The organism is uncultured Luteimonas sp. (assembly GCF_947492465.1).
GTDB lineage: Bacteria > Pseudomonadota > Gammaproteobacteria > Xanthomonadales > Xanthomonadaceae > Luteimonas.
In genome coordinates this window covers 1-57,039 of sequence record NZ_CANLNF010000005.1, presented here as the reverse complement: position 1 = coordinate 57,039, position 57,039 = coordinate 1, and the positions used below count along the sequence as shown (strand labels likewise).

Below are 57,039 nucleotides of genomic sequence, written 5' to 3'. Positions count from 1 at the left end.
GACCGCGGTCGTGTAGGGCGCCGGATCGAAGCCGTACAGCCGCGCCAGCGGCACCCCCTCCTTGCGGCACCAGTCGTAGGTCTGCGGCTGGCCCGCGTAGTTGCCGTGGTCGATGTAGAAGTACGAGCACGGCGACAGGATCAGCGGATGCCCCTTCGCCACCGCAGGCGCGATGTCGTAGCCGTCGTTCCACAACTGCAGCAGCATGTCGGGGCCGGTGTCGGCGACCGAGCCTTCCTCCCATGCGATTGCGGTGCGCCCCATCGCGTCCACCATCGCAGCGACCCGCGCCACGAAGTCGGCGTACAGCGGATGCTTGATCTCGTCGCCGCCGATGTGGATCTCCTGCGACGGGAAGATCGCCAGCACTTCCTCCAGCACCTCGCGCACGAACGGATACACCACGTCCGGCTTGTCCAGGCACAGCACGCTGAAGCCGACCTCCAGCCCCGAGTACGGCGCCAGGTTGTCCTCGTCGTCGCAGGCCAGTTCGTTGTACGACGCCAGCGCCGCCTGCACGTGGCCCGGCATGTCGATTTCCGGAACGATGGTGATGCCGCGCGCCTGGGCGTAGGCCACCAGGTGGCGCAGTTCGTCCTGCGGATACCAGCCGCTACGCCCGCCCTGCACCGCGCTGGCACCGCCGATCTCCACCAGCTTCGGATAGCGCCTGATCTCGATGCGCCAGCCCTGGTCGTCGGTCAGGTGCAGGTGCAGGCGGTTCAACTTGAAGAAGGCCATGCGGTCGATCGTCTTCTCGACGTAGGCCAAGGGCAGGAAGCTCCTGGCCACGTCCAGCGACAGCCCGCGCCAGCGGTATACCGGCGCGTCGGCGATCTCCAGCCGGGCCAGCCGGTATTCCGGCTGCGCCTGCGCCGGCAGCAGCTGCCGCAGGGTCTGCACGGCGTGCAGCAGGCCGGTGTCGGTCTGCGCGCGCAGGCTGATGCCGTCGGCCACCGAGAGGCGATAGCCCTCCTCGCCGAGCGCAGCATCCTCGCCCATCTGCAGGCGGATGCGGACGGGCGCGGCGTCGCTGACGACGATGCCCAGGTCGTCCAGAGCCCGCCGCACGGCGCGCGCCGCGACCGGTGCGCTGGCGTCCGCGTCGAGGGCCACCGTGCCGGAGAACCGCAGTTCGCCCGGATGCGCATGGATCGACTGCGGCACCGGCACCAGATGCATCGCGTCTCGCGGGCCGTCTGCGGCCGCAACCGGAGCGATGCCCGCAAGGGCCAATGCGGTCGCCAACAGGAGCCTGAGCTTCATGGGATCCTCGTCTCGAGTGAGGCGGCAGGGCCGCGAAAGCCAGCGCGCACTTTCCCCGCAGGGCCTGCAAAAGTCCACCCTGCAAAACCGGTTGCGAAGGCTCCCTGCGAAGGGACGCGACAGGACATTCCGTGTCCGCCGCCGGGATGGACATGGACCTTCGCCAGCATGCCGGAGGACGGTTGAAGCGCCCGCTGCGTCGATGCAGTGGCCTGGTCGCGGCGTGTCCGGACGCCGACGGCGACGGACACCGGCTGACCGCACGCCGACCGCCCTGGCCTCCGGAACGTGCCGCCCTCCCCCGTTCCCGCGAGGCAGGCGCATACTTGGCCGGAGCACTGCAACCGCAGTCGGCGCAGCGCGCCAGGAGTACGCCATGAGCAAGGGTCTGAACCAGAAAAAGGAACAGAAGAAGAAGCCGGCCAAGACGATGAAGGAGAAGAAGGCGGAGAAACGCGAGAAGAACGCCACCAAGGCATTCGCGCCCACCTGAGACGTCCGCGAGTCCTCCCTGCCGGTCCTCCGGCGCGTATCCGGCGCCGCGCGCGGCAGGGGCAACCGGTTGCACGCCGGGTTCACCGGGTGACGGGCTAACGTGGCTGTCCGTCGCACACCGAGCCGCCATGCCCCGCGAGCCTGACGCCTTGACTTCGCGCGTGCCCACCCCGCGGACCGGACAACCCGATCCCAAGCTCACGCGCGAGGAGTTCGAACGGCGCTACCGCGCGAACTTCTTCGATCCCGCGTTCGACGCCCACGGCGACGCCATCGACCGGCTCGCCGCCGTCGCCTGGGAGGCGTACGACCAGGGACGCAAGGCGCCGCGAACGCAGCCGGCGGGCGCAGGCTTCCACGATCCGGCCTACCAGCTGTCCGACGAATGGCGCGCCGCCCGCGATGCCATCCGCGCCGCCGAAGCGCGCCGGCAGCGGCCCGACGCACCGCACCGCGTGTTGCTGGTGTGCGCGTCGCCGCGCAGCGAACACACCTGTCCCGGGGAGATGTCCAAGACCTGGCGCCTGCTCGAGGCCGCGCGCGAGGCCGCATGCGCAGCCGGCGCGGACTGCGACGTGCTCGAACTCAATCGGCTCACCTCCGAATACGGCCGCAACATCCATCCCTGCAAGGGCTGCGTGTCCACGGCGATGCCGCTGTGCCACTGGCCGTGCTCCTGCTATCCCAACCACGCCCTGGGGCAGCACCAGGACTGGATGAACGCCATCTACCCGCGCTGGGCCGAAGCGCACGGGGTGATGATCGTGACGCCGGTGCACTGGAACCACGCGACTTCGCCGCTGAAACTGATGATGGACCGGCTGGTGTGCGCGGACGGCGGCAATCCGGATCCCACCTCCACCGCAGGCAAGGACGCGGCCCGCGCCAAGCGCATCGAGCTGGACGGCTGGAACTACCCGCAGCATCTGGCAGGCCGCGCCTTCGCGGTGGTCGTGCATGGCGATGTCGAGGGTGCGCAGCCGGTCCGCCACGCGCTGTCGGACTGGCTGCGCGGCATGGGCCTGGTCGATGCCGGCGCGCTGTCGCAGGTGGACCGCTACGTCGGTTACTACGCGCCCTATGCCACCAGCCACGACGCGCTCGACGCGGACCAGGCGCTGCTCGAGGAGAGCCGCAATGCGGCACGCGCCCTGGTCGAACGCATTGCCCAGCTGCGCGCGGGCCAGGTCGAGGCCGGTTCGCAGCTGGAGCTGCCGCGGCAGAAGTGAAGCCCCGCGCGACCTGCGTTCAGTCCTGCAGCAGGCCGTGGCGCCGATGCCAGTCCTCCAGCGACTCGCCCGGCGTGCCGTCCAGTTGCACGTCGTGGGGACCGTCCGCCACCTGCACCCAGTTGGCCCTGGAGTCCAGCAGCATGTGCACGCGTTCGGGCGGGCGCGGCAACGGCGTGTCGATCGCCGAGGCGTGCGGATGCACCAGGTCCGGCCATTCCGGGTCGAACATCCACAGCGCGCTGCCGCAGGCGGTGCAGAAGTGCCGGCGCCCGGAACTGATGCGGCAGCCGCCCGCGTCGTCGCGGATCTTCGCGTTGTAGACGCCGAGGTGCTCGGGCCCCTCCACCTCCAGCGTGTCGGCACGCGCACCGAGGTTGACGGCGCTGCCGCCACCGCCCGCGGTCTTGCGGCAGATCGAGCAGTAGCAGTGCAGGAACGGCGCCGGCGCGTACGCCTCGCAGCGGAAGCGGACGTTGCCGCAATGGCAGGAACCTTCGATTCGCATCGGGACGCTCCGGCTGGGATGGTGATCGCGGACGGTAACGCTTCGGCCGCGAACCCGGCGTCAGCGGGCGCCCGCTCTGCAGCTGCAGGAGCCATCCGTGATGTTCGCGCAACCGGGAAAGCTGGCCGGCATACCGTTGCAAGACACATCGCTCGATGCCGCCGCTATCGGCCTGGGCAGCCCGTTCCCCCTCCCGTGCCGCGGGGCCTCTACTGCCGAGCCATCAGCGCCAGGAATTCCGGATCGTCGCGATAACCTGCGAAATCGCCGTCGCGCAGGAACTGTTCCGCCGGCTTGCCCAGGCGCAATGCCGCGGCCGCGTGCCGCAGCATCCGTGGCTTGTCGTCCTGCAACGCGTGGAAGCAGGCCAGGTTGTAGAGCAGCGTGCCGTTGGTGTGCGTGTCCGGATCGAACTTCTCGCCCACCAGCGTCGCCATCACCGCGTCGACCAGTGGACGATCCTGTGGACGGCGGATCCCGACCGCCAGCGCCTGGCTGGCGATCACGCTGGTGTTGTAGACCGTGGAGGGATCGTCCTGGTGCATCGACGTATGCGGGTGCACCTGCGCCAGGTAGTGCGCCACCAGCCGCAGGGATGCATCGGCGCGGCCGCTGCCATTGAGTTCGCCGACCAGGCGCGCATAGCCGGCGGTGACGAAGGGCGCCATCCTCGCCACGATGTCCGGGTCCTGCGCCAGCGTCTGCGCCTGCAGTTCGAACCGGTCCAGCGCGTGGTCGCTGCCGGCGAGTATGGCGTCGGCGCTCTGTCCCAGCTGTGCGGCACGGCTCGGCGGTGTCGGCTGGCCCTCGCGCGGATACCAGGGTCGGAAGGGGGGACGCCGCAGGTAGGCCAGCTGCGCGGATTCCAGCGCGACTTCCGCGCCATCGCGACGCAGCAGCAGCCGCATTCCGTCCACCTCGCCGAACAGGTCCGGCACCTGCAGCAGCAGCGAGACCGGCCCGTCGCCGCGCGGCAGGCGTGCGAAAGCGTCGCGGGTCTGCCGCGGATCGAGCCTGGCCTCGAGCACCGCATGCGCCTCCGCATCCCAGGGCGATCCCCAGGACACCCGCAGCACGGTCGGCAGCGCCGTGAGTGGCTCGCCATCGGCATCGAGGGGGAAGACCGGCGCGATCACCCGAGGCCCTGGAGGCCGTGCGCGCCACCAGCGGTGCACCGTGCGACCGTCCTCCAGTTCGACCTCGCCGCTGACCGCGTCGCGCGCCGTGACCGGGCCATCGAAAGCGGGCAGCCATGCCGGTACGGGCCGGGCGGCGACGGATGCGGCGTGCGCGCTCTGACGCGGCCGCACCGCGTACATCCCCAGGTCCTCGCGATACAGCGCCCACAGCGCGCCCTCGCCCGCGCGCTCCATGCCGTCGCGCATGCGCACGCGCAGCCACGGGCTCGCGCCCGCGATCACGCTGGACGGATCCCACCAGTCCACCGCGTGCAGGAACTCGTAGTCGCCCGCATCCCTGGCCACGACCACCTTGAACTGAAGCACCTCGTCGCCGAGCCGCATCCGGGTATGCGCATCGCCGACCCAGTAACGCTCCGGCGGGCCGCCGGGCAGATGCGGGGCGATGACCTTGGCCACGCCGCCGGCCACGGTTTCGAGCACGTTGGCGATCGCGCCGCCTTCCATGTGGTAGCGGCGGCGGTCGAAACCGACCACCTCCACGCTGCGCTTCCCGCCGGGATCCCCCTGCGCGAACGAGCGCGGAAGGATTTCCACCATGCCGGGGTCAGGCGCGGCCAGCCCCTCCAGGCAGGTATCGGCCCAACGCACATGGTCGTCGGTGGACGAGCGCGGCGTGCAGTAGGTATCCACCCGCTCGCGATGCCGGCTGATGTCCATCCGCCAGGCCCGGTCGCCGTCCCACAGCCAGGCCCAGGCGAACGTGTCGTCCTTGCCGTAGGCGACGATCCTGACGGCCGACAGCGCGGCTTCCAGCTGCGCCGGCTCCAGTCCGTTTCCGTCCACCGCCGGCGCATAAGGCTTGCGGTCGCGCACGCCGGTGTGAACCCAGTCGACGTAGCCGTCCTCGTCGAAGGCGATGCCGTTGCGATGCATCGCGCCGGGCATGTCGAGCGTATCGAGCAGGCGGCCGTCGGCGCTGAAGCGCCACAGATAGCCGCCGGCCACGACGATCAGCTCTTCGCGCGCCGGCAGGGCGAACATCGCCTCGATCTCGCCCTTGATCTGCCTGCGCACTTCCAGGCCGGACGACGCGGCCAGGTTCTCCGACAGGCGCGGGAAGTCCGGATCGCGCCGGGCGGCGAACAGCAGCGAATTCAGTCCCATGATCAGGAGTACGCCAGCGAGGAGCGCCGCAACGAGGCGGGCGGACAGGACGGTCTTGCGGTCGGCTTTGCCCATGGCGCCGGCAGGGTGCCGGAAACCGCGTCCGGCCACAACGCACGGTTGCGCCGGAAACCTGCGTCGGCAGCTCGCGTCGGCAGGCGCTATCGCCGCACCGAACGCTCCACCACGATCCGCTCGGCCAGCCACTCTCCGTTGCCGAGCCTCCGCGCCTGGATGCGCACCTGATCGCCGCGGTCCAGATCCTCGGGGCGATACAGGCGCCCCTGGTACTCCACGGTGGTGCGGCCGTCGTACCGCAGCTGCCGGTCGCGCCCGTATCCGTCGCCGCCAAGGCCGATCAGCCGCGCGCGCGTGTCGACGAAGGCGACCGTGCCGCGCGTGTCGTCGTAGGCATCGATACCTCCGCCACCGGGTCCGCGGTCGCGGACATCGCGCAGCACCTCGACCGAGCGCGCCAGCAGGTCGCGGCCCGACTGCGCGACATCGATCCGCACCACGTCGCCGCGCTCCAGGCCCTCCACCGCAGCCTCGCGCCCCTGATGGAACAGGCGGGTACGCTGGTCGTAATGCACCTCCATCCGACCTGCCCGCCCGCTGCGGGGATCGTCGACCACCAGCAGGATCCGGCCGTAGGACCGGTCCAGTCCCTCGACGGTGCCCTGCACATGATGGCCCCAGGACGACGGATACCCGCCCGGCGCCTGCCCGTATCCCCCCCGGGTGACCGCCATGGCCGCCGGGACTCACGCAGGCGGCCAGCAGCAGCACGCCGGACGCCAGCAATAGCCCGAGACCGCGCCTGATCCTCTCCATCGCCTGCTCCCGATCCGCCTGTCCGGTCGCCATCATCGCCCGTGGCCGTGAACCCGGGGTCGACTCCCGGCCGCGCCGGGTCGGACGTGTCGACTCAGAACACCGACAGCCCGGTCATCCGCGTGAACCGGTGCAGCGCATATCGCCCCAGCAGCGAATTGCCCTTGTCGTCCAGGCCGGGCGACCACACGCACAGGCCCATCACGCGCGGCACCACCGCGACGATGCCGCCGCCCACCCCGCTCTTGGCCGGCAGCCCCACGTAGAAGGCGAAATCCCCCGCCGCATCGTAGGTGCCCGCCGTCATCATCAGCGAATTGATGCGGGTGGCGCCCTCGGCGCTGGTCACCTGCCGGTCCGAGGACGGGCAGTGGCCGCCATCGGCGAGGTACTGGACGCTGCGCGCCAGGTCCACGCAATCCATGCGCAGGGAGCACTGCAGGTAGTAGAAGTCCAGCACGTCCTGCACCGGATTGCGCAGGTTGTCGTAGCTGCGGATGAAGTTGGCCAGCGCCACGTTGCGGTAACCGCTCTCGCGCTCGGATTTCGCCACGACCTCGTCGGTGCCCACCTCCGGGTTGCCGGACCGCGCACGCATGAACTCCAGCAGCGTGCCTTCCGGATCCTCATAGCCGGACAGGATGACGTCGGCCGACACCAGGGCGCCCGCATTCATGAAGGGATTGCGCGGAATGCCCTTCTCGTGCTCGAGCTGGATCAGCGAGTTGAACGGGTCGCCGGAAGGCTCGCGGTCCACCCGCGTCCACAGTCCGTCGCCGACCGCCTCCAGCGCCAGGGTCAGGGTGGACACCTTGGAGATGCTCTGGATCGAGAACGGTTCGCGCGCATGCCCCACCGAGTGGACCCGGCCGTCCAGCAACGCCAGCGCCATGCCGAAACGGTCCTTGGGCACATCGGCCAGCGAGGGGATGTAGTCGGCCACCTTGCCCTCGCCGAAGCGCTGTCGCACTTCCTCGTGGATGGTGCCGAGGATGTCGTCGAGATCGAGCCGCCCCAGGTCCTGGGGATTCGGCGGGAACTTGCGCATGCGGGGTCCGTCGGCTGCAGGAAGCGCCACTGTAGGAGCGCGCGGCGTGAAATCGCGTGAGGCCCTCGATGGACCGGTACCGCTCGCGCGGATCAGTCGCGCTGCTCCAGGTAGCGCCTGGCCTCTTCGACGTAGCCCTCGGAACCCGGTGCCAGGTGCGGCAGCAGCAGGCGCAGCCAGGCGCGGCTGGCCAGGCGCATCTCGCGCGGGCAGCCCCTGGCGCGCGCGGCGGTCAGGTCGCCCGACTCGACCATGCCGGCAAAACCGGCCGGATCCGTGCCGTAGATCAGGCACTGCAGGTTGAAGTAGCGCTGCTCGCCGAGCGCGTGCTCGGCGGCATAGGCGTCCAGGTTGTAGGCGCCGGTGCTGCGCGAAAGCATCCAGTTCGCGGCCATGCGCAGGTTGTCGATCACCTCGGCCGGTGATTCCTCCACGCTGGCGAAGCGCAGCATCAGGATCGCCGCCAGCTGGTCCACCGCGTCCTCCTGGCGGCCGGTGACGGGCAGGTCCAGCAGATGCACCAGCGCGTGGCCGGTTTCGTGCAGCACGATGAAGCGCACGTTCGCACGCACGTAGTGCAGCGGATGGCCATCGTCCAGTCCGAGCGCACGCTGGTGCGCCTGGCCGCGCTCGTAGAGCGTGCGCAGCGTCTCGTAGCACAGCACCACCTCGGCATCGGCCGGGCGGTAGAACGCGCCGAACTCGCCACATTCGGCGGTGACGTAGCGCAGCCGCCGCGGCAGCACGAACATCCCGTCGATCGCCTGCACCTCCGGCAGCTGCCGCAGCAGGTCGGCATCGCGCACGCGCAGGTGGATGCGCTGCAGTCCTGGGGAAACAGGCGGCGCATACGCGTATTCGAAGTGCGGCGCCGCCATCGGCGTCGCCCTGGCGGTCGCCGTGCGCTCCGTGGTTCCGGCCTGCGATCGCGCAGCGGCTGGCGGAATGCCGCAGGCCGCCGCCAGGCATACCAGCACGCTCGCGATGCGGCACAGCCGGAACATGGATACGCGTCGTCCTTGCTTCAGGAAGGAACCGGTCGGGACGCAGCGCGCCGGTGCGCCGTCCCCGCCACCCTACCGCCGCCAGGAGTGCCGCATCAAGGACGGCCCTGCTGCTGTCGGGGCCGGCGCAGCCGCGGCAGTCCGCACGTCCACGCCGATCGGGCGGGCGCAGGACAAAAAAAGGGCCGCCCGGAGGCGGCCCGTGTCACCGTGCCGGGGACGATCAGAAGCGGTATTCGCCGCCCACCGCGATCGTGTCGACGTCCAGGTCCACGCCCTCGATGTCGGCCTGGCGGCGGTCCCAGTTCAGGCTGAGGCCAAAGCGCGGGCTGAAGTCGTAGCCGGCGCTCACGCCGAAGTACGGCTTGATGTCGCTCTCGTCGTCGATCACGTCGAATTCGTCCTCGCGCACCTGCGCGGTCAGGCGCGCCACACCGGCGCGGCCGCCGACGAAGAAGCCGGTGTGCGGGCCACCGAAGCTCTTCTTGACCGCGACGCCGACGCCCATCGAGACCAGGTCCAGGTCGATGTCGTCTTCCAGTTCGGTGTTGTAGAGCGAACCGACGTGGCCTTCGAGCGCCACGAACTCGTTGAACCAGTAGCCGCCCGAGAAGACGGCGGAAGTGTCGTCCTCGCTGCCCGCATCGACCCCGCCGATTTCCAGGTCGATGTCGCTGCGCCCGATCTCGCCGCGGATGTAGCCGCCGGCGGCGTCCTGCGCGAGCGCGGTTCCGCTCAGCGAGGCGATGGCCAGGGAGACGGCGAGCGTCAGAATGTTCTTCATGATTCCTTCCTAGGTATTTGATTGTCGTGCCCAATGGGCACGCATATGCTGCAGCGCAGCGCCGCTGGCTTCAATATTTCCGCAAGAGGCGGTTTGGCCACGGTGCAGGTGCGCCGTGGCAGCGCAGCGCTAACCGGAAGCGGCGCGGTCCAGCCAGTCGCGCAGCGCGTCCGGGGCAAGCGGTGCGGCATACAGGTAGCCCTGCGCCAGGGCGCACCCTTCCGCGCGCAGGAAGTCGGCTTCGTGCGCGTGCTCGACGCCCTCGGCCAGCGTCTCCAGCTGCAGGCTGTGCGCCAGCGCGATCACGGTCCTGCAGATCTGTTCGTCGTTGGCATGCCGGCCGATGCCGCTGACGAACGAACGGTCGATCTTGAGCCGGGTCACCGGCAGCTGCTTCACGTACGCCAGGCTCGAGTGGCCGGTGCCGAAATCGTCGATGGCCAGGCGCACGCCCTGCGCCTTGAGTGCATGCAGCACGGCGATCGCGCGCTCGGGATCGCGCATCAGCATCGACTCGGTGATCTCCAGCTCCAGCCGCGAGGACGCCAGTCCGACCGCCGCGAGCACCGCGGCCACCTGCGCCGGCAGGCGGTCCGGATCGAGCTGGCGCACCGAGCAGTTCACCGACACCGCCGGCACGTCCAGCCCGGCGTCGTCCCAGGCGCGCAGCTGTCGCGTGGCCTCCATCAGCACCCACAGGCCGATTTCCGCGATCAGTCCGTTCTCCTCGGCGATGGCGATGAACTCGCACGGTGGCACCAGGCCCAGTTCGGGATGCTGCCAGCGCAACAGCGCTTCGACGCCGACCAGCCGGCCCTCGCGCAGCTCCACCTGCGGCTGGTAGTGCAGGCGGAACTGGCGCTGGGCCAGGGCCACGCGCAATCCGCTGTCGATCGCCATCCGCCGTTGCGCGCCTTCCGACAGCGAGGCGTCGAACTCCAGATACGCCTCGTGTGGATGCCGCTTGGCTTCGTGCAGGGCGAGCTCGGCGTGCTTGAGCAGGGTGGCGGCGTCGTCGCCGTGCTGCGGAAATCGTGCCGCGCCCACCGTCACCGACAGCACGGCCATGTACTCGGGCGCGAGCAGCGGCGTGGCGAAAGCGCGATGCACTTCATCGGCGAACGCGCCGATCGTCTCCCCGGCTGCGTCGTCCGGCGGCAGCAGGATGGCGAACTCGTCGCCGCCCAGGCGGGCGAGAAAGCCGTCCGCCGGCAGCAGCCGCGCCAGCCGGCGCGCGGCGACGCGCAGGGCCTGGTCGCCCATGGCGTGCCCGAGCGTGTCGTTGATCCCGCGCAGGCGGTTGATGTCCACCACCAGCAGCCAGCGTGCCCGGCCCTGCGCCACTGCATCCTCCAGCGCGACCTGCAGCCTCGTGCGGTTGGGCAGGCCGGTCAGTGCGTCGTGACGGGACATGTAGTCGAGTTCCTGCTCGTGCACGCGCGCCTCGGTCAGGTCGGTCCATGTGCCGATGACCTGGAGCGGCTTGCCGGACTCGCTGGTCATGGCCCGCAACTCCTCGCGCACGTGCCGCTGCGCGCCTCCGGCATCGATGATGCGGTACTCGCGCACCAGGGCCGGCTGTTCGCGCAGGTAGGGAACGGAAGGGACCAGGCGAGGCAGGTCGTCGGGATGCACGCGCCCGCTCCAGAACCCCGGCTGCGCCATCTCCGTGGCGGTGAACCCGAACAGCCGGACTGCGTTGGCGCTGACCCAGTCGGCCACCAGTTGCCCGTCGCGTTCGGTGGCCAGGGCGAGCACGACCGGGCTCGCGTCGAGGACATGGTCCAGGCGCGCAGCCGCACCGGTGGCCGCGGCCGTGGCGGCATGCACGCGCCAGCGCAGCACGAGGGCGAAGGCGGCCAACAGGACGATCAGCGCCGCGGCCACGCCAAGGGTGGGCACGAGCCAGCGCGGCGCCACGGTCGCCGGCGGCGGCGCGAGTGCGCGCCCCAGCGCCTTGAAATAGACCGAACCGGCATCGGCCTGCCAACGGCCGAGCCAGTGGTCGATGCGCGCCAGGACATCCCCGTGGCGGCCCTTGGGTGCGGCGTAGAACAGCGTCGCCGGGTTGAAGACGATGGTCGATTCGCTCAACCCGTAGCGGCGGGCCGTGCGCCAGCCGAAGTAGTTGTTGGCCACCGCGACATCGGCATGCCCATCGCGGACGGCGGCGAAGGCCTCGTCGTAGGTCGCCGTGGCCACCGGCGTCCACGGCACCCCGAGGCCGCCAAGCACGGTTTCGAGATCCCTGGTCTGCACGCTGGCCCGCAGAAGCGCGATCCGCTTCCCCGCCAGGTCGGGCATTCCCTGCACGCGGACATCCCGCGGGCGGAACACCTGCGACCACGCGTACGTCACCGGCGTCTGGTGGAAATCGAAGCGCGCCGCCCGATCGTGGGTCCACGCCACGTCGGGCATCAGGTCGAGTTCGCCGGCATCCAGGCGGCGCAAGCACGCCTCCCACTCGCAGCGCTCGTAGCGGATGCGCCAGCCTTCCTCGCGGGCGATCGCCTCCAGCAGGTCCACGAACAGCCCGGCGGGGTGGCCCCGCTCGTCGAGGTGGATCTTGGGCGGATTGTCGTAGAGCCCGACGCGCAGTTCACGCGTCCCGGCGCCGGCGTCCGGGCCGGTGCAGGCGGCCAGCAGCGCCAGCCACGCGACCGCCACGATGGCGGCGACCCGCTTCGCCTCGCGAATCCCCATGGGACCCCTCCCTGACGCGAACCGCGAGCATAGCCGAATGGATTGCGGACGACCGTCCCTGCATCTGGCCACCGCCGCCGCCACTGTCAGCGGCGCCGACGCCGATGCTGCAGCGCGACAGGCGCATGGCGCTTCGCGCGCCAGTTGCTCAGCCGCAACCTGCCCGCGGGGCCTCGTGCGCAAGCGCCGCCCAGGTCGAGTCGGCGACCGGCTCCAGCCGTTCCAGCGCAGGTCGACCGAACAGGTAGCCCTGGAACAGGTGGATACCCAGTTCCCGCAGGGCGTGATACTCGTCCGCGGTTTCCACGCCCTCGGCCAGGAGGGTCGAACCGATGCCGCGCGCGATGCCGGCCACGCCCGCCACGATGGTCCGCCGCACCGGATCGGTGTCGATGCCGCGCAGCAGGGCCATGTCCAGCTTGATCAGGTCCGGCTGGAACTCCACGAGCCTGGACAGGCCGGCATAGCCGGCGCCGAAATCGTCGATCGCGGTCTGGAAGCCGCGGCCGCGGTAGTCGCGGAAGATGCGGGAAACGTGCGACGGGTCGCTCACCTGCTCCGACTCGGCCGCCTCGAATACCAGGTTGGACGTCGGGAAACCCGTCATCTGTGCCGCCCGCAGGGTCAGGCGGATGCAGGTTTCCGGCTGGTAGACCGCGTTCGGGAAGAAATTGATGAACAGCCTCCGCTGCAACCCCAGCGCCGCGGCGGTGGCGATGGCCTTGACCCGGCAGGTCTGGTCGAAGCGGTAGAGCTGCCCGGGCTGGACGCGGGCCAGCACGTCCGCCGCGCTGCCACCCTCCATCGTGCGCACCAGGGCTTCGTAGCCATGGATCGACCGGTCGCGCGCATCGACGATCGGCTGGAACGCCATCCGCACGTCGAAATCCAGGCGCTGGTCGCCCTGGCATTCCGCGCAGGGGCGCGGCGTGGGACTGTTGCCGAAGAACTGGTGCAGGTACATGGGAGGTCCTGGGCGTGGCGCCGCTGGAGAGCACTTACGACCATCTCCATCGGCACGGCGGACGGAAAGTTGACGGGTGGGGACAGCGGTATCGCGTCGTGGCCCACGCCGTCGCCCGATTCCGGGCGGGACCGGCTGGCCAGGCAGGGAACCTGCCTTCCTCGACCCCGCGCCCACATCCGGGCGCTAGACTCCGGGCGGACCCCGATCCGGCCGAGGCTCGCATGCGCATCCTGATGACAGGCGCCACCGGACTGGTCGGCCAAGGCGTGCTCACGGAGGTGCTCGCACATCCGGGGGTGTCCCGGGTGGCGGTGCTCGGTCGCCGCGCACTCGGCCATCCCGATCCGCGCGTGGAAGACCTCGTGGTGGAACGGTTCGACGAGCTGGATGCGGTGCTCGACCGCATGGCGCCCTACGATGCCTGCTTCTACTGCGCAGGCGCGCCACCACTGGGGACGCCGGAGGACCGGTACCGGCAGGTCACCGTCGCACTCACGCTGCACGTGGCGCGCGCGTTCGCGCAGCGCAATCCCGGGGCGCGCCTGTTGTACATCTCCGGCGCCAAGTCCGACCCCGCCAGCCGCTTCATGCCCATGCGCGTGAAGGGAGAAGCCGAGGTCGCACTGCGCGCACTGCCCGTCGCCACGGTGATGCTGCGCCCCGGCGGCATCCAGCCCGCGCACGGCGAACGCAGCCCGCATGCATGGATGCGGCCCTTCTACGCCCTCGCCGCCCCGCTCATGGGATGGGGCGTGCGGCTGATGCCGGGGTTGATGACCAGCACCGCGCATCTCGGCCGCGCGATGCTGGCGCTCACGGCGATGCCGGAGCCGCCCGCGGTGGTGGAGAACGACGCGATCAACCGGCTGGCGGAAGGCTCCGGCGGCACTGCCCGCTGAGGTCGCAGGCACGGCGCCACGGATCCCGGCCAAGGCCGCGATAGCCACTCCTCTCGCCGTCGTGCCGGGATGCCGGTTTGCGGCTTCACGCAGCCACGGCCGCACCTGCGGATAGGCTGGGGGACCCTATCCCACGCAGATGCAGGAGCGCACGCATTGAAGATCCAGTTGAATACCGACAACCACATCGACGGCACCGATGCGCTGGAGTCGCGCGTCAACGCCATGCTGGAGCAGGCCCTGGGCAGGTTTTCCTCGCGCCTGACCCGGATCGAGGTATTCCTGTCGGACCACAACTCGACCAAGGGCGGCCCGAACGACAAGCGTTGCGCGCTGGAAGCGCGGCTGGAGAACGACGAGCCGCTGGGCGTCAGCCATGACGACGAGAACATGGAAAAGGCGATCCGCGGCGCCTGCGACAAGCTCAAGACCGTGCTCGATGCCCGGATCGAGAAGCGTCGCGGCTACTAGGCCGGTCCGCGCGCGCCGCCAGCCGCTCCTGCGCAAGCTGCAGGCTGGCCTGCCGCAGGAGTTCCCGCGACGGCTCCTGCGGATCGGGCACCCACACCATGGCGACCAGGTTGCGCACGATCTGCACCGGCGTCACCAGCACGCCCAGCGGCAGGCCCCACCATCCGAGCGCGGCGCTGGTGGCGAGGCCGCGCAGCTGCGACCTGAACCCGCAGCGGCGGCAGGAGATCCGGTGCCGCGTGCTCCAGTGGGTGAGCACCACCGCCGACCACACCCGGTAGGACGCCCTGACTTCCACCGGCCCCGGCCCCTCGCAGTGCGGGCAGCGGCCGCTGTGGATCTTCAGCGCCTTCAGGCGCACGTCGGCAGCGGGCAACTGCCGCGACAGCGGGAACACCGGACCGTCCTCGACGCAGACGTCGCAGCAGTACTCGTGGCCGCCTTCCTGGATGCCGCCCAGGGGAATCCAGAAGTTGCAGGCGTGGCAACGTCTCATGGCCGTCCGCGCAGGACGCGCGATGCCGGGTTCACGATGCGCAGCCATTGGGTGCGCCCGACCAGGGGCTGTTCGGTGACGACCGGCCTGCGCGCACTCGACCGGGAAGGCCGCGCTTGCCGAAGCATCCTCGATGGCATGGTCGCGCGCGTCCTCGCGAAAGACGAAGCGGACGCGAGTGGAACTCTTCTTCTGCTGGACATCCTTGGCCAAGCCCCCCGGGGTACCGATTCCCCGGCATGGTAATCGCGTCGCGCGGCCAGGTGCCCGGCACCGCCGTGTCCGCCACGCCGGATCATGACCTCCACCCTCCGGCCGGTGGGCGTGGAAGGACGCGCCTTGGCCGGGAACAGGAGGATGTCAGCGCCGCAGCTCCTGCCGGCAGAACTCTGTCAGTGCCGCCTCGTAGAACTCTTCCGGGGAGTTGATCGGCCATGGAGAAACCAGCAGGATGTTCCCGCGTGCGAGGAGCACGCCGCGGCGATCCAGGGTCCGGGATTCGAGCAGCGAGAACCGTGATGCGGCTTCCATGAAGCTCTCCGGGGTGTAGCGGAACTCCTCCTTCGCCCGGCGCTTGCAGATGGTCAGCGCATCGATCCCGACCATCCTGCGCGCGGCGTCGGCGGCGCCTCGCACGCTGTCGGCGGCGAAATCCTCGTAGGAGACGCCGAAGGCGAACAGGAACGACAGCGCCACTGCGGAACCGAAGAGGAAGCCACGCACGTTCTCCATCACGAACTTGCGCAGGCGCGAAGGCTGCGATCGCATGCGCCGTTCCAGGACCCGGAAGAGTCCTTCCGGCACCAGGTAGATCAGCAGGAACGCGACCAGAATCTCCAGCAGCGGCAGATAGAGTTTCATGCAGTCCCCCTTGGCCGGCGTCCGGCCGTTGATCCGTGACTTGCGCGCGCCACGGCCTTGACCGTTTGCCGCTGCCCCGTGCGACGCCGAAGTATCGCCTACCGGAAGCACTTGCTCCACGCCGCGGCCGGCTGCCGCCTGCAAGCGGATATCCTGTGCGGCCGACCTCCCGCATCCTGTCCCATGACCCTTCGCCCGCTCCAATTCGCCGCCGCGCTGTCGCTCCTGCTGCTTGCCGCCTGCGGCGGGCCACCGCCCTATACGGGTGGCGACGTGGCCGAGCTGCAGCGCATCGACGTGGTGGTCGGGGAAGGCGATGCGGCGACCGCCGGCGACGAGGTCAGCGTGCACTACACCGGCTGGCTCTACGACCAGAACGCACCGGACAATCGCGGCGAGCAGTTCGACAGTTCGAGGGATCGCGGACAGCCGTTCGTGTTCCGCCTGGGCACGGGCCGCGTCATCCGCGGCTGGGACGAAGGCGTCGCGGGAATGCGCCGCGGCGGCAAGCGCGAGCTGCATATTCCGGCGTGGCTGGGATACGGCGAGGACGGCGCCGGCAGGGTGATCCCGCCCGGTGCGTCGCTGGTGTTCGAAGTGGAGCTGCTCGACATCCGCAGGTAGCGCGTGCTGCCGGGTCGCCCCGGCGCGGCCCTCCCGTTGCGTTGCGATACGCCGGACGGCGCTGCAGGACTCCCTTCGCCATCCTGTCCATGGTTGCGGTCCGGCCCGTCCAGGCGCAGGCGATTTGATCCATGTCAGCGCCGTTGGCCGGAACCGCGCGCTAGAGTCGGGCCATGACCAGCCTTCCAGTTCCCCCGCAAGCGGCGCGCGCCTCTCAGCCGCAGCTCCGTTCTGGCCGATCCGTGTCCGCCCGGTCGCAGGCGCCACTGCGGTGAGGGCGGTATTGTTCCTCGCACTGACCTTGGCGCCAGCCGGCCCCCTGCTCGCGCAGATGCCCCAGGCGGCAGCGACACCCACCCGCGATCTGGACACCCTCCATGTCACCGCCGGCGTCCTGCCTGCCGCACCGGCGGACGCCAGCCAGAACATCACGGTGCTCGGCCCGGATGAACTTCTGCCCTGGCGCGGCCGCAGCGTGGCCGACGTGCTGGCCGCGCAGGCCGGTCTGGTGGTGGACCGCAGTGCACGCGGAGGCGGATTTGGCGCGCTGTACCTGCGCGGCGCTGATCCCAGTCACGTCGTGATCCTGGTCGACGGCGTGCGCCAGAACGACCCGCTGTCCTCGCGCGGCAGCGCGGTCGATCTCAATACCCTGTCGCTGGAGCGGATCGAGCGCATCGAGATCGTGCGCGGCAGCGCCAGCGTCGCCCATGCCGAGGCGATCGCCGGGCTGGTCCATCTCCACACCCGGCGCGCCGCGACGGGTGCCAGCGCCGGCGTGGCGATCGGAGGCGACGGCCTGCGCGCGATGCATGCCGGCCTCTCCGGCCAGGACTGGAGCCTGGCCGCGAGCGACCGCGAGGATGGCGATGGCCGCCGCGGCTTCCAGGGCGTGCACGCGTTCGATGCAGCTTGGGAGCGCGACCTGTTGCCGGCGCTGACGCTGCGTGCGGCGTTCGGTTACAGCGGCAGCGAAGGCCGCGGCTTCCCCGACGACAGTGGCGGCCCGCGCCATGCGGTGCTGCGCACGCTGGACGAACGCCAGGCGCGGGCGCGCCAGTTCTCGCTGCAGGCCCGGTACAGGCCGGAAGTGGGCGAGATCGACGCGCAGTGGTCGAGGTTCTCGCGCGTGGGCGAGGAGGATTCGCCGGGCGTGGCCGGTGGCCTGCGCGACCCGTTCGGCCTGCCCGCCTTGGCTGCGGAGACCGACTACCGCCGCGACGATCTGCAGGCGACCTGGCGCCGGCCGCTGGGCGAGGCCGGCGAGTTCGGCGCCGGCGTGCTGCACCAGCGCGAACACGGCCGCTACGACGGCCGGATCGACTACGGTTTCTTCCAGGCGCCGGTCGCGTTCGCGATGCAGCGCACCACCGATGCCGCATACGCGGAGTTGCGCTGGCGCCACGCCGCGTGGACCGCGCAGGCGGGGCTGCGCCACGAACGCCGCCGCGATGCCGGCGCCGATACCGAAGACGCCACCCAGCCGATGCTGTCGCTGCAGCGCCGCGCCGGCACGTCGGGCGCGCACTGGGGCATGTCGTTCTCGCGCAGTTCCAGGCCACCGAGCTTCTATGCGCTGGGCCATCCGCTGGTGGGCAATCCGGCACTGCGGCTGGAACGCGCCGAGCATCACGAGCTCTACTACGCCACCGCGCCCGACGCGGCCTGGCCGAGCCGGGCCACCCTGTTCCGCGCCCGCTACCGCGACCTGGTCGATTTCGACGCGGGGCCGCCACCCCGACTGGTCAACCGCGCGCGCATCGAGGCCGAGGGCCTGGAGTGGCGCAGCGCGCACCGCTTCGGCAACGACTGGCGGCTGGGGCTGGATGGCACGTGGATGCGCGTGCGCGATCCGGTCGGCGGCGTCGTCCTGCGCTACCGGCCGCGGCTGCAGGCCGGCGCCGACCTGACGCTGCCGCTCGGCGGCCAGCACGAACTCTCGCTGCGCCTGCACCACCTCGGGCGTCGCTTCGACTCGTCGATTCCGACCGGCGACCGCTGGCTCGGCGCGACGACCACGCTCGACCTGGCGCTGCGTCGGCAGTGGGGACCGGCCACGCTGCTGCTCGCACTCGACGACGCCACCGATGCACGGGGAGAAGAAGTGATCGGACTGGACACACCGGGACGCCGGCTGCGCTTGTCCCTGCATTGGGATCTGCAATGACTCGTTTCGAGCACGCGAAACGCACCGCCGCATGCATCGGCGTCCCGCTGTGCCTGGTGCTGGTAACCGCCTGGCTGGCCCTGCTGCCAACAGCATCCGGCCGCGCGCAGGACGCAGCGTCGCCCGCCCCCATCACGCTGGACCAGGCCATCGGCCTGGTGAACCAGTACTGCGGCGCCTGCCACCGCGTGCCGCCGCCGGACCTCATGCCCAAGCGCGACTGGCCAGCCGCGGTGCAGACCATGGCCGAGCTGTCGGAAAGGATGCGCGGGCATGAGTTCATCCCCGCCGACGTGCTGCCGCACATCAAGGCGTTCTACTACGGCAGCGCGCCGGCCGAACTGCCACGCCTGCCCTACCTCGCTCCTGCGCCTTCGCCGGTGCGGTTCCGCGCTTCCACCTTCGGCGCGACTGCGGCCGCTCCGCTGGTCACCCACGTCAGCGGCGGGCTGTCGGGCGCGCCGACCGACCTGCTGGTCTCCGACGCCGGCCGCCGCGAGGTGCTCAGGCTGTGGCAGGAGGACGGCCAGTGGCGCGAACGTGCCCTGGGCGAGCTCGTGGCGCCCGCGCACGCGCAGGTGGTGGACCTCGACGGCGACGGCCTGCAGGACGTGGTGGTGGCCGAACTGGGCGAGATGGCGCCGTCGGGCAAGCCCGTGGGCAAGGTCGTCGCCCTGCTCGGCGAGCCGTCAGGGACCTTCCTGCGCCGCAACCTGCTCGAAGGGCTTGGCCGCGTGACCGACGTGCGCGCCGCCGACCTCGACGGCGATGGGGACACGGACGTGGCCGTGGCCGTGTTCGGCATGAACGACATCGGCGGCCTCCTGTGGCTGGAGAACCGCGGCGGCGCGCTGTACCGCCACAACCTCACCTCGCTGGCGGGCGCGCTCGGCATCGACCCGGTGGACCTGGACGGCGATGGCCGGCTCGACCTGGTCAGCCTGATCTCGCAGGAACACGAAATGGTGCTGGCGTTCCGCAACCTCGGCGGCGGCCGCTTCGAGCAGATGGAACTGGCGCGTGCGCCGCACCCCATGTTCGGCTCGACCTCGCTGCGCCCGGTGGACCTCGATCGCGACGGCGACATCGACCTGCTGTTCACCAACGGCGACGCCTTCGACCTGCAGACCGATCCCAAGCCCTACCACGGCGTGCAGTGGCTCGAGAACCTGGGCGGCCTGCAGTTCGGCTTCCGCGACATCGGCCGCTTCTATGGCGCGGTCGCCACCGCGGTCGGCGATCTCGACGGCGATGGCGACCTCGACGTGGTGGCCAGCAGCTGGGTCAACTACTGGCGCGACCCGGGCCGCCACACCCTGGTCTGGTACGAGAACGATGGCCAGCAGAACTTCACCGCGCACGGCATCGCCAGCGAACCGGCCGGGCTCACCACGCTGCAGCTGGCCGACATGACCGGCGACGGCCGGCTCGACATCGTTGCCGGTGCCTTCCGCATGGACCTGCTGCAGGAAATGCTGCAGATGTCGGTCAACGAGGACACCCGCCCCGCACCTGCGTCCGCGAAGGAACATCCCCGGCTGCTGCTGTTCGAGAACCTGCCTGCCGGCGAATAGGCCGCCTCTCCCGTGCGGCACGGGCGGCGGCCGCCTGCCTTCCGTTCCTGCGTTCTCCAGCAGGCCCGCCCTGCGGCTGTGGCGCAGGCAAGGCGCTCGCCCTGGCCTGCATCCAGCGGGCGCGCGAACAGGGCCGTTCGCAGGTGATCCTGCACACCACGCGCGCGATGACCGTCGCCTGGGGACTGTACGGGAAGCTTGGCTTCGTGCGTTCGGAAGACCTGGATTTCCAGCAGGACACACTGCCGGTCTTCGGATTCCGGCTGAGGCTCTCGGATGGCATGCAGCGGATGCAGGAGGCACAGGCCCGGTGAACAATCACCTGCCACCGGCATGAGGCAGCAACCGCTCGCGACGGTGCCACGGCGGCGGACAGGCTGAATCCGCAACCGGCCTTCTCACGGGATGGCGATGCGGTCGCGTTCCGCGATGGCGTTCGGGGACACCCCTCGCCCATCCGGACGATCCCCAATGTCGAAATCCGGTTTCGTCATCCGTCGAAGAGCCGGGCGTGCATCGCCAGGGGTCCGGACGACGGGCGCCCTGGCGGGCCATCGCCGCAACTGCCAACCCATCCACATGGAGAGACACTGAACATGAAGATCGTGACCAGCCTGAGCTTCCGGGGACAATGCCGCGAGGCGTTCGAGTTCTACGCCAATGTCCTCGGCGGCAAGATCACCGCGGCCTTTCCCTATGGCGACGCGCCTCCGGACATGCCGATCACCGACGAGAAGTACAAGACCTGGCTGATGCACTGCTGGCTCGACGTCGGCGACCAGTCGCTGATGGGGGCCGACATGGACGTCGCCTGGGCCCCCAACGTCGACAAGCCCAGGAACGGGTTCGACGTCACCCTGCATACCGACGACATCGACCAGGCCAGGCGCTGGTTCGATGCGCTGTCGGAAGGCGGCAGGCAGGTGATGCCGTTCGCGGAAACGTTCTGGTCCCCCGGCTATGGCGCGCTGGTCGACCGGTTCGGCGTGCCGTGGATGGTCAACACGGTTCCGTCGGCGGACTGGAAGCCGGCGCAGGGCTGAGGTCCGCGGCGCGGAACGGGCGCGAACCTGCCGGCAAGCGCCTGCCGCGCCCCACCCGCGGGCATTGCCCCCTCTTTCCGAGGGGGCATCATCGCAAGGGCGCGATGTTCGCGTCCCTGCGACGGGACAATGCGCCTGGTGCCGGGCCTGCGCGGCGGCAGGCGCATCCCGGTGGATCCGCGGCTAGTCCAGATCGGTCTGGATCCAGCGGGGCGAGTGGTGGAGGTCGATCGTCTGGAGACGACCCGGCCCGAGGTTCTCGAACCGGTGTGGAATTCCTGCAGGACCGAAGACGATCTCGCCCGCGCCCGCCTCGATGACCGCCTCCCCGACGAAGAACCTTGCACGCCCTTCGACCACGATGAACGTCTCGTCGTACGGATGGACATGGAGGCGCGGCCCGGCCCCCGGCGTGTCCGTGCCATACGCCAGCACCGTGACCTCACCGCCCAGCGCAAGCCCTTCGACGGAGCCGCGCCACGGCCCGTCCGTGGCCGGATCGAACAGCCTGCCCAGCGTTGCGGCACGCCCATCCGGCGTGATGGTCGACGGGTCGAAATCCTTGCGCGCCATGCAGCATCCTCTGATCGAAAAGCGGGGCTGGAACCATACCGAATCCCGCAACGATCCGGCATGCCATGGCGGGGCCCACCATCGCGGCTATGCCATGTCGACAGGCGATCGGGCCATCACCCGATAGCGCTCCGCCGAGCGCACCGGCGCGCGACGTGCAAAGCCGCATCGCACACCGTGCGCGCTGGCAATGGAAGGCAATCGGACCGACCGCGAGCGAACGCCCTCTCGCCGCGACCGAAACTCCCAATCCCGACGGGCCGGATTGCAGCTGCAGCACGGTCGAAGCCGCCACGGGCGCGCGCCCAGTCCAGGTTCGGCGGGCACCGGCGTGCACCTCTGCTGGGGACGGAAGGCGCGAGGAAAAGCCGACCCTGGCCACCCCGTCGAACCTGGAAACGGCCCGGCAGGGCGGACGCTTCATCCGCGGCCACGGCGCGGACTTCGCACTCAGCTGGTCGTCGGCGCGCCCTCGACGAAGTCGTAGCCGTTCTGCCAGGCGTCCTTGATCGAGACATCTCCGTTCGGACCCTGGTAGGTGCCGTTGGGATCGGTCCGGTTCGGCAGGACGTTGTCGCTCATGTTCTCGTAGAGCTCCTCGCCCAGCTTCGACAGGTCGACGCCGTGATCCTTCATGTCCTGGATCGCGTCCTCGATGTGGCCGTCCTTGATCTTCTCCTGGATCGACTCCTTCGCGGCGTCCGACGCGCCGGTCAGGTCCAGGGCCTGCGAGACGATGGCGCCGATCGGGCCGGCCTTGTCCAGGCCCTTGCCCACGCCGAAGTCGATGAGCTTGAACAGCGGCTCCATGATCTCGGCCGCCTTGTCCGCGTCGTCCTTGACGCCGGTCAGGCCTGCGTCGAGCGCCTCGAAGAACACGCCGGTCATCTGGCCGTAGGCCGCCGCCATGGCCCCGCGGTTGCGACCGTACTTGTCCTCGAACGCCGCATCGTCCATGGTCCTGAGGTCTTCGCCGATGGCCCCGAACCTGTTGTCGATATGACGCATCAGGGACTCGGCGCTGTCGGAAAGTGGCGGCGTGAACAGCGTCATCTCCAGAATCTTCGAGTACTCGTCACGGGTCGTGCCGCCGAGGTCCTCGCCATTGGCACCGCCGTCGGCATTCAACGCCCGGTCCAGGAAATCGTCGTGCTCCTTGAGCGCCAGAACGCCAAGCTCATCCTTGAACCTGGCATCGTCCGCGAACTTGCCGAAGACATCGTCGTTGGTCAGCGCGCTGGCGGTCGCGTCGAACAGCGCCTGTTGCAGTTCGGGCGGATAGTCCGGAACGGTAATCCGGGCGTGGTAATACACGGTCACGTCGTTCGCGTTGGCCAGAATGTCGGTGACTCCGCCAATGGTCACGGTGCTGTGCGTGTCGCCTTCACCGAAATACTTGCGCAGATCGACGGCTTCAAACTGTCCCTTCATGGACGCCTCGACGAAGCTGTCGAGATCGGTCTGGCTCATGTCGCCCAGGATCCGGGCCTGGGCGTCGATCGGCATGTTGGCCAGCACGTGCGAGGCGATCGCCGCGGAGTTGTCGTTGCCCTCCGCCATCGCTGCATTGAAGAACAGCTCCTGCACCTCCGGGGTGCTCTTCGCGAACAGGTCGGACACGAGGGTCGGCCCGAACACGTTGCGGTCGCTCGTGTCGAGATCCAGGTCCTGGTACAGGGCGGTCATGTCCGCCTGGCTCAGGCGGCCATCCCGGGCCAGCGTGTCGAATGCCGTGCGCAGGTTGTCGACGGTGGATTCGTAGTATTCGACCGCGGCATCGCTCCCGCTGGATCCGATGCCGCCGATGGACTCGGGGTTGCCGGTCTCGGTGATCGACAGCCGCACCAGGTCGGCGACCCGGTCCTGGCCCAGCGCGGCGAAGTAGTCGCCCAGCCACTGCGGATCGTCCTTGTGGGCCTCGATCTGCGCATTGAAGAACTGGGCCTGCGCGGCCTGGTCGCCATGGCCCCAGCGCTGCATGTGGATCATCGACGCGGCGGCATCCTGTGCCGAGGCTTCCGTATCGCCGACCGCGTAGTTGCCGACATCGAAGACTGCGTCGGAGTTCTCGTCCAGCCTCGCGCCCTCGTTGAAGATGGGCTGCACGTCCGCCGGTGGCGTCTGCGGACGGGTGTTGCGCAGCAGCGGGGGCGTGTCTTCCGCTGGCCGCGTCAGGTTCGGGGTGGCCAGCACGGAGCTGGCGCCGGATTCAAGCATGATGGCCATGGCGACGGTCCTCGAAGGCAGGCTGCCGCTACCTTACCTGCGACCGGGCGCCCTGAAAGCTGGGGTCGACCCTAAGGGGCGGTGTCGTCGCGCTCGAACGTGACGAGGCTTCGCGTCTCGCCGTACTCCGCCCAGTTGGGCATCACGCGCCATGGCGTGCGCACTTCGAGGCGGTCGCCGTCGAGCGCGAACTGCCGCCGCTGCTCGGTGCCCACCCAGGCAGGGTTCCAGGCCACGTCGACCGCGGTGATCCAGTCGTCGTCCTCGATGCGATACCGGCCGGTGTACGCGATCAGCGTCTCCAGCAGATCGGCACGCGCCGCATCATCCTCGCCCGGCGGGCGGCCGTCGGCGGTGAGCAGGAACCACACCCGCCCCCCGCGGCTGAAGTGGGTGTAGCCAGTCGGCCTCGTGCCCATCGCCGGGAACCGCTCGCCGGTGGCGCGCACCTCCACCTCGTACGCCAGCAGCCGCCACGTGCCCGCAAGCGCGTCACGAGTGGCCGGTGGCGTGGATGGGGTGCTGGAAGTCGGCGGCGTCGACACCGGCGCACTGTGCAACGAAGCCGTGGGCGAGATCAACCCGGACGTGCTGAATACGGCGATGCACGACTTCGCCGCGCGACGTCGGCAGCTGGATCTCGCGCGGCGACCGACATCGCCCACGCGCGGCTTGTTCCGGCGTGGCATTTTCCGCGTCGATTTTCTGTGAAATACCCCCCGCCCCCACGCTTCCTGCAATGACCTCTTCTGAACAACCGTAATGCGCCGCCATGACGACGCTGCGCACGTCCGCGTGGCTGTGCGCCGTGACACGAATTCACACTGGCGATTGCGCTTGACTGCATTCCCCGTCGCGACATCGAGGACTGCGGCGGACCTCCCAGCGACCGCCCCCGCGGTCGTTCCTGCCTTGCCAGTCCAAGGAGACTGTTCATGAAGAACTTCCCGTCCCTCCGCCGCCGCAGGCCCGGACGTGCCCTGCTGCTGTCGCTGACCACGATCGCTGCGTCCGTGATGCTGCCCGCCGCCACCCTGTCGGCGAGCGAGACCTTCGACCCGGCGCTCAAGGTCGCCATCGAGCGTGACCTTGGCATCGCGCCTGCGCAGGCGCCGCAGTACCTGCGGACCGAACGCCTGGCCGAACAGAACGAGGCACTCGCCCGCAGGCAGCTGGGCGACGACTACGCAGGCAGCTGGATCGAGCGGCGCCCCGACGGCCGCTTCGTCTATGTGGTGGCCGCCAGCGGCCTGTCGGCGGCGAAAGCCACGCTGCCCGGCGAGATCGAACTACGCAACGTGCGCCACAGCCTCAGGACGCTGGAGGCGGCGAAGGATGCGCTCGACGACATGGCGCGGCAATCGCCCAAGGGCACCGCGTCGCTGCATGGCGTGCACGCATGGCATGTGGACCCCCAGAGCAACAGCGTGGTCGTTGCCGTCTCGCCGGACGCAGTGGCGAAAGGCATCGACCTGGTCGCGCGCAGCCGGGCCGAGGCGAGCGCGATCCGGTTCGAGACCATGGTCGGGCAGCCGGAACTGTTCGCGACGATCCGCGGCGGCATCGAGTACGTGATCAACAACCAGTACCTGTGCTCGGTCGGGTTCCCGGTGACACGCGGCAGCACGAAGGGCTTCGCCACCGCCGGCCACTGCGGCGACGCCGGCAACAGCGTGCGCGTGGCCAACCAGAACGTCGGTTCGTTCGCGCAGTCCAGCTTCCCCGGCAACGACCGCGCCTGGGTGCAGGTCGGCAGCGCGCACACGCTGCAGCCGTGGGTCAGCAACTGGAGCGGTGGCAACGTCGTGGTCCGCGGCAGCACCGAGGCGGCGACCGGCGCATCGCTGTGCCGCTCCGGGCGCACCACCGGCTACCGTTGCGGCACCATCACCGCCAAGAACGTCACCGTGAACTATGCCGAAGGCGCCGTGTTCGGGCTCACCCAGTCCAACGCCTGCGCCGGCGGCGGCGATTCCGGCGGCTCGTGGATCACCGGCGCGGGTCAGGCGCAGGGCGTGACCTCCGGCGGCAACCGCGCATCGGGAAGCAACAGCAACTGCAGCCTGCCCGCCTCGCAGCGACGCACCTACTTCGACCGGATCAACCCGATCCTGAGCCAGTACGGCCTGAACCTGGTGCGCGGTTGAGGCACGTCGGAGGCGCGTCCTGTGCGCGCCTCCGCACCTGTATCCACGGATGCCGTCCCCGACGGCGCGGCGGCATCCGGGAACGCACGGTTGGTCGACCCGGATGCGGCCGGAGCATCGGCCAGGCGGCGTGGCGACAAGCCTCGTCCTTCACGCCGTTGACCTGCCGGTAGCGACCCCGAGACGGCCCGCACCGCTTGCAGGCCCCGCTCCACGTTCCGCCGTGTTCACCAGGCTTGGCGCCAAACCTGCGGAGGGGACGGCTACAGGCTGGGGCTGGGGCTGGGGCTGGGGCTGGGGCTGGGGCTGGGGCTGGGGCTGGCGATGATGTTGTGCACCAGCAGCCGTTCGTCACGTCCTTCAGCCCGCCGCCCAGGACGCCGCCGCCTCGCCCAGGCCCTTCAGTGCGGCCTCGTCCTCGGGCCGGATGCGCTCGGAGTACACCGGGTGCTCGACGTATCCGGTGACCACCAGCGGCGCGCGTCCTCCGGGTGGAAACAGGATCGCCACGTCGTTGGTCTTGTTGCCCACGCCGGCGCGCATGCCGGTGCCGGTCTTGTCGAGCCCGCGCCAGCCCGGCGGCAGGCCCGCGCGGATGCGGCGCATCCCCGTGCGCGTCGCCTCCATCCACTGCTGCAGGCGCTCGCGGCTGTCTGCGGCGAGCACGTCGCCGAGCACGATCCGCTGCAGGGTCCAGGCCATCGCCCGGGGCGTGGTGCTGTTCTCCCCGGTGCCGGGCGGGATGACGTTGATCTCGGGCTCGTAGCCGTCGATGCGGCTCACCTCGTCGCCGAGCCCGCGCCAGAACCGGGTCAGCGCTTCCGGACCGCCCAGCCGGCGCATCAGCACGTTGGCCGCGGCGTTGTCGCTCGTCACCTGGATCGCTTCGGCCAGCGCCACGATCGGCAGCGCACCCTTGTCGAGGTTGGCCTCGATCACCGGCGAGTGGAACTGCAGGTCCGCGCGGCTGAAGGCGAGCGGCTCGTCCAGGTCGATGCGACCGGCGTCGGCCTCGTGCAGCGCCATGGCCGCAAGCGAGAGCTTGAACGTCGAACAATGGCAGAAGCGCTCGTCGCTGCGCAGCCCGAAGCTTTCGCCGCTGTCGGTATCGAGCACGAACGCCCCCAGCCGCCCGCCCGCCTGGCGCTCCAGCGCCCGCAGGCCAGCGACCGGATCGGCCATTGCACCGCGCGCGCCGGCAAGCGCCGGCGTGCACAGCGCCGCGATCGCGCCGAGCATGAAGCCACGCCGGCCGATCATGCCGCGCCCTCCCCGCTCTTACGGCCGCGAACCGCCGCGAATGCCGTGGGTGGCCTCATTGCCTGCACCTGCGGGTGGCCCGCACCGCGCCCATCGTTCGTCGCTATCATTTCGTGGTGTCGCATCGTCGTCCCCGCTCATCCGAGGGCACTAGGCTGCAAGCTGATCGAAGCTCCCACAATCGATCATTTCTCGGATGAGCCAATACAAAAATCGGAGGCTGCCCTGGATCGCGCGCAACTGCCGCTCAACGCCCTGCGCGCCTTCGAGGCGTCGGCCCGGCACCTGAGCTTCACCCGTGCCGGGCTGGAGCTGTGCGTCGGACAGGCGGCGGTGAGCCACCAGGTCAACCGGCTCGAGGGGTTGCTCGGCGTGCGGCTGTTCCATCGCCTGCCGCGTGGCCTGGCGCTGACCGACGAGGGCGCCGCGCTGCTGCCGATGCTCGTCGACAGCTTCGACCGCATCGCGGCGATGCTCGACCGCTACGCCAGCGGCCAACCGCGCGAGCCGCTGACGCTCGGCGTGGTGGGCACGTTCGCGACCGGCTGGCTGCTGCCGCGACTGGACGAGTTCACCGCCGCGCATCCCTTCGTCGACGTGCGGCTGCGTACCCACAACAACCGCGTCGACCTCGCCGGCGAGGGGCTGGACTACGCGATCCGCTTCGGCGATGGCGCCTGGCATGGCGTCGACGCCGAACCGCTGCTGGCCGCGCCGCTCACACCGATGCTGGCCCCGCGCCTGGCCGGGCGCTTCCCTTCGCCGGCCGCGCTCGCGGGCGCCACGCTGTTGCGCTCGTACCGTGCCGACGAATGGCCAAGCTGGTTCGCGGCCGCCGATCTCGCCTGTCCGCCCCTGACCGGGCCCGTGTTCGACTCGTCGGTCACGATGGCCGTCGCGGCGCGCGCGGGCGCCGGCGTCGCCCTGTTGCCGTCGGCCATGTTTTCCGAGGCGCTTGACGATGGCTCGCTGGTCGCCCCGTTCGCGGCGTGCATCGACACCGGCCGCTACTGGCTCACGCGCCTGAAGACCCGCGCCCCCGGTCCCGCCATGCGTGCGTTCCGCGACTGGCTGGTGGGCGGGTGCGGCTAGACACCGCCGCTGCCCAGGTGCGGCGCGGAGCACAGCGGGGTCGGGTTCCTGCAATGGCCCGTTCTTCGGCCCCCGTTCCTCGCCCATCGATCCTGAACCGGCTCAGTCATGCCTTACCATGTCGTTCCTGGATGGCCATGCGCCGCCCTCTCCGCGCAGGCCGCAGGGCCGCCCCGCGCACGGCACGATCGAACTGTTGCAAGGCCTTATGACCACCCCACACCGCGCTTCCACCGCCACCGGAGGCGATGCTTTCCTGTCCGAGCACGTCCGCATCGCGCTGGAACTGCTTGAATCGATCCGCGACGACCGCAGCCTGCTCGACGCATTGGACGAGGCCGACCGCATCCGGCTGCTGCAGGCCGTCGCCCTGGTGCACCATCCCGAGCCACGCGCACGGCGCAAGCAGGCGAAACAAGAGGCTCGCGAGCGTGCCCGCGAGAAGGCGCAGCAGACCGAGGCGCTGCTCGACCAGACCGGCATCCGCACCCTGCGCCGCAAACCGGTGTTCAGCACGCCCAACTACTTCCCGCCGCAACCGCCGGGCCAGCACGACCCGCGCAACAACGCGGCCGATCCGGTCTCCGATGCCGGTTCATGCGGCGAGTCGCCCGAGGTGCTGCACTGCTATGTGTGCAAGCGCAAGTACACCCGGGTGCACCACTTCTACGACCAGATGTGCATGGAGTGCGCGGAGTTCAACTTCCGCAAGCGCACCGAGACGGCGGACCTGCGCGGCCGGGTCGCGTTGCTGACCGGCGGACGGGTCAAGATCGGCTACCAGGCCGGTCTGAAGCTGCTGCGCGCCGGCTGCTCGCTGATCGTGACCACCCGCTTCCCGCGCGATTCCGCGCAGCGCTACGCGCAGGAGCCGGATTTCGGCGAGTGGGGCCAGCGGCTGGAGGTATTCGGCCTGGACCTGCGGCACACGCCCAGCGTGGAAGCGTTCTGCGCCGAGCTGATCGCCACCCGCGACCGGCTCGACTTCATCGTCAACAACGCCTGCCAGACCGTGCGCCGCCCGCCGGCGTTCTATGCGCACATGATGGAAGGCGAGACCGCTGCCCTGCACACCCTGCCCGAGCACGTGCGCAAGCTCGTCGGCGGCTACGAGGGCCTGCGTGCGGCGGACCTGCTGCCCGGCGGCAGTCAGTCGCTGGTGGATGGTGCCTCCGGTACCGGCCTGGCCGGCATGGCACGCGCGGCGGAGCTTTCGCAGGTGCCGCTGCTGGCCGACGAGCTGCTCGGCCAGGCGCACCTGTTCCCGGAAGGCCGCGTCGACAAGGACCTGCAGCAGGTGGACCTGCGCGGGCGCAACTCCTGGCGCCTGCAGATGGACGAGGTGCCGGCGATCGAGCTGCTGGAGACCCAGCTGGTCAATGCGGTGGCCCCGTTCATCCTCAACGCGCGGCTGAAGACGCTGATGCTGCGCACCCCCGAGCGCGACAAGCACATCGTCAACGTCTCGGCGGTCGAAGGCCAGTTCTACCGCAACTTCAAGACCACCAAGCACCCGCACACCAACATGGCCAAGGCCGCGCTGAACATGATGACGCGCACCGCCGCGGCCGACTACCACGGCGACGGCATCCACATGAACGCCGTGGACACCGGCTGGGTGACCGACGAGGACCCGGTGGAGATCGCCGCGCGCAAGATCATCGAGGAGCGCTTCCACCCGCCGCTGGACATCGTCGACGGCGCGGCGCGCATCGTCGACCCGATCATCGACGGCATCAATACCGGCGACCACGTGTGGGGCCAGTTCCTGAAGGACTACGCGCCGACGGACTGGTGAGGTGGGGGTGCCTGGCCCTCACGTGGCGAAGTTCGTGCCCAATGCCGAAAGGGCGGAACGCTGCGCTCCTTCCAGGCTTGAGGCCCGCATAGGCCTTTCCGATGGGAGAGAAGGGGCTGATGGAGTGCCGATCGGGGCCAGGTCCGCTGCTCCCGCAAGCCCCCGGCTGTTTGCCCGACGGGCAAGCCGGGGACCGGACGCCCCGCCCGCCGCCGCACCTGGCTACTCCGAATCGAAACCGGCAAGCGCGACGACCCAGGCCGGGGTTTCCGGTTCACCGGTGAAGAATCCGGGCTGCTTGCCGGCTCCGATCGCCCAGCGATGCAGCCAGCTCGGTCCGCGCGGGCCGTCGTACCCTTCGGCACCGCGCGCGTAAGCCGGATCGCGCATCGCCTCGTCCAGCCCCACGATTCGATTGCCGCGCGCGCGTGCGCCTTCGACGAGTTCGCCGAAGACCTCCGCATTGAGTTCGTTGGCATGCAGCAGCCAGATCTGCGCAATCGAACGTCCGAGCAACTGCCGCGACTGCCGGTCGAAATAGTCGATCTTGTCGAACATGTAGGGCACGTAGTCCGTGCGCAGCCGGGCCAGCGTGCGTTCCCGTGCTGCCTCGTTCGACAGGCCGTCGAGCACGTTGCGATAGGCCGCTGCCCATAGCCAGTCGCTGTTGTCGACGGTGACCGGCGCGACCCGGTAGCCGTGCTTCGCGAGGAAGGCATCGAGCGCAGCGCGGTCCCGCGGTGTCCTTCCTGCGCGCAGGTACGGATGCCGGAACCAGCGCGGCGCGGTGCCATGCGCCGCCAGCATTGGCCGCAGCTGCCGCTCCCCGCGCAGCACGTCCTCCTGGAACGCCTCCAGTCCAACCGCATGCAGGTCGACGTGGCCATGGGTGTGGTTGCCCAGCACATGGCCGCGCGTGACCCAGTCCTCGACCCGCGCCAGCCGCTGCGGGTCCACCTTTCCATCGACCTCGAGCTTCCCCTCGTTGACGAAGCCGGTGACCGGCACGCCGGCGAGGTCGAGCTGCCGCATCAGGCGTTCATGACGGGACTGGAGCTGCGCTTCGGACAGTCCGTCCATCACTGCCCAGGGCAGGTCGTCGATGGTGATCGCCAGCAGGCGCGGCGCATCGTCGCGTGCGTCGCCGGCCGATGCGGCGGTACCGGCAAACAGCCAGCACAGGATGACCGCCAGGATTGATGTACGCACGCGCCATCTCCGCTGCCGGAGACCCGACATGCCGGGCACGACAGTCTGCAAGTGCCGCTGGACCGGGCCAGATTGGATCGATCCGGCTGTTCCCCGTTCCCTCTCTTCCATTCCCGCCTGGTCCACCGCCTACGGCAGCGGCGGCAGGTCGACATCGACGAAGCCGACGTCCTTGCCGCCTTCGCGCACGACGTGCCGCACGCCCCCGCGGGCCACGGCCACCGGATCCTTGCAATCCAGGCGCACCTCGCCGGACTCGCCCGGCGCGATCGAGGTACCGGGTTCCATCCGCATCATGCAGATCACCTCGCGGCCGCCGAACACCACCTTGGGCCGGTAGTTGTTGCGCACCGCCGTGCGGCGCGCGTCGCGCCCGTCCTCCGAGTAGTTCAGCGTCAGCGTCGCCGGGATGGCCTGGCGCGCGGCAAATCCGACCGGGTCCTGGGGTGGCAGGTCGCTGGCGATGGCAGGCGCGGACACCAGCAGCGTGGCGAGAACGGCAACGGATGGCAGGCGAATGGCCATGAGTGCTCCATGCAGGGATGAGCGGGCAGTATAGGCCCCGCTGCCGGGACACCTGCACGGTCGAAACGCAGTTGACGAAGCTATGTCATTGCATCGCTGCATCGCTGCCCAGCGATATCAGACGCGAGCGCACGGCAACGTCGAACAGATCTCGGCAGAAGCGTCTTGGTTCCCGATACCTTGTGTCTAGTTGCGCTTCGCGTCGATCTCCACGCCTTCGACGTCGGCCAGCGCACTGCATGAGCCGCCCAGACCGGAACTGACGACGCTGAAGTTGCCATCGGTCTCCAGCACGATCGCGTCGACCTCCTCCATCGATGCATGACCTGCGGATCTCACGGCAGCGCGAAGTTCCCCTTCGGTGACCCGCTGTCGGCGCATGGCCTCGTGGCAGGGCGTTCCTTCCCACAGCAGAAGCGTCGGCACGTTCTTGACCGCCCGGCGAACCCATACGGCGCGCACCGAGGTCCAGCTGATCGCGTACTGCAGCATGATCAGCAGCCCCATTCCGACCACGCCCTCCAACAGGGCGACTTCCTTCGTCAGGAGGATGCTGGCCAGCGTCGAACCGAGTGCGACCGTGACCACAAGGTCGAACGCGTTCCACTTCGCGACCGAGCGCTTGCCTGTCAGCCGCAGCCAGGCCACGAGCGCCAGGTACGCGAGTGTCCCGACCACCAGGACCCGGAGCACCCCGTGCCAGCTGTCGAAGAACATGTCCGTCTCCCGTCGAAGCCCACGCGTATTCACGCACAGGAGGCGGTTGAAGCATCGTGATGCGATCCAGGCAAGGCACACCTCGCGCACCACCCCATCCCTGCTGCGGTACGTACCATCACGCCCGCAGGTTTGCCTGGGCAGCGTGCAAGCGCGACTTCCACGATTGCCTTGACCTGCGCTTCAGTGCCGGGGCTTTCCAGCCCCCCGTAGCCGCTGGCGATGCAGGCCTGCAGGCGCCGGTAGACCGCGGCTTCGGCCCTTGCTATCAGGGCATCATCGCCAGCTTGCCAGTGCCTCCAACGTTGAAGGCGCGCAACAGTGCGAAAAGTACGGGCATGGCGGAACGCCTGCATGGGCGCGGCACGCGGCCAGGTGGGACCTTACGCAGTGTATCGGCGAGGCAGTTGACGTGGCCGGATCCACTGTCGATTGCTCTGCTCTTTTTGCCCTTCCGCCAAATCAGGGTGCCCGGCGCCGCCACGAGGGTGGACATTGGCGGTCTTGGGGCCCGGATGACAAATCTCGCCGGGCTGCCGGGCGTGGGAACTTCCTGCAACGCGCGCTCGCAGCGAAGGTCATGGAGTCCTCGCTCAGTCTGCGGCGCGGTCGACGAGGCAGTCGGCTGCCGCCTGCGCCACGCTGCGCACAGCTTGCGCGTGCCCGGACCGCAGGACCTCGCACATCGCCATATGGCTCATGCCAGCCGCCTCGGCTATCGCGCGGATGCCGCAAGCCAGGAAGGCCGTCCTCAGGGCATCACGCAACTGCCCGGGGTCGTCCTCGCGCAGCGCATCGGCCAGGTACGCGCCAACCGCTTCATCGCTATCGAGGTAATACGCTGGATCGAAAGGTAAGGTTTTCGCCCTAATGCGCTGAACCATTGCCTGGGTGCGCGATCCTGACAGTGGGTGATCTCACATGCGGAGACTGATGGCCGGGCATTCCGATCGAGTCATGCTGCCGCCGTCTGGCCTGCCTCGACATTCCGCTTCTGCCCGAACGACCCATACACCGCGCAGAAATGGCAGCAGGAGCAAGAGATCCACTACACCTGGGCTGTACTCCTGCACGACATTCTCGGGTCAAGGCGCCAGATCGATCTCTGGCGTAGTTTCGCGCAGAATCTCCATGGATTCCCGGTTGCGACGCTCCCACTCCTCCATCGATATGGAGGGTTCGGCCATGTTGTGAGCCTTTGGGAGAGTTGCTGGCGGCGCCGCCTGGCTTGCCGGTAGTGAGCGGGAGGGTTCTGCCGCGGGCGGATTGGGCGCACGCCGTTCGTTCGTCCGCGGGTCGGAGCGAGAACACTGCCAGAGCATCAACGCGACCAGGAATGCCATGGCCACCACAGCCTTCGCACCGCTCTCTCCGTTCCGTTGCCGTCCCCGGCGGCGGCGCGCCGGAAGGTCCAGACCGTGCCCGACGGGTTCCCAGGTTTGTTCGGCGACCTCACAAGCCAGCTCGGGGAACCATCGGCGCACCTCGTCACCGTCGACAAGCGTCAGGCGGGGTTCGCGCTGGGCGCTGCTACGGGCGGCGTCGGTGAACTCCCCACTGTTGACCACAATGGCGCCGGTCGCAGCTTGGGTACACATGACGCCGATCAGCTCATGGCCCACATTGTGGGTCACCTGATAAGCGCTCTCGCGCTTGCACTGGACGACGATGTACTCGTCTCCGCGCCTCAGCTTGAGGTCGATGCCGCCGTCGAAGTGGGCGCCGCCGTGCCCCACCCGCTCGACGTCGTAGCCCTGGCGGCGATAGTGCTCGGCAACCCGGGCCTCGAAGGCTGCAGGATGCAGTCGCGCGAGCCTGTCGTCCCTGCGATTGCGAACGGGAGAACGCCCCTTCTGCCATCGATTGCCAGCCATCGTTAAACCGTGAAGCTCTCTGGCCAGAGGAAGTAAGGGCCAAAGCGCTGGCTCATCCGGAACTCGCCGCCTGCCTGCTTGCCCGCTTCGGTCAGGTAATGCTTGCCATCGCGCAGTTCCATCAGTCCGGCGGCAACCAGCCTGTCGAGCAGATCCTGTGTCTTGAGGCCCAGCTTGCGGGCCAGCTTCGATGATGTGAGCTTGGTGCCGTCGCCATCGCCGGACTCGCTTTCGCTGTCCGCAGACGCAGCGGGCTCTGACTCCACCGTCGGTTCGTCGCTGTGGGATACCCGCTCCATGGAGATCCGTACCTCATCGCTGATGCGGATGATCCGTTGTGCTTCGTCATAGGCATCCCGATAGAGCTCGGCGTCTTCCCCGCGCCGGATCAGGATGCCCATCTCGTTGTTGTTGACCTGGCTGAACTCGTAGAGGTTGAGACTGGTGACGATGCACAGTTCCTCATTGAGATAGCACTTCGCATGCAGGTTCTTGCAGAAGCTGGTACGGATATAGGACTGCTCCCGCAGCCAGGTGATCTCGGCAGGCTGCAGTTCGCTCTTGCCGTACACCATGCGAACGTCGATCTTCAGCCGGTTCTTGTCGGCGAGCAGCTCCTTTACCCGATCATTGAGCTTCAGGTACGGACTGATCAGGATCAGCCGATCCTTGGCATCCTTGATCAGTTCTTCGAGGAAGTAGTTGGTCGCGCTGGTGTTCAGGAATTTGGCCATCGTCGGTCCTGGTTGATTGTGGGGTGGCTACACATCACGCAGCCGCTCCCAAGGCAGCTCATCCGAGCCTGTACGACACCTTCGTGCCCTCGACAGAAATCAGCTTGCGATCCTTCAGGCTCGCGATCACCTGGGGCACGACGCGCGCACCCGGCGCAGGCGTGGCCCAAGCGTTGAGCGAGGACGTCAGCGTCTTGAGCGTGGCAGGCTTGGCATGCTTCAGGCCCTTGAGCCGATCGATGACCTGATCGGTGAACGCCGCCACGTCCGCCGCGACCGGTTTCGGCTGCGGCGCGGGAGCCGACGCGGGCAGCACGGTGACCTCGACGTTCTTCGAGCGCTTGGCAGGCGCTGGCGCGGCGGGCGCGACAGGCACGACAGACGGGACATGCACGACGGGCTTCGCAACCGCAGCGACCGTGGCCGGCTTGAGCGCCACCACATTGTCGCCAGCCGCGCGGACGGAGTTGTTGGCGGTGGTTTGGATCGACGCCGGGGCTGTGCCCTGCCCACCTGCAGCCGCAGGCACCGGGGGCGCTGCTGCCGCCACCTTGTTCGCGGCGTGAGCTGGCAGCGCCTTGATCCGGCGGCATCCGATCTGGAGCGTGCCGGACAGATGCCGCACCAGCGGATCGAAGCCGGTGTCGCCCGACACGATGGTGAACTTCGCCCCCGGGTGCCTCTGCGCCAGGTGGCCGATGTAGAACGCGATGTGGAAGTCGACCGCGTTCGGCCCGCTGCCCGAGATGCTCAGGTACTCGACGTCGGCGCCGAACGGCTGCAGCGCCCGGGTCAGTTCCACCGGCACCTTGTTCTGGTTCTGGCCGAGGAACAGCATGATCCGGCATCGGCCTGGCACCAGCCGCCCCACGCCGGTGGGCTGCACGTTCTCGAAATCGATCAGGAAGATTTCCAGGCTCAATCCATGGCCCCCTTTCGCCCCGGGGTGACTGTACCCGAGCTTCGCCGGGCATGGATGGCGTGGGTGCGGCACTTGTGACCGCGAGGCGGGTACGCGGAACGAGGCATCCAAAGCCGGCGGGGCCGACTGATCGGCTCGCGAGCACGGCATCCGCGACCGGTTGGACAAAATTTGTCCATCCGCCGGGCAAATAAGCCCGCGCGCCTCCCGAATCTCTCGACGCGCCGGCTTCCGGGGCCCGTCGTCGCCCCGATTTGCCCGGCGGGCGGGACTTTTCGGGCGGACGACGGGCCGAATTACCCGGCCGGCAGGGCTATTTGCCCCGGCTGCCGGGCAATTTGCTTCGCCCGCCGGCAGATTTCGCCGGGCGCCGGGAAGATTCGGGCGGCGCGCCGGCTGTTCCGGGCGACTGACCAGCAAAAAGGCCCCGCGAACGGGGCCTTGGAGGAGGCGCGATGCCCCGGAGCGGATCCTGCCCGCCCCGGGGTGCAGGCCACTACGCCGACGGCACGGCACTCGGACGCGCGCTGCGGCGCGCGAAGCGGGCGCCCAGGGCTTCGGCCCGAACAGGGTCAGGTGGAATTCTCCTGCGTTCCCGGCCGGCATCCGCCGACGCGCGCGAATCACTGCTGCCGAATGCGCGCCTCCCCATCCGGGACGAGGCTGGCGCCAAGGCCCGCCTGCCCCGCCTCGCGCCGTGGTGTTGCGCCCTTGCACGAAGCCGGGCTTGGCGAACTCGAGCATCGGCAGGACTGCCGTCGTCAGGCCACTCAGCCCTTGCGCTCGAGCAGGGCCTTCAGGTCGGCGAACGGACTGGCCTTGGCCGATACGGGCGCGTCTTCCGCGGCCAGTGCGCTGACACCGGTGTGGTCGACCAGGCGCGAATGCTCGTTGTCGTGACAGTACACGCACAGCAACTCCCAGTTGCTGCCGTCGGGCGGGTTGTCGTCGTGGTTGTGGTTGCGATGGTGGACCGTCAGCTCCTGCAGGTTGGCGCGGGTGAAATCGCGCGCGCAGCGGCCGCAGGTCCACGGATACATCTTCAGGGCGCGCTCGCGGTAGCCCTTCTCGCGCTGCGCCGCACTGCGACGCGCCTCGGCGACGATGCGGTCGAGCCTGGCGTTGTCGGGCGTGGACATGGTCGCGGAGATCCAGTGGGGACGACGGGAAAAGGGTAGCACTGGCGCGCTTGCCGCCAGCTTTGCCGGAGCCGGGGTCAGGCCCATTTCCCGGAAGCGGCGTCTGGCACTCCAGACACCCACGCGCAGCGGACTCCTCCGTCTCGCCCACTCCGGACGGTCGCCCATTCCCGAGGACGTGGACCTGGCCTCGTTGATGTCTGCCGACGTCGGGCCAGCACACCGTCCGTGTCGAACGACCCAGCCGACCCGGTCAACCCTCACCCCGCGATTTCGAGGTCGACACACCGTCCGCGCCGAAGAACCCGGCCGGGGAAGTGAACCTGATGACGAGGCTGTTTCCTTCCACCTGGTTTGACATGCCGATGATGATGGCCTCCCCAGACTGTTGGCTCCACGTCGCAGGAAGCCTCGATGACCCACGATCCGAGGTCTGTCCTCACCGCCGCCAACGATGCCGTCCGTCGCGGTGACCATGCGGGGTTTCTCGCCCACTGCACCGATGACGTGGTCTGGCGCTTCATCGGCGATCGCACCAACCAAGGCAAGCCCGCGATCAAGGACTACATGGACAAGACGTATGTCCATCCCCCGGAGTTCGATGTGGAACTGATGGTGGCGGATGACCGGCACGTGGTCGCCATCGGCCGGATTACGCTCACCGATGCCCCAGGCAGGCGTACCACGTCCGATTACGCCGATGTCTGGCGGCTGCGCGACGGCAAGCTGGCGGAACTGCGCGCGTTCGTCGTTGAGGCCGAGGGCGGCTGACGAACGGCGCCGCCCGTGCGCCCGCCGCGTCATCGGACAGCCCAGGGCGATGCGGCGGTCGTACCCGGGCAAGCGTCCGGGCACGGCCAACCGCGGTCAGGCGCGCTCGAATTGGTAGATCTCCACGCTGGCCGGGGCGATGGTCAGCGCGCCGGCCGAGGCGTCGAACGCCGACTCCGTCGCACCCACCCGCTCCGGCTCCCCAAGCGGGTTCTTCGCGTCCGGGCCGGGGCCGGTGAACTTCCAGCACCGTCCCGCTGCCTTGGGCCTGAAGCCCTGCAACGCGAGCGAGACGCTGTGCGGCGCTTCGGTGGCGTTGACCACGGCCACGGCCAGGGTCCTGCCATCGGCCGTCAGCGCCGCGGACACGTCCAGCGGGTACGTGTCGCCACCGGTGTTGACGCTGGGCTGGTCGCCACCGATCGGGTACTTCGGCGCGGGCGTGGGCACATTGCCGTTGACCGCCACCGGCACGGTGCCGAAACGCTCCTGGTAGAACTGGAACATCCGGCCCTTGATGCTGATCTGCGACCGCGTGCGGTCGAAGTTCAACCACCCGGTGGCCATGGTGAAGCCGGCCATCCCGATGAAGTCGGTGTGGCGGAAGAACTCGTGGAACGCGGCGGCGATCGCCAGGGCGCCCTTGAGGTCGTCCTCGAAATGGAAGGCCCATTCGTCGAAAAACACCTTGACGCTGCCCTTCTCCAGTTCCGGGAAGTGCTTCTTGTATTCCTCCCAGGCGTCGACCATCGTCCGGATCCGGTCGGGCATCTGGTGCGCCCACTCGTTGAGCGTCTGGGTGACGTCCACCAGCTTGCCGGTGGCCAGGTCGAAGCGCTTGTTCGCGGGCGGATAGGCGTGGGTGCCCAGCGCATCGAACCTGCCCCAGCTGTCCTTGAGCATGCCGTAGGCCCAGTCACGGTCTGAACCGACGTGCACCTGGGGCTGGCCGGCGATGAAGATGCCCTGCCCGGTCGTCATCTCGTCGACGAAACCGCCGGGGGCCACGATGTAGATGTCCGGGTCCACCTTGCGCATCGCGTCGACGAACAGGTTGTGCTTGACGGTGTACTGGTCGCGCGCCATGTGCCCGTACTGCCAGTGGCCGTACATCTCGTTGCCCACCGCCCAGTACTTGACGCCATAGGGCTCGCTGCGGCCGTTGGCCGCGCGCCGCGCGCCCCACTCGGACTCGGCGCTTCCGTTGACGTACTCGAGCAGCTGGGCGCCGGAGCGCGGATCGCCGAAGCCGGTGTTCACGCACCAGAACGGCTCGCACTCGATCAGTTCGCACAGCTGCAGCAACTCGTCCACGCCCACGTCGTTGGGCTGCACCGCGCTCCACACCGGGTCCATGATGGGCGGGCGCTTGTCGGGGTCGCCGATGCTGTCTTCCCAGTCGTGGGCGGAGATGAAGTTGCCGCCCGGCATCCGCAGGATGTGGCAGTTCATCTGCTTCATCAGCGCCACGGTGTCGGCGCGGAACCCGCGGACGTTATCGGCCGGCATCAGCGACACCGCACCCACGCCGAATCGGCCGCGGCCCTGGCCGACGATTTCCAGGCGGGCGTCGGTGGTGTCGATGCCGGGGTTGAAACTGAAGGTGCGCGTCTCCCACTTCGACGACGCGCGCACAGCCGTCGAGAGCGCCTCGCCGCCACTGCCTGGGACCAGCCTGACGGACACCGTCACGCCAGGATCGGCCCACACGACGATGCGGCCGTCGTAGGCGGTAGCGGATTTCAGTGCCAGGCCGTGCTGCACCATCCCCCGTTCCTGCGAACCGTCGAGGGTGACGACAGGACTGTGCTCGCCCACCCAGGCGCTTGCGGTGTCCAGGGAGATTGCCGACGCGGGTCCAACGGCCACCCACTTTTCGACGAAAGCGCTTGCGGCGCGTCCTTCCGTCGGCTTCTCCTCCCGCTGCGCCACGACGCCGTAATAGAACTTGCGGTCATCGAGCGTTTCGCTCCACAGGCTGTGGTTGATCAGGTTGCCGATGTGCTCGATGAAGCCGCCGTAGATCATCGGCGAAATCGGCGAACGCGCTGCCCCGGTATCGATCGTGGCCGCAATGCCACCGGATGCCGCGAAGACCGGCGGGATCCACGTCGCCGCGCCCAGCGCCGCCGAACCCAGCAACAGGTTGCGCCGCATCAGGTCCACCTTGTGTTGATGCTCCATCGGTCGTCGTCTCCAGCATGTTGGGGTTGCTGCGAGTACGGCACCAGGCCGGTGCCGCGCCCGCAAGCAGGGCATCGGCCCCGCGCCGGTTCAGCATAGCCGCGGCGCGCGACTGCGCCCCGGTCACAGCCATGCGGATCGCGCGTCGAAGCATGTCAATCTGGGCATGGCAGGGACATGCCAGAAAACGGGGGCGCGGACGGCGCTACGGCTGACGAGCCGGGTCAACTTTCCTGACAACGCCCTGCGACCAGACGGCGTCAGGTTCACTTTCTTCCTACGTTCTCACCCGGGATCGTCCCACGCGCGCATGCCACGATTGTCTGCGCCGCGAGCCCCTGAAAGCGCCAAGCTGGGTCCATGGCCCGCCTTCCCCGTCTGGACCTGCCCGGTGTTCCGCAGCACATCGTGCAGCGCGGCAACAACCGGCTGCCATGCTTCCTGGACGACGGCGACCGCCTGCGCTACCTCACGCTTCTTCGCGAAGCACTCAAGACAACTGGCGTGCACCTGCATGCCTACGTGCTGATGGACAACGACGTCCACCTGCTTGTCACTCCTCGCGCCGCGGGTGCTGTCGCCCGGATGATGCAGCGACTCGGCAGGCAGTACGTCGGTTCTTCAACGCTCGCCACCGACGGACCGGGACGCTCTGGTAAGGCCGCTACAAGGCCTGCCTGGTCGACAGCGAGTACTATATGCTGGCCTGCTACCGCTACATCGAACTACACCCCGTGCGCGCACGCACGGTCGAGGAACCGCCCAGTTGCCGCTGGTCCAGCTGTGCGGCGAACCTGGGAATGCGACCCCACTCCAGCCTCAACCCGCATGCCACCTGGCTCGCCCTTCGTGCGACCCCTGCCGAACGATCCGAGCGCTACAGAACCCTGCTTCTTGAATCGATCCGGGCGGCCATGCTGGACGAGATCCGCCTCTCCCTGCAGCAACAGCGTGCATGGGGCGGGACGACTTCCGCGCCATGGTCGAAGCCAAGACCCGTCGGTTCGCTGTGGTCAGACCAGCCGACCGCCCGCCCAGGGCGACCCTGCCGGCTAAGTGAACCTGACCCCGTTACTCCCTCGCGGACTCTGACATGCTGTTTGCCACCGCGTTTCCAAGCGACACCCTGTCCAGCGATGAATCCAACCCTGCCCCCGCTTACCGATGTGCTCAACCTGCTGCCCGACGCCGTCTGCGTGGTCGCCGAAGACGGCCGCTATCTTTACGTCAGCGCCGGCTTCGAGCGCATCCTGGGCTACCGGCCCGCTGACGTGCTCGGCCGGCCGGCCTTCGACTTCGTCCATCCCGAGGATCGCGAAGACACCATGCACCAGGCCGCCGGGGTCACCGCGGGGGCGATCCAGCGCCACTTCCGCAACCGCTACGTCCACAAGGACGGCCACATCGTGGACATGCAGTGGTCGGCCTGCTGGTACCCGGACTATCGCGTCCGCATCGGCGTGGGACGCGAGGCCACCGAGTTGCGCCGCATCGAAGCGGAGCTGGAGCATCTGGCCAGCCACGACACGCTGACCGGATTGCCCAACCGCCACCACCTGCAACAGGCGCTGACGAACGCGCTCGCGCATGCGCGGGCGAACGACGACGGGCTTGCGCTGCTCTATGTGGACCTGGATGGCTTCAAGGCGGCGAACGACCTGGGCGGCCACGACGCCGGCGACCGCATGTTGCAGGACGTCGCCGCCCGGCTGACGCAGGGGCTACGGCATGGCGACGTGGCCGCACGGATCGGCGGCGACGAGTTCGTGGTGGTGCTGCCCGGATGCAGGGATGCCGCTGCCGCTGGCCGTGTCGCCGACGCGCTGCGCAGCAGGCTGCGCCAGATCGATCATCTCGCCGGTCAGCCCTTCCAGCTCGATGCCAGCGTGGGCATCGCCTGCTTTCCCGGCGATGGCGACGACGTGGCCACCTTGCTCGCCCATGCCGACTGCGCGATGTATGCCGTCAAGCGGCGTTCGCGGGCGGACGCCGGGTAGCCAGCGTTCGGATCGGGAAGGTCGGACCATAAGCTCCCCGGCAAGCGGCCACCTCGGAAGTAGAGCCGCCGGCGTGGCGCCCTGCGGGGGCGGGTCCCTGTCCGATCTGTGCGGATCACATCGTTGTCGTCATTGCAGGGGTCAACAGCGATGGAGCAGGAACATGCGCATTGGAACCCCCTTCGTGTGGGCTTCCCTCCTCGCACTGACGCTTGTGGGCTGCGACAACACGCCGCCTCCCGTTGGCGACGATGGCATGGAGAAACGGATCGCGGCGCTGGAGAAAGCAACTGACGCGGCACAGGAGCAGAACCGCGACCTGAGGGCGAAGATGGGGGCCGCCCATGTGTTCGGACGTTCGCCGATTGGGGACTTCTTCGCCGCCCCCGAGTTCTGGGAATGCACCTACGACTCGAGCTGGTCCGACTGCTCCAAGGTCTGTTCTGATCAGACGAAGGCCGGCTCAGACAAGTGCAAAGCCGACCATCCCGAAGGACCGGACCGCGTGGCGTGCATCGAAAAGAACACCCAGACAGGCTCGACCTGCCTCAAGGCCTGTCCGGTGCAGATGTCGCCCATCAATACGTCCTCGTGCGGCGGGGCTGGACCCATGTGAGCGCCGCCGCAAACGCGGCCCGGTCGGTCGCCTCATGGACGGTACCCGCGGCGGATGGACAAAATTTGTCCATCCGCCGGGCAAATAAGCCCGCCCGCCGCCCGAATCGCCCGGCGCGCCGGCTTCAGAGGTCCGTCGCCGGGCCAATTTGCCCGGCGGGCGGGACTTTTCGAGCGAGCAACGGGCCGAATTGCCCGGCCGGCGGGCTTGTCGGCTCGGGCAGCCGAGCGATCTCGGTGGCCGGCCGGCAAATTTGGCCGGGCGACGGGAAGATTCGGGCGGCGCGCGGACTGTTCCGGGCGACTGGCCAACAAAAAGGCCCCGCGAACGGGTCCTTGGAGGAGCTGCGTGCAAGGGAGGGCCCTAGCCCACCCCAGCGCGCAAGTCGTCACCCTGCCGGCACGGCAACCGGACGGGCGCCGCGGCGCGCGAAACGGGCGCCCAGGGCTTCGGCGGCACCTTCCAGGCCGCGGTTGCGGCCGGAGACCTTCAGCAGGCCGTAGCCTTCGAGCGCGGTGTTCATCAGGTCGCTGCCCAGCGCCATTTCCGAGTCGGCCACGCGCTCGGTCAGGCGCTGCAGGCGGCTGAGCACCGGGCGCAGGCGGTCCATCGCCACCAGGTCGGCCTGGGCCTCGGGCAGGCCCAGCGCCGGCGGCACGATGTCGGGGTTCTGCTCCAGCACCGTCAGGGTCTGGCGCACGAAGGCCTCGGACTTGTCCCCCATCTTGGTGATCTGGCGGCGGGTGGCGTTGTCCAGCGCCAGCAGGCCGGACAAGCGGGATTCCAGGTCGGACAGTGCGGCGTTGACGGCGGCCACGTCCTCGTCGGACAGGGTGAGCGAGAGCAGGTTCTGGGTCACGGCGGTTCCTTCGCGTTCCATGTGAGTGGGTGCCCGGCGTGCGCCGGGCCCGTGCAAAGTGGCAAGGGGCGGAGGAGATGGGTGTCGGGAAACGATGCAAACGCGCGTAGGGAAAACCTGAAAACCGCGTCAGACTGGTCCCGCCCTCCTGCCCGAACGGGATCAGGTGCGGGAGGGATTGATCGCGACGGACGTGCGGCTGCACGCCTGCGTACTGGTGGACAACCACGTCCACCTCCTGGCCACGCTAAAACCCGGGTCAGAGTGGACTTTTCCGACGCTGTCCCGAGGGGTTCCCCCGACATCGGGCGATAGGCACAAGCGGCAGACTTCGCTCTCGCTCATCGCAAGGACGCGATCATGCCCCGCCAGCCCCGCATCGACCTGCCCGGAATCCCGCAACACATCGTCCAGCGCGGCAACGACCGCCAGCCCTGCTTCTTCGCAGACGTCGACTGCGTCCGCTACCTCCAGGACCTGCGACATCGCCGCCGGGAGTACTGCAGCGTGCATGCCTACGTGCTGATGACCAACCACGTGCATCTGCTGATCACGCCGATGGCCTCGGGACAGGTCGCCTGCCTGATGCAATCGCTAAGGCGCGGCTATGTGCGCTACATCAACAAACGCTATCGACGGACGGGGACGCTCTGGGAAGGACGCTACAAATCGTGCCCGGTCATGGACGACGACTATTTCCTCCGCTGCCAGCGATACATCGACCTCAACCCGTTGCGAGCGCGCAGGGTCGAGGATCCTGCCCACTACCGCTGGTCCAGCCACAGCGCCAACACCCACCCGCCCACCGACCCGCTGCACGCAGGCGCCCGCCCGTGCATCCCTGTCCCGCCGGTCCGTGTCACAGAGGGTCAAGCGGGATTTCGGCGACGGGGTGCACTGAAATGCAGGGATGGGGTGTCGGATTCTTCTGAACGATGGGTAGGAAGCAGCCTGCCCCGACCGGCCCTCGTTAAAGATCGCAATTCGGAGACAAGGTGACGTCCCACCTGCCCGCGGCCGACCGCATGCGGTTCACCATCACCTCAAGTAAACCCCACACAGGGAGCGTCGAGTCCTCTGCCTTGGTAAGCCGCAGCCCGGCGAACTCGTGGTAGGCGTGATCGAGATCCGACGGTCCCTCCCCGACAGACTCCCAGTGTTCTCCGCACAGCGATGGGACACCCACCTGCTCAGCAACGAACTGGTTACCCCATTCCAGAGACCGTCTAATTTCGGCCTCCGCCGCGTCATCGGTGCCCGCTAAGCGAAGCCGACCTGCCGTCGTGAAGTTGCCGGCGTCGCGATAGAAGTATTCGAAGATGCTGGATGGCTGCTCCATGACATGGCTCTCCTGTGTGGAAAACCAGCCTGGCCTGGCGCGGTCTCAGAGCTTGCGAATCTCTGGAGAGGGATCCACGACGCCTAACTGCGCCAGCACCGCCGCTGGTACAAGTTCCCGCAAGTCGAAGGTCACTCGCATCGGGCGGTCACCCTCAACTGCTACCACATCCACGACGCCCAGATATGTGGCCTTGCTGTGGGAGCCTCGCTGGACGAACAGATGCAAGGTATTGCCGCGTTGCCGATGTTCGATAATCTCCCGACCTGCGCTGTTGTCCTGCGCCTGCTGGTTCTTGCTCGTCCAAAGAAACTGGGAATCACCCATAAGCGCATTGACATACTGATGTCGCTCGACCGCCCCACTTGTATCGAGCTTGGTGATGATGACCGTGTGGCTGCCCTCTGTCTCGAAGCGAATCACGCCCTTGTTATGACGCGCTGGATCGTACTGGCTGCCGAAGTGGTTCACGATCTCCGGTCGGCTGTAGCTGCGATGCAACCCGAGGTCTGCAGGGCGTCGCAGAATGCCTCCGTGGCGAAGTCGGAAGTCGTTCTCTAGCGTGTATTGGAGGCGTCCTTCTACTTCGGGCAGCAAGCGGTCGCTCGGAATATCGCGCAAGACAGTGTCCACCAACCCTGTGTCGTCAAAGAGATCGCCTAGCTTGCGCTTCAGAGTTTCGGCGACCTTTGACTCCGCGAACGGCTTGTACTCGACTTGCCAGCGAGGAAACCGCTCGTAGAAGGCCTCATAGCCTGCAATCGGATCTTCGGGGCGGGCGCACATGCCCCAAAGCGCGGCGTACGGGTAAACGCGCTGCGCCTGCCAGTCCTTCTCCGCGGCCATCAACAGATCAAACGCTGGGCCACCTGCTGCGATCTGTCTCTCCCACGGCTCGCCATCACCAGCGGCCAATCGCAATCCGATCCAGCTACCGAATGCCGTGCGGACCTCGGAGGGCGTCGGCATCTCTGAGTCAGACAAGAGATCGACAAGCTGCGGCCTTGCGATGTCCAGCTCGCCCTTCAGGCGCGTGTAGGTGGCCAGACACACGTCTTTGCGGGAAGGGGCAAAACGCCGAACCTTCTCCAGAATCTCTACGGTGCGCGCATCCAGCACGATCTCGCAGCCCTCCGGTGGCGTGATGTCGAGCTCGCGTACGGTCGTCGGCCCTCGAGGTGCGGCCCTGTCGTTCAATGCATCGACTGCGAGCCACGCTGTGCGGTGGTGCCCAACGAAGTCGAGCACCGTGAGCACTTCCGAATGTGGGGTCAGCCGGAGTCCGCGGCCGAGTTGCTGGATGAAGATAGTGGCCGACTCGGTCGGTCGCAAGAATACGAGACAGTTGATCGCCGGGAGGTCCACACCTTCATTCAACACGTCCGCAACGAAGAGCCATTCCAGTGGATCCGATGGGTCTTGAAGTCGGGCGTAGATGGCCTCGCGGTCAGCGACGCTATCAGCACCGGTGACCGCGCATGCCTCAAGACCGCGCTTCATGAGCGCCTCCGCCATGTAGCGCGCATGCCGGACGCCTGCGCAGAACCCCACCGTTACGCGCTTCGGCCCATCAAAACCGCGAATCCGGCACTCTTCGAGCATGGCATCGACACGCGCCTCGACCATCAGCGCGACTTCTAGCTGCTCTGGATCAAAGCCGCTCCGCCATGGAATGGCGCTGTAATCGACGCTGTCGTCGGAGATCCCGAAATAGTGGAACGGCAGCAACCAGCCGCGATTGATTGCTTCGACAAGCCGTACTTCGTACGCGACGTTGTAGTCGCAGAGGGCCAGCACGTCGTGTCCATCTTGCCGCTCCGGCGTGGCCGTCAAGCCCAGCAGGAAGCCAGACGTCACCTGATCGATAAGCGCGCGGTAGGAGTTGGCCGCTGCATGGTGGAATTCGTCCACGACGATGTAGTCGAAGTGACGCGTCAGCAGCGCGGCACTGTTGCTCGCAGAGCTAACCGTCGCGAACACAAAATCGGCCTCAATCTCGGCCTGCCCGCCATAGAGCTCCCCGAAGACGCGGCTGTCGCCGAACACCTGTTGGAAGGTGCGCTGCGCCTGAGTCAAGTGTTCCAGCCGATTGGACAGGAACAGCAGTGACCTCGCGTTGCGCGCCCTTGCGTCGAAGGCGGCAAGAAACGTCTTCCCAATGCCTGGTGCCGCGACGACTGCAGCACGTCGTTCACCGCTCTCTCGCAACTCCTTCAAGCGATCGAGCGCCTCCGCCTGAGCGGCGTTCGGTCGGACATGGGCGACGTAGGTGCCTCGCGCGTCCAGCAAGGACCGCCCAATCGGCGGACCCAGTGAGATTTGCTTGGGGATGGTTCTTTCGTAGGCTTCGATCAGGTCCATGGTCAGCGGCACTGCATCGTCGCGAGACCACAATTGCTCGAAGAGTCTCTGTGCAGCCGAAACCTCAACTGCTCCCACGTGACGTAAATTGGCTTCGATGTTGGTGGACAGCCCCCCCTTTGTGAAGTTCGACGAGCCCACCCAGCATTCGGACGGCTCGTGAGTGACGTACATCTTCGCGTGGAAGCCTTGGCTCTTCAGTCCTTCCGAACATGCGAGGTGCAAACGTGCGGTCACGTTCGGAAATCCAAGCACGGCACGCAGTGCGTCAGGCTGCGTCACACACATGTAGGTCGAGACAAGAAGGCGCAGAGACCCTCCGCGTTGCTCGAAATCTCTAAGGTCATCCGCCACCAACCCAAGGCCGCTATAGCGGAAGAACGACACGGCGATCGAGACGTCACGCGCGGAGCGAAATGCACCACGGACGACGTCAAGCATCCGACGTTGGCCTGGCAGGTTGCCGACAATGATTTCAGACGTTTGGGTTGGCATGTGTGTGGATCTAGCGATCAGCATTAGTCAGAGTTGCACGGTGAAGCTGACGCGCACGCGGGCGGTTAGACCGGAGGACCCCTGCTTCTCTAGCGTTAGGCCGCCAGGATATCTCTTCGCTTCATGTGTCCGCACGCCTTCCCCGCCATGGACGCCTGCCGCCGTTACCCGCATCCGGTGCGGTGGACGCCGAGGTAGCGCGCGCGATGCGCGCGACCGCTGCGCGCGGGTTGGCGATCGCGATCATCACGATGGCCGCGTCGGTCCACTGCGGCTCCCAGCGTGAACTCCTGCTCCAAGCCGGCTGTACCCCGTCACGGCATCATGGTCATCCCGATATGCGGAGAAACACCATGATGCATGCCGTCGCCATCGAGGGCGGCGCCGGCCCGGCCTCGGCCCTGCACCTGGTAGAGGTGACATCGCCGCCCAGGGCGGCGGCACTTTGGAAGTCCCGGTGCTGGCGCTGATGCAGAAGCGCGCCGTGCTGACCGGCTCCACCCTGCGGCCGCGCAGCGCCGACGCGAAAGGCGCGACTGGCGGCCGAAGTGGAGCGCGTGACCTGGCCGTGGATCGAACAGGGCCGGGTGCGCGCTGTGGTGGACCGGACCTTCCCGCTGGCCCAAGCCAGCCAGGGGCACGCGTAGCTGGAGAGCGGGCGGCATACGGGCAAGGTGGTGCTGGTGACAGCGCCGGTGAGTGAACCTGCTCTGCTTATTCCTTTTCCCGGTTCGACATGGATGTTGGCAGGCGCCGCGCGGTATCTGGACCTGCATTTCTGGTGTGGAATCCCGCAGAAGCTCGATCGCCGCATCGGGCCTTGCGGCGCGGGAACTGCCCGAAGTCTCCGTGCTAAGACAAGAGCGAGCAGAGAATTCCGCTCTAGCAACTCCTACGTGCTGGTCCACAAATTCACATATTCCTTCGATACTCCCCACCCACGTCATACAGCGCGTGGCTGATCTGCCCCAGGCTGTGTGTCTTCACCGCCTCGACCAGCGCTTCGAACACGTTGCGGCGTTCGCGCGCGGTCTGCTGCAGGTAGCCCAGGCCGCGGCCGTCGCTCGGTTCGGTGGCCGCGGCGGCATCGTCTTCCACCGCGTGGCTGTGTTCGGTCTCCCCGACCGGCGCCAGCACGTTGCGTGACTGCTGCCACAGGCGCACGTTCTCGATCTGCTGCCCCTTCTCTTCCTCCGTCGACCGGATCAGCTCGATCTCCGTCGCCACCTCGCCCGCATGCTCCTTGGGCAGGAAGGTGTTCACGCCCACCAGCGGCAGCGAGCCGTCGTGCTTCCTGTGCTCGTAGTACAGCGACTCTTCCTGGATCTTGCCGCGCTGGTACATGGTGTCCATGGCGCCCAGCACGCCGCCGCGCTCGCTGATGGCCTCGAACTCCTTGTAGACGGCCTCTTCGACCAGGTCGGTGAGGTAGTCCACCGCGAAGCTGCCCTGCCAGGGGTTCTCGATGAAGTTGAGGCCCAGCTCCTTGTTGATGATCATCTGGATGGCCACGGCGCGGCGCACGCTTTCTTCGGTGGGCGTGGTGATGGCCTCGTCGTAGGCGTTGGTGTGCAGGCTGTTGCAGTTGTCGAACAGCGCGTACAGCGCCTGCAGGGTGGTGCGGATGTCGTTGAACTGGATCTCCTGCGCGTGCAGTGATCGTCCGCTGGTCTGGATGTGGTATTTCATCATCTGGGACCGTTCGTTGGCGCCGTAGCGCTCGCGCATGGCGCGCGCCCAGATGCGGCGGGCGACGCGGCCGATGACGGTGTACTCCGGGTCCATGCCGTTGGAGAAAAAGAACGACAGGTTGGGCGCGAAGTCGTCGATCCGCATGCCGCGCGCGAGGTAGTACTCGACGATGGTGAAGCCGTTGCTCAGGGTGAAGGCGAGCTGGCTGATCGGATTCGCCCCGGCCTCGGCGATGTGGTAGCCGGAGATCGACACCGAATAGAAGTTGCGCACGCCGTTGTCGACGAAGTACTGCTGGATGTCGCCCATCATGCGCAGGGCGAACTCGGTGCTGAAGATGCAGGTGTTCTGGGCCTGGTCCTCTTTCAGGATGTCGGCCTGCACGGTGCCGCGCGCGGTGGCCAGGGTCTCGGCCTTGATGCGGGCGTAGGTCTCGGCGTCCACCAGCTGGTCGCCGGTCATGCCGAGGAAGGCCAGGCCCAGGCCGTCGTTGGTGGGCGGGAGCTCGCCGTGGTAGCGGGGGCGCTCGCGGCCTTCGAAGAAGGCGTCGATCTTTTGCTGCGCCTCGTTCAAGCGGGCGTCGTCGGCCTTGAGGTACTTCTCCACCTGCTGGTCGATGGCGCAGTTCATGAACATGGCCAGGATCATCGGCGCCGGGCCGTTGATGGTCATCGACACGCTGGTGGTGGGCGCGCACAGGTCGAAGCCCGAATAGAGCTTCTTCATGTCATCCAGCGTGGGGATGTTGACGCCGGAGTTGCCGATCTTGCCGTAGATGTCGGGGCGCGGGGCCGGGTCTTCGCCGTAGAGGGTGACGCTGTCGAAGGCGGTGGACAGGCGCGCGGCCGGCTGGCCGACGCTGAGGTAGTGGAAGCGGCGGTTGGTGCGCTCGGGCGTGCCCTCGCCGGCGAACATGCGGATCGGGTCTTCGCCGGTGCGGCGGTAGGGGTAGACGCCGCCGGTGTAGGGGTAGCTGCCGGGGAGGTTTTCCTTAGCCAGGAAGGTGAGCAGCTCCCCCCAGGACTTGTAGGTGGGGGCGGCGATCTTGGGGATCGGCTGGTGGCTGAGCGACTGGCGGTAGTTCTCGACACGGATGGCCTTGTTGCGGACCTGGTATTCGGTGGCTTCGTCGGTGATGGATTTCAGGCGCTGGGGCCAGGTGCGCAGGTTGCGCAGGTTCTCGGCGGTGAGGGCCTGGATGGCGTCGTTGTAGCGCTGGCGGAGGGTGAGGAGGGAGCGGTCCGTGGGGAAAGCCTGGCCCCCATCCCCCGCCTCGCGGGGACTTCCCCCGCCTTGCGGGGGAAGAGGCGGTTGCGGGAGAAGATCGTCGGCGTGGTACAGATCCAGCGCCTTCGGCAGCTTCGGGTCTTCGAGTTCCTGCAGCGACTGCCAGAACGACTGGGCGCGGTCGGCGGCTTCGGCTTGGCGTTCGATGGAGGCGTTGATCGCCCTGCCCTGCTCGGCGATCTCCGCGAGGTAGCGCACGCGGGCGCCGGGGATCAGCACGGTGGCGCGGGGTTCCTTGAGCGAGGTGTCGATCTGCGGGTTGAAGTCGCAGCGGGGGGAAGCAAAACCGGGGTCAGAGTCGACTTTCCGCTCCCTGCCAGCCGACGTGTCGTGTTCCGGGGAAAGTCGACTCTGACCCCGGTTTTCCTTCTCCCGCAGCAGGCGGCACAGGTTGGCGAACATCCAGCTGATGCCGGGGTCGTTGAACTGGCTGGCGATGGTCGGATAGACGGGCACGTCCTCGTCGGCCATCTGGAAGGCGACGCGGTTGCGCTTCCACTGCTTGCGCACGTCGCGCAGGGCGTCTTCGGCGCCGCGCTTGTCGTACTTGTTGAGCACGATCAGCTCGGCGAAGTCGATCATGTCGATCTTCTCCAGCTGGCTTGCCGCGCCGTAGTCGCTGGTCATCACGTACATGGGGAAATCGACCAGGTCCACGATCTCCGAATCGCTCTGGCCGATGCCGGCGGTTTCCACGATCACCAGGTCGAAGCCCAGGCCGCGCAGGAAGCCCACGCAGTCCTTGAGCACGGCGTTGGTGGCCACGTTCTGGCGGCGGGTGGCCATCGAGCGCATGTAAACGCGGTGGCTGCGCAGCGAATTCATGCGGATGCGGTCGCCCAGCAGCGCGCCACCGGTGCGACGGCGGGTGGGATCGACCGAGACCACCGCGATGCGCATCTGCGGGAAGTGGGCCAGGAAGCGGTTGAGCAGCTCGTCGGTGACCGAGGACTTGCCGGCGCCGCCGGTGCCGGTGATGCCGACCACTGGCGTGGTCGGACGGGATTGGGGATGACCAGCCTTCGGCTGTTGAGAAGCGTGGGGGATTGGGGATTCGGAAGAGCGCGGGTTCCCCCAGCTCTTGCGTAGCAGGGCGAGTTCGGCTTCGGAGAAGACGCCGTCTTCGATGGCACTCAGCATGCGGCCGATGCCGATCTCGTCGTCGATCGAGGGCGCCTGCCCCCTTACCGAATCCCCAATCCCGACTCCCGAATCCCGCGCCGCGCTCACGCGGCGCACCACGTCCTCGATCATCTCCACCAGGCCCAGCTTCATGCCGTCGTTGGGGTGGTAGATGCGCTCGACGCCGTAGGCCTCCAGTTCGCGGATCTCCTCGGGGGTGATGGTGCCGCCGCCGCCGCCCACCACGCGGATGTGGCCGGCGCCGCGCTCGCGCAGCATGTCGACCATGTACTTCATGTATTCGACGTGGCCGCCCTGGTAGCTGGACAGGGCGATGCCGTCGGCATCCTCCTGCAGCGCGGCGCGCACCACGTCCTCCACGCTGCGGTTGTGGCCGAGGTGGATGACTTCCGCACCCTGGGCCTGGATCAGCCGGCGCATGATGTTGATCGCCGCGTCGTGGCCGTCGAACAGGCTGGCGGCGGTGACGAAGCGCAGCGGGGTGGCGGGCTGGGCCGTGGCGACGGTGGGGGAACTGGCCGGCTGGTTCATGCGTGGGGCACCGAAAAACACGTGACCCGTGATTCTAGTTGGTTGCAGCGGAAACCGGCATTTCCGCCGCGGGCCGTGTCGCACCCCCGCCGGACCTGTGCGGGTCCGGCGCGGCGCTGGCTGTTCAGAAGCGGAACTCGCCCCCGAACAGCAGCGTGTCGGCGCGGTCGGCGTCGTAGTACAGCTCGTCGTCCTGCCAGTACAGCTCGTTGAAGTAGACGTAGCTGGTGTAGGTGAGGCTGAGGCTGAAGTGGCGTCCGATGTCGGCGCCCAGGCCCAGGCCCACGTAGCCGCCATCGACGTCGGCGCGCTGGTCGCCGTCGTTCACGCTCGCGTCCGCGGCCCAGTAGCCGGCGCGGACCAGCGCGTACACGGGGCTGTGGCGGCCGAAGTTGAAGCGGCCATTGAAGCCGATGCTGGCGAAATCGACCGGGTCGTAGCGCCAACCGCCGTCGGTCTCGCCCGAGAGCTTGCCGGCCGCGACTTCCACGCCCAGCAGCGCCACCGGACCGGCCTGCCAGCGGTAGCCGGCGCTGAGCTGGCGCGCGGACTGGTCGACGTCCTCGTACACCCAGCCCTTGCCGGCCGACACGCCGATGAAGGCGCCGCCGCGGCCTTCTTCGTAGGCGGGCGTGCGGTAGGACGATTCCTGCGCTGGCGCGGCCTGCCAGGCCTGCGGCGGCATCGCGGCATCGCCGGTCGGCTGCGGAACCGCCGTGTCCGGCACGCGCTTGGCCGGATCCTGCTCTCCCTGTTGCGGCTGCCACGGCTGCACAGGCTTGTTCTGCGCCTGCACGCCGCCGGCCAGGCACGCGCCCACGACCATGGCGGCGATCGCGCCGCGCGAATTCATTCGTTCCATGTTGTCCCCTGTTGGTGGATATCCATCCGCGCCGGTTGGCGCGTGTCCCGCGGTGGCCGATATCGGCCGCGCGGGCCGGATCTGCACCATGCGCCGGCGGATGGTGCCGGCCGCCCCTGCATGCGGGCCGCGGAGATTGGAGGCGGCGCCAGCGGACGTCAAGGCGACGGCATCGCCCGCCGGCGCAGGACAGGCCCGCGGCCGCTCCGTTCAGACTGGCCACGCGACCGTGGCGGGCCGCGCCCTACAATGGCCGCACTGACGGCAGGGGGATCGAGCGGATGCTGACGCGGGCCAGGCGCATCGCGGTGTGGGGCCTGTTCTCACTGGTGTTGCTGGTGGGCAGCGGCGTGCTGCTCGCCGACCGCCTGATGCCGCCGGCCACCGGGCTGCCCGGCTTCGCGCTGCCGGTGGTGCCGGGGCAGACGCCGCTGGACCAGGAGCTCGAGCCCCTGCTGGCGCGCCATCCGGGCAAGACCGGGGCGATCCTGCTGCCCGACGGCCTGGATGCCTTCGCCTCGCGCGCGATGTCGGCGCGGCAGGCCGGGCGCAGCCTGGACCTGCAGTACTACATCTGGCACGACGACCTCACCGGCCACCTGCTGATGTACGAGGCCTGGAAGGCGGCCGAGCGCGGCGTGCGCGTGCGCCTGCTGCTGGACGACATCAACACCTCCGGCAAGGACGCGGCGCTGCTGGCGCTGGACGCGCACGAGAACATCGAGATCCGCGTGTACAACCCGTTCCGCAACCGCGACGGCGTGGGGCGCGTGATCGAGATGATCCAGCGCATGTTCTCGATCACCTACCGCATGCACAACAAGGCCTGGATCGCCGACGGCCAGGTGGCGATCGTGGGCGGGCGCAACATCGGCATCGAGTATTTCGATGCGCACAACGAGACCAACTTCCGCGACCTGGACGTGCTGCTGTTCGGCCCGGCCGTCAGCCAGGCCAGCGACATCTTCGACAACTTCTGGAACAGCGACGCGGTGGTGCCGATCGCCCAGCTCAACCGCAAGCCGCGGCAGAAGCTCGAATCGGTGCTGGCCGGCATCAAGGAGGAGGCCGGCGGCCGCGTCGCCCGGCGCTACCTCGACCGCGTGGACCTGTCGAACAACGTGCGCGCCTACCTGGCGCAGCAGCTCACGCCGTACTGGAGCGACCGCATCCGCGTGATCTCCGACCCGCCGCTGAAGTGGAAGGACAACCCGCCGGGCGAATACCTGGTGGCCGAGCTGTTCGACGTGGTGCGGAAGACGCAGCACAAGGCGCTGCTGATCTCGCCCTACTTCGTGCCCGGTGACGAGGGCGTGGCGGCGCTGGCCGCGCTGGTGCGCGAGCGCGACGCGCACGTGGGCGTGATCACCAATTCGCTGGCGGCCAACGACGTGGTCGCGGTGCACGGCGGCTATGCCAACTACCGCAAGGACCTGCTGCGCACCGGGGTGAAGCTGTACGAGATGCGGCCGCAGGTGACGCGGTCCGATTCCAGCCTGTTCGGCAGCAGCGGCGCCAGCCTGCACACCAAGGCCTTCGTGGTGGACGACCGCTATGGATTCATCGGTTCGTTCAACATCGATCCGCGCTCGATCGACCTGAACACGGAGATGGGCGTGCTGTTCGACGACGTGGCGCTGGCCGTCGCGCTGCGCGAGGAGTACCTGCGGCTGTCGGGGGGCGGGAAGAGCTACTGGGTGTACCTGGACGAGGAGGCGCGGCTGCGCTGGCTCGACCGCGCCGAGGAACCGCCCGTGGTGCTCGAGCACGAGCCCGAATCGGGCCTGTGGCCGCGCGCGATGGCGCGCGTGGTGGGTTGGCTGCCGGTGGAATCGCAGCTTTAAGGGCTGACGGCGGCGGAGAGTGGGCGGGTGCGATCCGCGCCACGCCCCGGGCGCGTTCCGGCTGGCCTCCGCGCGCGACCGGGAGTTGTCCGGCGCGGGACAGTCGCGGGCCGCAACTAGCGTCGCCATACCCCACCGCACGCACGCAGTCCCCGGCCCGTCGCCATTCCTCGCGGGCCGCGACGGCGGCCCGGGCGTGGATCTTCACGGGCGTTCTTCACGCCACGGGCGCCCGCGGGCAATTCCCGGGAGAGGGGCGTAGAATGCCGCGCCTGTCACGCCAGCATGGCCCGCTACGCGGGCCGTTTTCACACCTAGAAGTCTCCTTTTCTCCAACCTGATCAAGGGGTCCGCACGCATACGCGCGGCGCCCGCGACGGAGTGTTATCCATGATCTTCGAACAGCTTGCGACCTATGGCCACGAACAGGTCGTGTTCTGCCACAACCCGGACGTCGGCCTGAAGGCGATCATCGCCATCCACAACACCGTGCTGGGTCCGGCACTGGGCGGCACCCGGATGTGGCCGTACCAGAACGAGCAGGAAGCGCTGGACGACGTGCTGCGCCTGTCGCGCGGCATGACCTACAAGAACGCGGTGGCCGGGCTGAACCTGGGCGGCGGCAAGGCGGTGATCATCGGCGATCCGGCCAAGGACAAGTCCGAGGCGCTGTTCCGGGCGTTCGGCCAGTTCGTCGACTCGCAGGGCGGCCGCTATATCACCGCCGAGGACGTGGGCATCGACGTCAGCGACATGGAGTTCGTGTACCGCGAGACGCAGTTCGTCACCGGCGTGCACCAGGTGCATGGTGGTTCGGGCGATCCTTCCCCGTTCACCGCCTACGGCACGCTGCAGGGCCTGATGGCCACGCTGAACCGCAAGTTCGGCGACGAGGAAGTGGGCAAGTACAGCTATGCCGTGCAGGGCCTGGGCCACGTCGGCATGGAGTTCGCCAAGCTGCTGCGCGAGCGCGGCGCCAAGATCTTCGTCACCGACATCAACCAGCAGCGCGTGGACCAGGCGGTGAGCGAACTGGGCGCCGAGGCCGTGGGCCTGGACGAGATCTACGACGTCGACGTGGACGTGTATTCGCCCTGCGCGCTGGGCGGCACCGTCAACGAGAAGACCCTGCCGCGGCTGAAGGCCAAGGTGATCTGCGGCGCGGCCAACAACCAGCTGGCGACCAATGCCATCGGCGACGAGGTCATGCGCCGCGGCATCCTGTACGCGCCGGACTACGCGGTGAACGCCGGCGGCGTGATGAACATCTCGCTGGAAATCGACGGCTACAACCGCGAACGCGCGATGCGCATGATGCGCACGATCTACCACAACCTCGGCCGCATCTTCGAGATCGCAGACCGCGACGGCATCCCCACCTACCAGGCCGCCGACCGCCTGGCCGAGGAGCGCATCGCGACCATCGGCAAGCTCAAGCTTCCCATGGGCCGCGGCACCCCGCGCTTCCAGGGACGCGTGCGCGGGAGCTGACGGCGCGCAGGCAGTCGCGCCCCGGCGCCGCCGCCTGGACTTCGCTGTGGGAGCGACCTTGGTCGCGAAGCC

At 68.4% G+C, this 57,039-nt stretch carries 49 protein-coding genes and 1 pseudogene (1 of these 50 only partly in view); 20 read left to right on the top strand and 30 right to left on the bottom strand.

Annotated elements, in window-relative coordinates; translation table 11 throughout:
* Positions 1 to 1,266: the 5' portion of a beta-N-acetylhexosaminidase gene (locus Q0863_RS12450; protein ID WP_298578343.1), read on the bottom strand. Its footprint begins 228 nt before the window's first position; only the first 1,266 of its 1,494 coding nucleotides appear in the window; it begins with the start codon at positions 1,264 to 1,266; the stop codon falls past the left edge of the window.
* A gap of 623 nt (positions 1,267 to 1,889) precedes the next feature.
* Here Q0863_RS12450 and Q0863_RS12445 point away from each other — a divergent pair.
* On the top strand, positions 1,890 to 2,990 hold the full coding sequence (locus Q0863_RS12445) for a flavodoxin family protein (RefSeq protein ID WP_298578341.1): 1,101 nt from the start codon (positions 1,890 to 1,892) through the stop codon (positions 2,988 to 2,990).
* 19 nt (positions 2,991 to 3,009) lie between these two features.
* Here Q0863_RS12445 and Q0863_RS12440 read toward each other — a convergent pair whose 3' ends face one another.
* The 8 genes from Q0863_RS12440 to Q0863_RS12405 all read right to left on the bottom strand — a co-directional run bounded on the left by Q0863_RS12440 (position 3,010) and on the right by Q0863_RS12405 (position 13,051).
* The gene (locus tag Q0863_RS12440) at positions 3,010 to 3,498 is read right to left on the bottom strand and encodes a GFA family protein (RefSeq protein ID WP_298578339.1); all 489 of its coding nucleotides are present in this window, start codon (positions 3,496 to 3,498) and stop codon (positions 3,010 to 3,012) included.
* A gap of 209 nt (positions 3,499 to 3,707) precedes the next feature.
* Positions 3,708 to 5,879 carry a hypothetical protein gene (locus Q0863_RS12435; protein ID WP_298578337.1) on the bottom strand — a complete coding sequence of 724 codons (2,172 nt, stop codon included), beginning with the start codon at positions 5,877 to 5,879 and terminating at the stop codon, positions 3,708 to 3,710.
* A gap of 86 nt (positions 5,880 to 5,965) precedes the next feature.
* Positions 5,966 to 6,556: a DUF5666 domain-containing protein gene (locus Q0863_RS12430; RefSeq protein WP_298578335.1), complete on the bottom strand. Its 591-nt coding sequence runs from the start codon at positions 6,554 to 6,556 to the stop codon at positions 5,966 to 5,968.
* 176 nt (positions 6,557 to 6,732) lie between these two features.
* A complete protein-coding gene (locus tag Q0863_RS12425; RefSeq protein WP_298578332.1) occupies positions 6,733 to 7,686 on the bottom strand; it encodes a glutaminase in 954 nt (317 codons plus the stop codon).
* Positions 7,687 to 7,778: 92 nt separating this feature from the next.
* On the bottom strand, positions 7,779 to 8,564 hold the full coding sequence (locus tag Q0863_RS12420; RefSeq protein WP_298578330.1) for a DUF4344 domain-containing metallopeptidase: 786 nt from the start codon (positions 8,562 to 8,564) through the stop codon (positions 7,779 to 7,781).
* A 349-nt stretch (positions 8,565 to 8,913) separates the two neighbouring features.
* Positions 8,914 to 9,474 (bottom strand): outer membrane beta-barrel protein, encoded by a 561-nt coding sequence (locus tag Q0863_RS12415; protein WP_298578327.1) that lies wholly within the window; start codon positions 9,472 to 9,474, stop codon positions 8,914 to 8,916.
* Between the two features lie 129 nt (positions 9,475 to 9,603).
* Positions 9,604 to 12,177, bottom strand: a complete 2,574-nt coding sequence (locus Q0863_RS12410) for an EAL domain-containing protein (protein WP_298578325.1) — start codon at positions 12,175 to 12,177, stop codon at positions 9,604 to 9,606.
* A gap of 148 nt (positions 12,178 to 12,325) precedes the next feature.
* Complete coding sequence (locus Q0863_RS12405; RefSeq protein WP_298579008.1) at positions 12,326 to 13,051, bottom strand: EAL domain-containing protein; 726 nt, start codon at positions 13,049 to 13,051, stop codon at positions 12,326 to 12,328.
* A gap of 314 nt (positions 13,052 to 13,365) precedes the next feature.
* Here Q0863_RS12405 and Q0863_RS12400 point away from each other — a divergent pair, with 314 nt between their 5' ends.
* Both Q0863_RS12400 and Q0863_RS12395 read left to right on the top strand, forming a co-directional pair.
* On the top strand, positions 13,366 to 14,043 hold the full coding sequence (locus Q0863_RS12400) for an NAD-dependent epimerase/dehydratase family protein (protein ID WP_298578323.1): 678 nt from the start codon (positions 13,366 to 13,368) through the stop codon (positions 14,041 to 14,043).
* A gap of 156 nt (positions 14,044 to 14,199) precedes the next feature.
* A complete protein-coding gene (locus Q0863_RS12395; protein WP_298578321.1) occupies positions 14,200 to 14,514 on the top strand; it encodes an HPF/RaiA family ribosome-associated protein in 315 nt (104 codons plus the stop codon).
* Here Q0863_RS12395 and Q0863_RS12390 read toward each other — a convergent pair.
* The gene (locus Q0863_RS12390; protein WP_298578319.1) at positions 14,468 to 15,010 is read right to left on the bottom strand and encodes a hypothetical protein; all 543 of its coding nucleotides are present in this window, start codon (positions 15,008 to 15,010) and stop codon (positions 14,468 to 14,470) included. The two genes, Q0863_RS12395 and Q0863_RS12390, sit on opposite strands and share 47 nt — an antisense overlap.
* Positions 15,011 to 15,370: 360 nt before the next feature.
* Complete coding sequence (locus Q0863_RS12385) at positions 15,371 to 16,015, bottom strand: hypothetical protein (RefSeq protein WP_298578317.1); 645 nt, start codon at positions 16,013 to 16,015, stop codon at positions 15,371 to 15,373.
* 39 nt (positions 16,016 to 16,054) lie between these two features.
* On the opposite strand from Q0863_RS12385, the gene Q0863_RS12380 reads away from it, so the two are divergent.
* From Q0863_RS12380 to Q0863_RS12360, 5 genes are all read left to right on the top strand, one after another.
* Positions 16,055 to 16,495, top strand: coding sequence for an FKBP-type peptidyl-prolyl cis-trans isomerase (locus Q0863_RS12380; RefSeq protein ID WP_298578315.1), 441 nt, complete (start codon positions 16,055 to 16,057; stop codon positions 16,493 to 16,495).
* A gap of 331 nt (positions 16,496 to 16,826) precedes the next feature.
* The gene (locus Q0863_RS12375) at positions 16,827 to 18,662 is read left to right on the top strand and encodes a TonB-dependent receptor plug domain-containing protein (protein ID WP_298578313.1); all 1,836 of its coding nucleotides are present in this window, start codon (positions 16,827 to 16,829) and stop codon (positions 18,660 to 18,662) included.
* The gene (locus tag Q0863_RS12370; protein ID WP_298578310.1) at positions 18,659 to 20,236 is read left to right on the top strand and encodes a VCBS repeat-containing protein; all 1,578 of its coding nucleotides are present in this window, start codon (positions 18,659 to 18,661) and stop codon (positions 20,234 to 20,236) included. The genes Q0863_RS12375 and Q0863_RS12370 overlap by 4 nt, the downstream gene beginning before the upstream one ends.
* A 143-nt stretch (positions 20,237 to 20,379) precedes the next feature.
* The gene (locus Q0863_RS12365; RefSeq protein ID WP_298578308.1) at positions 20,380 to 20,550 is read left to right on the top strand and encodes a hypothetical protein; all 171 of its coding nucleotides are present in this window, start codon (positions 20,380 to 20,382) and stop codon (positions 20,548 to 20,550) included.
* Positions 20,551 to 20,832: 282 nt separating this feature from the next.
* Positions 20,833 to 21,279 carry a VOC family protein gene (locus Q0863_RS12360; protein WP_298578306.1) on the top strand — a complete coding sequence of 149 codons (447 nt, stop codon included), beginning with the start codon at positions 20,833 to 20,835 and terminating at the stop codon, positions 21,277 to 21,279.
* 183 nt (positions 21,280 to 21,462) lie between these two features.
* Here Q0863_RS12360 and Q0863_RS12355 read toward each other — a convergent pair whose 3' ends face one another.
* The 3 genes from Q0863_RS12355 to Q0863_RS12345 form a co-directional block, all read right to left on the bottom strand.
* Positions 21,463 to 21,852, bottom strand: a complete 390-nt coding sequence (locus tag Q0863_RS12355) for a cupin domain-containing protein (protein WP_298578304.1) — start codon at positions 21,850 to 21,852, stop codon at positions 21,463 to 21,465.
* A 450-nt stretch (positions 21,853 to 22,302) separates the two neighbouring features.
* The gene (locus tag Q0863_RS12350) at positions 22,303 to 24,078 is read right to left on the bottom strand and encodes a hypothetical protein (RefSeq protein ID WP_298578302.1); all 1,776 of its coding nucleotides are present in this window, start codon (positions 24,076 to 24,078) and stop codon (positions 22,303 to 22,305) included.
* A 71-nt stretch (positions 24,079 to 24,149) separates the two neighbouring features.
* Positions 24,150 to 24,623 carry a lipocalin-like domain-containing protein gene (locus tag Q0863_RS12345; RefSeq protein ID WP_298578300.1) on the bottom strand — a complete coding sequence of 158 codons (474 nt, stop codon included), beginning with the start codon at positions 24,621 to 24,623 and terminating at the stop codon, positions 24,150 to 24,152.
* On the opposite strand from Q0863_RS12345, the gene Q0863_RS12340 reads away from it, so the two are divergent.
* Positions 24,589 to 24,789, top strand: a complete 201-nt coding sequence (locus tag Q0863_RS12340; protein ID WP_298579088.1) for a hypothetical protein — start codon at positions 24,589 to 24,591, stop codon at positions 24,787 to 24,789. The genes Q0863_RS12345 and Q0863_RS12340 overlap by 35 nt on opposite strands.
* Before the next feature lie 224 nt (positions 24,790 to 25,013).
* Positions 25,014 to 26,225 carry a S1 family peptidase gene (locus Q0863_RS12335; RefSeq protein WP_298578299.1) on the top strand — a complete coding sequence of 404 codons (1,212 nt, stop codon included), beginning with the start codon at positions 25,014 to 25,016 and terminating at the stop codon, positions 26,223 to 26,225.
* Positions 26,226 to 26,585: 360 nt separating this feature from the next.
* Here Q0863_RS12335 and bla read toward each other — a convergent pair whose 3' ends face one another.
* Positions 26,586 to 27,485 (bottom strand): class A beta-lactamase, encoded by a 900-nt coding sequence (gene bla / locus Q0863_RS12330; RefSeq protein WP_298578298.1) that lies wholly within the window; start codon positions 27,483 to 27,485, stop codon positions 26,586 to 26,588.
* A gap of 225 nt (positions 27,486 to 27,710) precedes the next feature.
* Here bla and Q0863_RS12325 point away from each other — a divergent pair, with 225 nt between their 5' ends.
* Positions 27,711 to 28,577, top strand: a complete 867-nt coding sequence (locus tag Q0863_RS12325) for a LysR family transcriptional regulator (protein WP_298579006.1) — start codon at positions 27,711 to 27,713, stop codon at positions 28,575 to 28,577.
* Between the two features lie 208 nt (positions 28,578 to 28,785).
* On the top strand, positions 28,786 to 30,375 hold the full coding sequence (locus tag Q0863_RS12320) for an SDR family oxidoreductase (RefSeq protein WP_298578296.1): 1,590 nt from the start codon (positions 28,786 to 28,788) through the stop codon (positions 30,373 to 30,375).
* A gap of 222 nt (positions 30,376 to 30,597) precedes the next feature.
* On the opposite strand, the gene Q0863_RS12315 is transcribed toward Q0863_RS12320, so the two are convergent.
* The 8 genes from Q0863_RS12315 to Q0863_RS12280 form a co-directional block, all read right to left on the bottom strand.
* On the bottom strand, positions 30,598 to 31,614 hold the full coding sequence (locus tag Q0863_RS12315; RefSeq protein ID WP_298579004.1) for a polysaccharide deacetylase family protein: 1,017 nt from the start codon (positions 31,612 to 31,614) through the stop codon (positions 30,598 to 30,600).
* A gap of 99 nt (positions 31,615 to 31,713) precedes the next feature.
* Positions 31,714 to 32,109, bottom strand: a complete 396-nt coding sequence (locus Q0863_RS12310) for a hypothetical protein (protein ID WP_298578295.1) — start codon at positions 32,107 to 32,109, stop codon at positions 31,714 to 31,716.
* A 186-nt stretch (positions 32,110 to 32,295) separates the two neighbouring features.
* Entirely contained in the window at positions 32,296 to 32,826 is a 531-nt protein-coding gene (locus Q0863_RS12305; protein WP_298578293.1) for a YetF domain-containing protein, read from the bottom strand.
* Between the two features lie 593 nt (positions 32,827 to 33,419).
* Entirely contained in the window at positions 33,420 to 33,710 is a 291-nt protein-coding gene (locus Q0863_RS12300; RefSeq protein WP_298578291.1) for a hypothetical protein, read from the bottom strand.
* Between the two features lie 201 nt (positions 33,711 to 33,911).
* Complete coding sequence (locus tag Q0863_RS12295) at positions 33,912 to 34,700, bottom strand: restriction endonuclease (protein WP_298578290.1); 789 nt, start codon at positions 34,698 to 34,700, stop codon at positions 33,912 to 33,914.
* A gap of 2 nt (positions 34,701 to 34,702) precedes the next feature.
* Positions 34,703 to 35,434, bottom strand: coding sequence for a phospholipase D family protein (locus Q0863_RS12290; RefSeq protein WP_298578288.1), 732 nt, complete (start codon positions 35,432 to 35,434; stop codon positions 34,703 to 34,705).
* Positions 35,435 to 35,492: 58 nt separating this feature from the next.
* Positions 35,493 to 36,356 (bottom strand): PIN domain-containing protein, encoded by an 864-nt coding sequence (locus Q0863_RS12285; protein ID WP_298578286.1) that lies wholly within the window; start codon positions 36,354 to 36,356, stop codon positions 35,493 to 35,495.
* 770 nt (positions 36,357 to 37,126) lie between these two features.
* Positions 37,127 to 37,495, bottom strand: a complete 369-nt coding sequence (locus tag Q0863_RS12280; protein WP_298578284.1) for a YajD family HNH nuclease — start codon at positions 37,493 to 37,495, stop codon at positions 37,127 to 37,129.
* A gap of 414 nt (positions 37,496 to 37,909) precedes the next feature.
* Here Q0863_RS12280 and Q0863_RS12275 point away from each other — a divergent pair, with 414 nt between their 5' ends.
* A complete protein-coding gene (locus Q0863_RS12275; protein WP_298578283.1) occupies positions 37,910 to 38,266 on the top strand; it encodes a nuclear transport factor 2 family protein in 357 nt (118 codons plus the stop codon).
* Between the two features lie 96 nt (positions 38,267 to 38,362).
* Here Q0863_RS12275 and Q0863_RS12270 read toward each other — a convergent pair whose 3' ends face one another.
* Together Q0863_RS12270 and Q0863_RS12265 are read right to left on the bottom strand one after the other, a co-directional pair.
* Positions 38,363 to 40,450: an alpha-L-arabinofuranosidase gene (locus tag Q0863_RS12270; RefSeq protein ID WP_298578282.1), complete on the bottom strand. Its 2,088-nt coding sequence runs from the start codon at positions 40,448 to 40,450 to the stop codon at positions 38,363 to 38,365.
* A 285-nt stretch (positions 40,451 to 40,735) separates the two neighbouring features.
* Positions 40,736 to 40,996 (bottom strand): hypothetical protein, encoded by a 261-nt coding sequence (locus Q0863_RS12265; RefSeq protein WP_298579081.1) that lies wholly within the window; start codon positions 40,994 to 40,996, stop codon positions 40,736 to 40,738.
* On the opposite strand from Q0863_RS12265, the gene Q0863_RS12260 reads away from it, so the two are divergent.
* The 3 genes from Q0863_RS12260 to Q0863_RS12250 all read left to right on the top strand — a co-directional run bounded on the left by Q0863_RS12260 (position 40,880) and on the right by Q0863_RS12250 (position 43,063).
* On the top strand, positions 40,880 to 41,506 hold the full coding sequence (locus tag Q0863_RS12260; protein ID WP_298579002.1) for a transposase: 627 nt from the start codon (positions 40,880 to 40,882) through the stop codon (positions 41,504 to 41,506). The genes Q0863_RS12265 and Q0863_RS12260 overlap by 117 nt on opposite strands.
* An 80-nt stretch (positions 41,507 to 41,586) precedes the next feature.
* A complete protein-coding gene (locus tag Q0863_RS12255) occupies positions 41,587 to 42,447 on the top strand; it encodes a sensor domain-containing diguanylate cyclase (RefSeq protein ID WP_298578281.1) in 861 nt (286 codons plus the stop codon).
* 163 nt (positions 42,448 to 42,610) lie between these two features.
* Positions 42,611 to 43,063 carry a hypothetical protein gene (locus tag Q0863_RS12250; RefSeq protein ID WP_298578280.1) on the top strand — a complete coding sequence of 151 codons (453 nt, stop codon included), beginning with the start codon at positions 42,611 to 42,613 and terminating at the stop codon, positions 43,061 to 43,063.
* 388 nt (positions 43,064 to 43,451) lie between these two features.
* Here Q0863_RS12250 and Q0863_RS12245 read toward each other — a convergent pair whose 3' ends face one another.
* On the bottom strand, positions 43,452 to 43,922 hold the full coding sequence (locus tag Q0863_RS12245; protein WP_298578278.1) for a hypothetical protein: 471 nt from the start codon (positions 43,920 to 43,922) through the stop codon (positions 43,452 to 43,454).
* A gap of 360 nt (positions 43,923 to 44,282) precedes the next feature.
* On the opposite strand from Q0863_RS12245, the gene Q0863_RS12240 reads away from it, so the two are divergent.
* Entirely contained in the window at positions 44,283 to 44,921 is a 639-nt protein-coding gene (locus Q0863_RS12240) for a transposase (RefSeq protein WP_298578276.1), read from the top strand.
* Here the strand turns inward: Q0863_RS12240 and Q0863_RS12235 are convergent.
* Both Q0863_RS12235 and Q0863_RS12230 read right to left on the bottom strand, forming a co-directional pair.
* Positions 44,893 to 45,261, bottom strand: coding sequence for a hypothetical protein (locus Q0863_RS12235; RefSeq protein ID WP_298578274.1), 369 nt, complete (start codon positions 45,259 to 45,261; stop codon positions 44,893 to 44,895). The genes Q0863_RS12240 and Q0863_RS12235 overlap by 29 nt on opposite strands.
* Positions 45,262 to 45,306: 45 nt before the next feature.
* Positions 45,307 to 48,117 (bottom strand): DUF3427 domain-containing protein, encoded by a 2,811-nt coding sequence (locus tag Q0863_RS12230; protein ID WP_298578272.1) that lies wholly within the window; start codon positions 48,115 to 48,117, stop codon positions 45,307 to 45,309.
* Between the two features lie 421 nt (positions 48,118 to 48,538).
* Between Q0863_RS12230 and Q0863_RS12225 the strand changes: the two are divergent.
* A pseudogene (locus Q0863_RS12225) lies at positions 48,539 to 48,764 on the top strand (NAD(P)H-quinone oxidoreductase); the annotation flags it as partial.
* Between the two features lie 265 nt (positions 48,765 to 49,029).
* Here Q0863_RS12225 and Q0863_RS12220 read toward each other — a convergent pair.
* Together Q0863_RS12220 and Q0863_RS12215 are read right to left on the bottom strand one after the other, a co-directional pair.
* Positions 49,030 to 52,770, bottom strand: a complete 3,741-nt coding sequence (locus Q0863_RS12220; RefSeq protein ID WP_298578270.1) for a methylmalonyl-CoA mutase family protein — start codon at positions 52,768 to 52,770, stop codon at positions 49,030 to 49,032.
* Between the two features lie 124 nt (positions 52,771 to 52,894).
* Positions 52,895 to 53,632: an outer membrane beta-barrel protein gene (locus tag Q0863_RS12215; RefSeq protein ID WP_298578268.1), complete on the bottom strand. Its 738-nt coding sequence runs from the start codon at positions 53,630 to 53,632 to the stop codon at positions 52,895 to 52,897.
* A gap of 281 nt (positions 53,633 to 53,913) precedes the next feature.
* On the opposite strand from Q0863_RS12215, the gene Q0863_RS12210 reads away from it, so the two are divergent.
* Together Q0863_RS12210 and Q0863_RS12205 are read left to right on the top strand one after the other, a co-directional pair.
* A complete protein-coding gene (locus Q0863_RS12210) occupies positions 53,914 to 55,476 on the top strand; it encodes a phospholipase D family protein (RefSeq protein ID WP_298578266.1) in 1,563 nt (520 codons plus the stop codon).
* Between the two features lie 390 nt (positions 55,477 to 55,866).
* Positions 55,867 to 56,967: a Glu/Leu/Phe/Val dehydrogenase dimerization domain-containing protein gene (locus Q0863_RS12205; protein ID WP_298578263.1), complete on the top strand. Its 1,101-nt coding sequence runs from the start codon at positions 55,867 to 55,869 to the stop codon at positions 56,965 to 56,967.
* Positions 56,968 to 57,039 lie beyond the last annotated feature (72 nt).

Bases quoted from the DNA above. Each gene is read 5' to 3' on its own strand.
- Q0863_RS12380 (WP_298578315.1), top strand. From the start codon at position 16,055: ATGACCCTTCGCCCGCTCCAATTCGCCGCCGCGCTGTCGCTCCTGCTG.
- Q0863_RS12430 (WP_298578335.1), bottom strand. From the start codon at position 6,556: ATGGCGGTCACCCGGGGGGGATACGGGCAGGCGCCGGGCGGGTATCCG.
- Q0863_RS12255 (WP_298578281.1), top strand. From the start codon at position 41,587: ATGAATCCAACCCTGCCCCCGCTTACCGATGTGCTCAACCTGCTGCCC.
- Q0863_RS12435 (WP_298578337.1), bottom strand. From the start codon at position 5,879: ATGGGCAAAGCCGACCGCAAGACCGTCCTGTCCGCCCGCCTCGTTGCG.
- Q0863_RS12250 (WP_298578280.1), top strand. From the start codon at position 42,611: ATGCGCATTGGAACCCCCTTCGTGTGGGCTTCCCTCCTCGCACTGACG.
- Q0863_RS12240 (WP_298578276.1), top strand. From the start codon at position 44,283: ATGCCCCGCCAGCCCCGCATCGACCTGCCCGGAATCCCGCAACACATC.
- Q0863_RS12335 (WP_298578299.1), top strand. From the start codon at position 25,014: ATGAAGAACTTCCCGTCCCTCCGCCGCCGCAGGCCCGGACGTGCCCTG.
- Q0863_RS12355 (WP_298578304.1), bottom strand. From the start codon at position 21,852: ATGGCGCGCAAGGATTTCGACCCGTCGACCATCACGCCGGATGGGCGT.
- bla (WP_298578298.1), bottom strand. From the start codon at position 27,485: ATGATCGGCCGGCGTGGCTTCATGCTCGGCGCGATCGCGGCGCTGTGC.
- Q0863_RS12215 (WP_298578268.1), bottom strand. From the start codon at position 53,632: ATGGAACGAATGAATTCGCGCGGCGCGATCGCCGCCATGGTCGTGGGC.
- Q0863_RS12390 (WP_298578319.1), bottom strand. From the start codon at position 15,010: ATGAGACGTTGCCACGCCTGCAACTTCTGGATTCCCCTGGGCGGCATC.
- Q0863_RS12310 (WP_298578295.1), bottom strand. From the start codon at position 32,109: ATGGCCATTCGCCTGCCATCCGTTGCCGTTCTCGCCACGCTGCTGGTG.
- Q0863_RS12290 (WP_298578288.1), bottom strand. From the start codon at position 35,434: ATGGCCAAATTCCTGAACACCAGCGCGACCAACTACTTCCTCGAAGAA.
- Q0863_RS12315 (WP_298579004.1), bottom strand. From the start codon at position 31,614: ATGTCGGGTCTCCGGCAGCGGAGATGGCGCGTGCGTACATCAATCCTG.
- Q0863_RS12350 (WP_298578302.1), bottom strand. From the start codon at position 24,078: ATGGCCATCATGCTTGAATCCGGCGCCAGCTCCGTGCTGGCCACCCCG.
- Q0863_RS12300 (WP_298578291.1), bottom strand. From the start codon at position 33,710: ATGGTTCAGCGCATTAGGGCGAAAACCTTACCTTTCGATCCAGCGTAT.
- Q0863_RS12400 (WP_298578323.1), top strand. From the start codon at position 13,366: ATGCGCATCCTGATGACAGGCGCCACCGGACTGGTCGGCCAAGGCGTG.
- Q0863_RS12410 (WP_298578325.1), bottom strand. From the start codon at position 12,177: ATGGGGATTCGCGAGGCGAAGCGGGTCGCCGCCATCGTGGCGGTCGCG.
- Q0863_RS12305 (WP_298578293.1), bottom strand. From the start codon at position 32,826: ATGTTCTTCGACAGCTGGCACGGGGTGCTCCGGGTCCTGGTGGTCGGG.
- Q0863_RS12235 (WP_298578274.1), bottom strand. From the start codon at position 45,261: ATGGAGCAGCCATCCAGCATCTTCGAATACTTCTATCGCGACGCCGGC.
- Q0863_RS12280 (WP_298578284.1), bottom strand. From the start codon at position 37,495: ATGTCCACGCCCGACAACGCCAGGCTCGACCGCATCGTCGCCGAGGCG.
- Q0863_RS12445 (WP_298578341.1), top strand. From the start codon at position 1,890: ATGCCCCGCGAGCCTGACGCCTTGACTTCGCGCGTGCCCACCCCGCGG.
- Q0863_RS12420 (WP_298578330.1), bottom strand. From the start codon at position 8,564: ATGGCGGCGCCGCACTTCGAATACGCGTATGCGCCGCCTGTTTCCCCA.
- Q0863_RS12370 (WP_298578310.1), top strand. From the start codon at position 18,659: ATGACTCGTTTCGAGCACGCGAAACGCACCGCCGCATGCATCGGCGTC.
- Q0863_RS12405 (WP_298579008.1), bottom strand. From the start codon at position 13,051: ATGGCGTTCCAGCCGATCGTCGATGCGCGCGACCGGTCGATCCATGGC.
- Q0863_RS12230 (WP_298578272.1), bottom strand. From the start codon at position 48,117: ATGCCAACCCAAACGTCTGAAATCATTGTCGGCAACCTGCCAGGCCAA.
- Q0863_RS12440 (WP_298578339.1), bottom strand. From the start codon at position 3,498: ATGCGAATCGAAGGTTCCTGCCATTGCGGCAACGTCCGCTTCCGCTGC.
- Q0863_RS12295 (WP_298578290.1), bottom strand. From the start codon at position 34,700: ATGGCTGGCAATCGATGGCAGAAGGGGCGTTCTCCCGTTCGCAATCGC.
- Q0863_RS12360 (WP_298578306.1), top strand. From the start codon at position 20,833: ATGAAGATCGTGACCAGCCTGAGCTTCCGGGGACAATGCCGCGAGGCG.
- Q0863_RS12220 (WP_298578270.1), bottom strand. From the start codon at position 52,770: ATGAACCAGCCGGCCAGTTCCCCCACCGTCGCCACGGCCCAGCCCGCC.
- Q0863_RS12205 (WP_298578263.1), top strand. From the start codon at position 55,867: ATGATCTTCGAACAGCTTGCGACCTATGGCCACGAACAGGTCGTGTTC.
- Q0863_RS12270 (WP_298578282.1), bottom strand. From the start codon at position 40,450: ATGGAGCATCAACACAAGGTGGACCTGATGCGGCGCAACCTGTTGCTG.
- Q0863_RS12425 (WP_298578332.1), bottom strand. From the start codon at position 7,686: ATGCGCAAGTTCCCGCCGAATCCCCAGGACCTGGGGCGGCTCGATCTC.
- Q0863_RS12375 (WP_298578313.1), top strand. From the start codon at position 16,827: ATGCCCCAGGCGGCAGCGACACCCACCCGCGATCTGGACACCCTCCAT.
- Q0863_RS12275 (WP_298578283.1), top strand. From the start codon at position 37,910: ATGACCCACGATCCGAGGTCTGTCCTCACCGCCGCCAACGATGCCGTC.
- Q0863_RS12210 (WP_298578266.1), top strand. From the start codon at position 53,914: ATGCTGACGCGGGCCAGGCGCATCGCGGTGTGGGGCCTGTTCTCACTG.
- Q0863_RS12415 (WP_298578327.1), bottom strand. From the start codon at position 9,474: ATGAAGAACATTCTGACGCTCGCCGTCTCCCTGGCCATCGCCTCGCTG.
- Q0863_RS12320 (WP_298578296.1), top strand. From the start codon at position 28,786: ATGACCACCCCACACCGCGCTTCCACCGCCACCGGAGGCGATGCTTTC.